At 64.9% G+C, this 54,730-nt stretch carries 56 protein-coding genes and 1 tRNA gene (2 of these 57 only partly in view); 31 read left to right on the top strand and 26 right to left on the bottom strand.

Annotated elements, in window-relative coordinates:
- The 7 genes from leuD to grpE all read right to left on the bottom strand — a co-directional run.
- Positions 1-274: the 5' portion of a 3-isopropylmalate dehydratase small subunit gene (leuD, locus tag ACSQ3Y_RS26460; protein WP_436179374.1), read on the bottom strand. The gene continues 377 nt to the left of window position 1, outside the view; only the first 274 of its 651 coding nucleotides appear in the window; it begins with the start codon at positions 272-274; the stop codon falls past the left edge of the window.
- Between the two features lie 14 nt (positions 275-288).
- Positions 289-417 (bottom strand): entericidin A/B family lipoprotein, encoded by a 129-nt coding sequence (locus ACSQ3Y_RS26455; RefSeq protein ID WP_057202136.1) that lies wholly within the window; start codon positions 415-417, stop codon positions 289-291.
- Between the two features lie 63 nt (positions 418-480).
- Positions 481-1,902: a 3-isopropylmalate dehydratase large subunit gene (gene leuC / locus ACSQ3Y_RS26450; RefSeq protein WP_436179373.1), complete on the bottom strand. Its 1,422-nt coding sequence runs from the start codon at positions 1,900-1,902 to the stop codon at positions 481-483.
- A gap of 31 nt (positions 1,903-1,933) precedes the next feature.
- Positions 1,934-2,926 (bottom strand): LysR family transcriptional regulator, encoded by a 993-nt coding sequence (locus ACSQ3Y_RS26445; RefSeq protein WP_057202138.1) that lies wholly within the window; start codon positions 2,924-2,926, stop codon positions 1,934-1,936.
- Between the two features lie 191 nt (positions 2,927-3,117).
- Positions 3,118-4,266, bottom strand: coding sequence for a molecular chaperone DnaJ (dnaJ, locus tag ACSQ3Y_RS26440; protein WP_427999698.1), 1,149 nt, complete (start codon positions 4,264-4,266; stop codon positions 3,118-3,120).
- An 89-nt stretch (positions 4,267-4,355) separates the two neighbouring features.
- Positions 4,356-6,308 carry a molecular chaperone DnaK gene (dnaK, locus tag ACSQ3Y_RS26435; RefSeq protein ID WP_057202140.1) on the bottom strand — a complete coding sequence of 651 codons (1,953 nt, stop codon included), beginning with the start codon at positions 6,306-6,308 and terminating at the stop codon, positions 4,356-4,358.
- A gap of 85 nt (positions 6,309-6,393) precedes the next feature.
- Positions 6,394-6,945 carry a nucleotide exchange factor GrpE gene (gene grpE / locus ACSQ3Y_RS26430; RefSeq protein WP_436179372.1) on the bottom strand — a complete coding sequence of 184 codons (552 nt, stop codon included), beginning with the start codon at positions 6,943-6,945 and terminating at the stop codon, positions 6,394-6,396.
- 238 nt (positions 6,946-7,183) lie between these two features.
- Between grpE and rpsF the strand changes: the two genes are divergently transcribed.
- From rpsF to dnaB, 5 genes are all read left to right on the top strand, one after another.
- Positions 7,184-7,561, top strand: a complete 378-nt coding sequence (gene rpsF, locus ACSQ3Y_RS26425) for a 30S ribosomal protein S6 (RefSeq protein ID WP_057202142.1) — start codon at positions 7,184-7,186, stop codon at positions 7,559-7,561.
- Between the two features lie 21 nt (positions 7,562-7,582).
- Positions 7,583-7,873: a primosomal replication protein N gene (priB, locus tag ACSQ3Y_RS26420; protein WP_057202143.1), complete on the top strand. Its 291-nt coding sequence runs from the start codon at positions 7,583-7,585 to the stop codon at positions 7,871-7,873.
- A gap of 18 nt (positions 7,874-7,891) precedes the next feature.
- Positions 7,892-8,173 carry a 30S ribosomal protein S18 gene (rpsR, locus tag ACSQ3Y_RS26415; RefSeq protein WP_005795932.1) on the top strand — a complete coding sequence of 94 codons (282 nt, stop codon included), beginning with the start codon at positions 7,892-7,894 and terminating at the stop codon, positions 8,171-8,173.
- Positions 8,174-8,185: 12 nt separating this feature from the next.
- Positions 8,186-8,638, top strand: a complete 453-nt coding sequence (gene rplI, locus ACSQ3Y_RS26410; RefSeq protein WP_057202144.1) for a 50S ribosomal protein L9 — start codon at positions 8,186-8,188, stop codon at positions 8,636-8,638.
- A gap of 191 nt (positions 8,639-8,829) precedes the next feature.
- Complete coding sequence (gene dnaB / locus ACSQ3Y_RS26405; protein WP_057202145.1) at positions 8,830-10,260, top strand: replicative DNA helicase; 1,431 nt, start codon at positions 8,830-8,832, stop codon at positions 10,258-10,260.
- Between the two features lie 246 nt (positions 10,261-10,506).
- Here dnaB and ACSQ3Y_RS26400 read toward each other — a convergent pair whose 3' ends face one another.
- The 3 genes from ACSQ3Y_RS26400 to ACSQ3Y_RS26390 all read right to left on the bottom strand — a co-directional run bounded on the left by ACSQ3Y_RS26400 (position 10,507) and on the right by ACSQ3Y_RS26390 (position 13,516).
- Entirely contained in the window at positions 10,507-12,282 is a 1,776-nt protein-coding gene (locus tag ACSQ3Y_RS26400; RefSeq protein ID WP_436179371.1) for a PhoH family protein, read from the bottom strand.
- Positions 12,283-12,454: 172 nt separating this feature from the next.
- Positions 12,455-12,940, bottom strand: a complete 486-nt coding sequence (locus ACSQ3Y_RS26395) for a peroxiredoxin (RefSeq protein ID WP_057202147.1) — start codon at positions 12,938-12,940, stop codon at positions 12,455-12,457.
- A 198-nt stretch (positions 12,941-13,138) separates the two neighbouring features.
- Positions 13,139-13,516, bottom strand: coding sequence for an Mth938-like domain-containing protein (locus ACSQ3Y_RS26390; protein ID WP_427999701.1), 378 nt, complete (start codon positions 13,514-13,516; stop codon positions 13,139-13,141).
- A gap of 143 nt (positions 13,517-13,659) precedes the next feature.
- Here ACSQ3Y_RS26390 and ACSQ3Y_RS26385 point away from each other — a divergent pair, with 143 nt between their 5' ends.
- The 7 genes from ACSQ3Y_RS26385 (at position 13,660) to moaD (ending at position 20,973) form a co-directional block, all read left to right on the top strand.
- A complete protein-coding gene (locus ACSQ3Y_RS26385) occupies positions 13,660-14,892 on the top strand; it encodes a pyridoxal phosphate-dependent aminotransferase (protein WP_057202149.1) in 1,233 nt (410 codons plus the stop codon).
- A 33-nt stretch (positions 14,893-14,925) separates the two neighbouring features.
- On the top strand, positions 14,926-15,969 hold the full coding sequence (locus ACSQ3Y_RS26380) for a DUF1176 domain-containing protein (RefSeq protein ID WP_057202150.1): 1,044 nt from the start codon (positions 14,926-14,928) through the stop codon (positions 15,967-15,969).
- Positions 15,970-15,980: 11 nt separating this feature from the next.
- A complete protein-coding gene (locus ACSQ3Y_RS26375; RefSeq protein WP_057268500.1) occupies positions 15,981-17,339 on the top strand; it encodes a homoserine dehydrogenase in 1,359 nt (452 codons plus the stop codon).
- A gap of 42 nt (positions 17,340-17,381) precedes the next feature.
- Positions 17,382-18,812 carry a threonine synthase gene (gene thrC / locus ACSQ3Y_RS26370; protein WP_057202151.1) on the top strand — a complete coding sequence of 477 codons (1,431 nt, stop codon included), beginning with the start codon at positions 17,382-17,384 and terminating at the stop codon, positions 18,810-18,812.
- 135 nt (positions 18,813-18,947) lie between these two features.
- Positions 18,948-19,493 (top strand): molybdopterin-guanine dinucleotide biosynthesis protein B, encoded by a 546-nt coding sequence (gene mobB / locus ACSQ3Y_RS26365; protein ID WP_436179370.1) that lies wholly within the window; start codon positions 18,948-18,950, stop codon positions 19,491-19,493.
- Complete coding sequence (locus ACSQ3Y_RS26360; protein WP_436179369.1) at positions 19,490-20,725, top strand: molybdopterin molybdotransferase MoeA; 1,236 nt, start codon at positions 19,490-19,492, stop codon at positions 20,723-20,725. Before mobB ends, ACSQ3Y_RS26360 begins: the two co-directional genes overlap by 4 nt.
- The gene (gene moaD / locus ACSQ3Y_RS26355; RefSeq protein ID WP_436179368.1) at positions 20,722-20,973 is read left to right on the top strand and encodes a molybdopterin converting factor subunit 1; all 252 of its coding nucleotides are present in this window, start codon (positions 20,722-20,724) and stop codon (positions 20,971-20,973) included. The genes ACSQ3Y_RS26360 and moaD overlap by 4 nt, the downstream gene beginning before the upstream one ends.
- A gap of 23 nt (positions 20,974-20,996) precedes the next feature.
- Here moaD and dapA read toward each other — a convergent pair whose 3' ends face one another.
- The 4 genes from dapA to ACSQ3Y_RS26335 all read right to left on the bottom strand — a co-directional run bounded on the left by dapA (position 20,997) and on the right by ACSQ3Y_RS26335 (position 24,009).
- A complete protein-coding gene (gene dapA, locus ACSQ3Y_RS26350) occupies positions 20,997-21,905 on the bottom strand; it encodes a 4-hydroxy-tetrahydrodipicolinate synthase (RefSeq protein ID WP_436179367.1) in 909 nt (302 codons plus the stop codon).
- 260 nt (positions 21,906-22,165) lie between these two features.
- Entirely contained in the window at positions 22,166-22,507 is a 342-nt protein-coding gene (locus ACSQ3Y_RS26345) for a hypothetical protein (protein ID WP_436179366.1), read from the bottom strand.
- A 32-nt stretch (positions 22,508-22,539) separates the two neighbouring features.
- Positions 22,540-23,667, bottom strand: coding sequence for an acyltransferase family protein (locus ACSQ3Y_RS26340; protein WP_436179365.1), 1,128 nt, complete (start codon positions 23,665-23,667; stop codon positions 22,540-22,542).
- 87 nt (positions 23,668-23,754) lie between these two features.
- The gene (locus ACSQ3Y_RS26335) at positions 23,755-24,009 is read right to left on the bottom strand and encodes a hypothetical protein (protein ID WP_057202158.1); all 255 of its coding nucleotides are present in this window, start codon (positions 24,007-24,009) and stop codon (positions 23,755-23,757) included.
- Between the two features lie 65 nt (positions 24,010-24,074).
- Here ACSQ3Y_RS26335 and ACSQ3Y_RS26330 point away from each other — a divergent pair, with 65 nt between their 5' ends.
- From ACSQ3Y_RS26330 to ACSQ3Y_RS26310, 5 genes are all read left to right on the top strand, one after another.
- Complete coding sequence (locus ACSQ3Y_RS26330; protein WP_007849068.1) at positions 24,075-24,305, top strand: hypothetical protein; 231 nt, start codon at positions 24,075-24,077, stop codon at positions 24,303-24,305.
- On the top strand, positions 24,302-24,793 hold the full coding sequence (locus ACSQ3Y_RS26325; RefSeq protein WP_057202159.1) for a molybdenum cofactor biosynthesis protein MoaE: 492 nt from the start codon (positions 24,302-24,304) through the stop codon (positions 24,791-24,793). The genes ACSQ3Y_RS26330 and ACSQ3Y_RS26325 overlap by 4 nt, the downstream gene beginning before the upstream one ends.
- 146 nt (positions 24,794-24,939) lie before the next feature.
- Positions 24,940-27,549, top strand: coding sequence for an ATP-dependent chaperone ClpB (clpB, locus tag ACSQ3Y_RS26320; protein WP_436179364.1), 2,610 nt, complete (start codon positions 24,940-24,942; stop codon positions 27,547-27,549).
- Positions 27,550-27,601: 52 nt separating this feature from the next.
- Positions 27,602-27,943, top strand: coding sequence for a hypothetical protein (locus ACSQ3Y_RS26315; RefSeq protein WP_436179363.1), 342 nt, complete (start codon positions 27,602-27,604; stop codon positions 27,941-27,943).
- Between the two features lie 107 nt (positions 27,944-28,050).
- Positions 28,051-29,490 (top strand): coniferyl aldehyde dehydrogenase, encoded by a 1,440-nt coding sequence (locus ACSQ3Y_RS26310; RefSeq protein WP_427999705.1) that lies wholly within the window; start codon positions 28,051-28,053, stop codon positions 29,488-29,490.
- On the opposite strand, the gene ACSQ3Y_RS26305 is transcribed toward ACSQ3Y_RS26310, so the two are convergent.
- Complete coding sequence (locus ACSQ3Y_RS26305) at positions 29,462-31,309, bottom strand: ATP-binding response regulator (RefSeq protein ID WP_436179362.1); 1,848 nt, start codon at positions 31,307-31,309, stop codon at positions 29,462-29,464. The two genes, ACSQ3Y_RS26310 and ACSQ3Y_RS26305, sit on opposite strands and share 29 nt — an antisense overlap.
- The gene (locus tag ACSQ3Y_RS26300) at positions 31,296-31,931 is read right to left on the bottom strand and encodes a response regulator (protein WP_057202164.1); all 636 of its coding nucleotides are present in this window, start codon (positions 31,929-31,931) and stop codon (positions 31,296-31,298) included. Before ACSQ3Y_RS26300 ends, ACSQ3Y_RS26305 begins: the two co-directional genes overlap by 14 nt.
- Before the next feature lie 184 nt (positions 31,932-32,115).
- Here ACSQ3Y_RS26300 and ACSQ3Y_RS26295 point away from each other — a divergent pair, with 184 nt between their 5' ends.
- The 3 genes from ACSQ3Y_RS26295 (at position 32,116) to ACSQ3Y_RS26285 (ending at position 34,484) form a co-directional block, all read left to right on the top strand.
- A complete protein-coding gene (locus ACSQ3Y_RS26295) occupies positions 32,116-32,670 on the top strand; it encodes a hypothetical protein (RefSeq protein ID WP_057202165.1) in 555 nt (184 codons plus the stop codon).
- Positions 32,671-32,803: 133 nt separating this feature from the next.
- Positions 32,804-33,325, top strand: coding sequence for a GNAT family N-acetyltransferase (locus ACSQ3Y_RS26290; protein WP_057267911.1), 522 nt, complete (start codon positions 32,804-32,806; stop codon positions 33,323-33,325).
- A 7-nt stretch (positions 33,326-33,332) separates the two neighbouring features.
- Positions 33,333-34,484: a methyltransferase gene (locus ACSQ3Y_RS26285; protein ID WP_436179361.1), complete on the top strand. Its 1,152-nt coding sequence runs from the start codon at positions 33,333-33,335 to the stop codon at positions 34,482-34,484.
- Between the two features lie 25 nt (positions 34,485-34,509).
- Here the strand turns inward: ACSQ3Y_RS26285 and ACSQ3Y_RS26280 are convergent, their stop codons facing one another.
- Complete coding sequence (locus tag ACSQ3Y_RS26280; protein WP_057202167.1) at positions 34,510-35,055, bottom strand: hypothetical protein; 546 nt, start codon at positions 35,053-35,055, stop codon at positions 34,510-34,512.
- A 130-nt stretch (positions 35,056-35,185) separates the two neighbouring features.
- Here ACSQ3Y_RS26280 and ACSQ3Y_RS26275 point away from each other — a divergent pair, with 130 nt between their 5' ends.
- Positions 35,186-36,151: a tRNA dihydrouridine synthase gene (locus tag ACSQ3Y_RS26275; RefSeq protein ID WP_436179360.1), complete on the top strand. Its 966-nt coding sequence runs from the start codon at positions 35,186-35,188 to the stop codon at positions 36,149-36,151.
- 1 nt (position 36,152) lies between these two features.
- Here the strand turns inward: ACSQ3Y_RS26275 and ACSQ3Y_RS26270 are convergent, their stop codons facing one another.
- The 9 genes from ACSQ3Y_RS26270 to ACSQ3Y_RS26230 form a co-directional block, all read right to left on the bottom strand.
- Entirely contained in the window at positions 36,153-37,994 is a 1,842-nt protein-coding gene (locus ACSQ3Y_RS26270) for a phospholipase D family protein (RefSeq protein WP_436179359.1), read from the bottom strand.
- Between the two features lie 114 nt (positions 37,995-38,108).
- Positions 38,109-39,311: an ammonium transporter gene (locus tag ACSQ3Y_RS26265; RefSeq protein WP_436179358.1), complete on the bottom strand. Its 1,203-nt coding sequence runs from the start codon at positions 39,309-39,311 to the stop codon at positions 38,109-38,111.
- A gap of 167 nt (positions 39,312-39,478) precedes the next feature.
- Positions 39,479-40,606 carry a bifunctional diaminohydroxyphosphoribosylaminopyrimidine deaminase/5-amino-6-(5-phosphoribosylamino)uracil reductase RibD gene (ribD, locus tag ACSQ3Y_RS26260; protein WP_436179357.1) on the bottom strand — a complete coding sequence of 376 codons (1,128 nt, stop codon included), beginning with the start codon at positions 40,604-40,606 and terminating at the stop codon, positions 39,479-39,481.
- A gap of 36 nt (positions 40,607-40,642) precedes the next feature.
- Complete coding sequence (locus tag ACSQ3Y_RS26255; RefSeq protein WP_436180175.1) at positions 40,643-41,077, bottom strand: type IV pilin protein; 435 nt, start codon at positions 41,075-41,077, stop codon at positions 40,643-40,645.
- 31 nt (positions 41,078-41,108) lie between these two features.
- Positions 41,109-44,441: a pilus assembly protein gene (locus tag ACSQ3Y_RS26250; RefSeq protein ID WP_436179356.1), complete on the bottom strand. Its 3,333-nt coding sequence runs from the start codon at positions 44,439-44,441 to the stop codon at positions 41,109-41,111.
- An 11-nt stretch (positions 44,442-44,452) separates the two neighbouring features.
- Complete coding sequence (locus tag ACSQ3Y_RS26245; protein ID WP_436179355.1) at positions 44,453-45,199, bottom strand: pilus assembly PilX family protein; 747 nt, start codon at positions 45,197-45,199, stop codon at positions 44,453-44,455.
- A 19-nt stretch (positions 45,200-45,218) separates the two neighbouring features.
- A complete protein-coding gene (locus ACSQ3Y_RS26240; RefSeq protein WP_436179354.1) occupies positions 45,219-46,127 on the bottom strand; it encodes a PilW family protein in 909 nt (302 codons plus the stop codon).
- Between the two features lie 54 nt (positions 46,128-46,181).
- Positions 46,182-46,808 (bottom strand): type IV pilus modification protein PilV, encoded by a 627-nt coding sequence (gene pilV / locus ACSQ3Y_RS26235; RefSeq protein ID WP_436179353.1) that lies wholly within the window; start codon positions 46,806-46,808, stop codon positions 46,182-46,184.
- Positions 46,809-46,888: 80 nt separating this feature from the next.
- Positions 46,889-47,533, bottom strand: a complete 645-nt coding sequence (locus tag ACSQ3Y_RS26230; protein ID WP_436179352.1) for a GspH/FimT family pseudopilin — start codon at positions 47,531-47,533, stop codon at positions 46,889-46,891.
- 413 nt (positions 47,534-47,946) lie between these two features.
- On the opposite strand from ACSQ3Y_RS26230, the gene rpsO reads away from it, so the two are divergent.
- The 10 genes from rpsO to ACSQ3Y_RS26180 all read left to right on the top strand — a co-directional run.
- Positions 47,947-48,213, top strand: a complete 267-nt coding sequence (gene rpsO / locus ACSQ3Y_RS26225; RefSeq protein WP_005793232.1) for a 30S ribosomal protein S15 — start codon at positions 47,947-47,949, stop codon at positions 48,211-48,213.
- A 208-nt stretch (positions 48,214-48,421) separates the two neighbouring features.
- Entirely contained in the window at positions 48,422-50,674 is a 2,253-nt protein-coding gene (gene pnp / locus ACSQ3Y_RS26220) for a polyribonucleotide nucleotidyltransferase (RefSeq protein WP_436179351.1), read from the top strand.
- A gap of 103 nt (positions 50,675-50,777) precedes the next feature.
- Positions 50,778-51,764 (top strand): NAD(P)H-quinone oxidoreductase, encoded by a 987-nt coding sequence (locus tag ACSQ3Y_RS26215; RefSeq protein WP_436179350.1) that lies wholly within the window; start codon positions 50,778-50,780, stop codon positions 51,762-51,764.
- Between the two features lie 2 nt (positions 51,765-51,766).
- Positions 51,767-52,528, top strand: coding sequence for a triose-phosphate isomerase (gene tpiA / locus ACSQ3Y_RS26210; protein WP_436179349.1), 762 nt, complete (start codon positions 51,767-51,769; stop codon positions 52,526-52,528).
- Between the two features lie 28 nt (positions 52,529-52,556).
- On the top strand, positions 52,557-52,937 hold the full coding sequence (gene secG, locus ACSQ3Y_RS26205) for a preprotein translocase subunit SecG (protein ID WP_057202176.1): 381 nt from the start codon (positions 52,557-52,559) through the stop codon (positions 52,935-52,937).
- Between the two features lie 115 nt (positions 52,938-53,052).
- Positions 53,053-53,137, top strand: a tRNA-Leu gene (locus ACSQ3Y_RS26200).
- Positions 53,138-53,211: 74 nt separating this feature from the next.
- Entirely contained in the window at positions 53,212-53,571 is a 360-nt protein-coding gene (locus ACSQ3Y_RS26195; RefSeq protein WP_057202177.1) for an NADH-quinone oxidoreductase subunit A, read from the top strand.
- A 27-nt stretch (positions 53,572-53,598) separates the two neighbouring features.
- Positions 53,599-54,078, top strand: a complete 480-nt coding sequence (locus ACSQ3Y_RS26190; protein WP_007849129.1) for a NuoB/complex I 20 kDa subunit family protein — start codon at positions 53,599-53,601, stop codon at positions 54,076-54,078.
- Between the two features lie 9 nt (positions 54,079-54,087).
- Positions 54,088-54,696 carry an NADH-quinone oxidoreductase subunit C gene (locus ACSQ3Y_RS26185; protein ID WP_057202178.1) on the top strand — a complete coding sequence of 203 codons (609 nt, stop codon included), beginning with the start codon at positions 54,088-54,090 and terminating at the stop codon, positions 54,694-54,696.
- 26 nt (positions 54,697-54,722) lie between these two features.
- Positions 54,723-54,730 carry the 5' portion of an NADH-quinone oxidoreductase subunit D gene (locus tag ACSQ3Y_RS26180; RefSeq protein WP_057202179.1) on the top strand. Its footprint extends 1,246 nt past the window's final position, so 8 of the gene's 1,254 nt are visible here — the first part of the coding sequence; it begins with the start codon at positions 54,723-54,725; its stop codon lies off the right edge, out of view.

Here is a 54,730-nt window from a genome sequence, read left to right as displayed (position 1 = left end):
GGCTCGATCCGCAGCCGAAGTTCTTGCGTGCCAGCAGCACCGAGGCGCCCTGGTAGCGCGGCTGGTTGAGCACGAAGTCGGGGTTGGGCTTGCGGCTGGCGGGGTCCTGGCCGGGCTCGCCGTGGTCCAGATAGCGCCATTCGTCGAACAGGTTCACGCCAAAGCCGGTCTTCTTGATCGACTTGAGGAACTGCTTGGGGATGATGGCGTCGGTGTCGACGTTCTCGCGGTCCATGGGGGCCACGAGGCCCTTGAGCAAGGTGAATTTCTGCATGGTGGTGTGCCTGATTACTTGTTGGCAGCGCGCTCGAGGGCGCCGCCTGCCCGCTGGACGTCCTGGCCCACGCCCTTGACGGTGTTGCAGCCGGCCAGCAGGAAAGCCAGCGAAAAGGCGATGAATGCGGCAGTCTTCTTCATGAAGGGGCTCCTAGGGGCGGTGGAAAGGCCAACGGGGGTTGGATCAATGGGGGGATGAAGGGTTCAGGCGAACTGGCGGATGTCCACGAAGTGGCCGTGCACGGCAGCGGCTGCGGCCATGGCGGGGCTCACCAGGTGGGTGCGGCCGCCAGCACCCTGGCGGCCTTCGAAGTTGCGGTTGCTGGTGCTGGCGCAGCGCTCGCCGGGCTCCAGGCGGTCGGCGTTCATGGCCAGGCACATGGAGCAGCCGGGCTCGCGCCATTCGAAGCCCGCAGCCTTGAAGATCTCGTGCAGGCCTTCGCGCTCGGCCTGCTCCTTGACCAGGCCCGAACCGGGTACCACCATGGCCAGCTTCACGTTGCTGGCCACCTTGCGGCCGAGCTTCTTGACCACGGCAGCGGCTTCGCGCATGTCCTCGATGCGGCTGTTGGTGCACGAGCCGATGAACACCTTGTCGATGGTGATGTCGTTGATCGGCTTGCCGGGGGTGAGGCCCATGTAGGTCAGCGCGCGCTCGATGGCGCCGCGCTTGTTGGCGTCCTTTACCTTGTCGGGATCGGGCACGCGGGCGTCGATGCCCAGAACCATCTCGGGCGAGGTGCCCCAGGTGACCTGCGGCAGGATGTCGGCTGCGTCGAGCTTGACCACGGCATCGAAGTGCGCGTCGGGGTCCGATTGCAGGGTCTTCCAGTAGGCCACGGCCTGGTCCCACTCCACGCCCGTGGGCGACAGGGGGCGGCCGCGCACGTATTCGATGGTCTTGTCGTCCACGGCCACCAGGCCGGCGCGTGCGCCGCCTTCGATGGCCATGTTGCACACGGTCATGCGGCCTTCGATGGACAGGCCGCGGATGGCCGAGCCTGCGAACTCGATGGTGTAGCCCGTGCCGCCGGCCGTGCCGATCTTGCCGATGATGGCCAGCACGATGTCCTTGGCGGTGATGCCCTTGGCGAGCTGGCCGTCCACCTGCACCAGCATGTTCTTGGCCTTCTTGGCCAAGAGGGTCTGGGTGGCCATGACGTGCTCGACCTCGGAGGTGCCGATGCCGTGGGCCAGTGCACCGAAGGCTCCGTGCGTGCTGGTGTGGCTGTCGCCGCAGACCACGGTCATGCCCGGCAGGGTGGCGCCGTTCTCAGGCCCGATCACGTGCACGATGCCCTGGCGCTTGTGCATGAACGGGAAGAACGCCGCCGGCTGGATCTGCGCCATGTTGTCGTTCAGCGTGGTGATCTGTTCCTTGCTGATCGGGTCGGTGATGCCGTCGTAGCCACTCTCCCAGCCCGTGGTGGGGGTGTTGTGGTCGGCGGTGGCGACGATGGAGCTCATGCGCCACACCTTGCGGCCCGCCTCGCGCAGACCTTCGAAGGCCTGGGGGCTGGTGACTTCGTGCACCAGGTGGCGGTCGATGTAGAGGATGGAGGTGCCGTCCTCTTCGGTGTGGACAACGTGCTCGTCCCAGATCTTGTCGTACAGGGTGCGTCCCATGGTGTGTCTCTTTCAGGTGGGTAATGTGATTTTAATGGGGCGTGCCCGCAGGCAAAAGCGTGCCAGGGGCGGGATGTGCGTGGGCGCTCACCACGTCGGGCTGCAGCGGTGCCAGGTGCTCCACCAGCAGCCGCGCGGTCACCGGCAGGGCGTCGAAATCGCGGGCCACCACGCGCAGCTCGCGGTGGGCCCAGGCCTCGGTCAGCGGGATGGCGCGCAGGTGGCCCACGCCGCGCATCAGCTCGAAGGCGCGGTCGGGCAGCAGGCCCACGCCCAGGCCGTTGTCGATCATGCGGCACATGGCATCGAGGCCGGTGACCTGGATGCGCTGGCGCAGCGGGCGCCCGGTGGCTGCGGCCGCTGCGCGCATCGCCAGGCTGATGCTGCTGTTGGCGTGCAGGCCCACGATGTCCCAGTCCAGCACCTCTTCGAAGCCGATGGCGGCGTGCTGTGCCAATGCATGTGCCTCTGGCACCACCAATACCAGATGGTCAGCGCGGTAGGGGCGGCTTTGCAGCCCGGTGCCGCCGGTGCCCGTGGCCATGCCGACGTTGCAGATGCCCAGGTCGGCTGCACCCTCGTGCACGGCGTTCAGCACGTCGCTGCTCAGGTGCTCCTGCAGGTCGATCTTGATCTGGCTGTGCGCACGCGCGAACGCCCCCAGGTCCTCGGGCAGGAACTGGAAGATGGCCGAGATGTTGGCGTGCATGCGCACATGGCCGCGCACCCCATCGGCGTATTCGCTGAGTTCGCCCTGCATGCGCTCCAGGCCGAAGAGCACCGTGCGCGCGTGGTGCAGCAGGCTCTCGCCGGCAGGGGTCAGCGTCACGCCCCTGCTGTGGCGGTAGAGCAGGGCCGTGTCCACGGCGGTTTCCAGGTCCGACAGGCGCTTGCTGACGGCCGAGGCCGCGATGAATTCGCGCTCCGCCGCGCGGCCGATGCTGCCGAGCTCGCACACCGCCACAAACAGCTGCAGCGAAGTGAGGTCAATGCGGCGCGCAAAACTGCGCTCGGAGCTTTTCATCGGGGTTGGGTGTCTTTTGCTTCTCGTTTCGAGAAGGTGTTTTTGTATTTTCCTATAAATGGCGCCCGTGGGTCATCGTGAACCGCGATGTCGTCCATCGCGGGTGGGGTCTTCGCGGAGCGCGTGGAGCAAGAAAAAACCGCACAGGCCGGTGGCGCTGTGCGGTTGCAGGGGGCTCTTGCCTGGGGCGGTCAGCTGAAGAAGTTCTTCAGCCGGTCCGTCCAGCTCTCGCCGCTGGGCGAGTGGCGGGCGCCACCCTTCTTGAGCGAGTCTTCCAGCTCGCGCAGCAGCTTGCGCTGGTGCTCGGTCAGCTTGACCGGGGTCTCGACCGCGATGTGGCAGTACAGGTCGCCCGGGTAGCTGGCGCGCACGCCCTTGATGCCCTTGCCGCGCAGGCGGAACTGCTTGCCGGCCTGGGTGCCTTCGGGGATGTCGATGGCCGCCTTGCCCGCAAGGGTGGGCACTTCGATCTCGCCGCCCAGGGCGGCCGTGATGAAGCTCACGGGCACCTGGCAGTGCAGGTCGTCGCCATCGCGCTCGAAGATGTCGTGCTTCTTCAGGCGGATCTCGATGTACAGGTCGCCCGGCGGGCCACCATTGGTGCCGGGCTCGCCATTGCCGGTGCTGCGGATGCGCATGCCGTCGTCGATGCCCGAAGGGATCTTCACTTCCAGCGTCTTTTGCTTCTTGAGCTTGCCCTGGCCGTGGCAGGTGGTGCAGGGCTCGGGAATGATCTTGCCCGTGCCGCGGCAGTGCGGGCAGGTCTGCTGCACGCTGAAGAAGCCCTGGCGCATCTGCACCGTGCCGCTGCCCGTGCAGGTGGCGCAGGTCTTGGCGCTGGTGCCGGGCTTGGCGCCGCTGCCGTGGCAGGTGTCGCAGGCCTCCCACGAGGGGATGCGGATCTGCGCATCCTTGCCGCGCGCGGCCTCTTCCAGGGTGATCTCCATGGCGTAGCTCAGGTCGCTGCCGCGGTAGACCTGGCGGCCTCCACCGGCGCCGCGTCCGCGCCCGCCCTGCTGGCCGAACATGTCGCCGAAGATGTCGCCGAACGCCTCGGCAAAGCCGCCGAAGCCCTCGGCGCCCGCGCCACCGGGCCCGCGCATGTTGGGGTCCACCCCGGCGTGGCCATACTGGTCGTAGGCGGCCCGCTTTTGCGGGTCGGAGAGCATCTCGTAGGCCTCCTTGGCCTCCTTGAACTTCTCTTCCGCAGGCTTGGAGGCATCACCCTGGTTGCGGTCAGGGTGGTGCTTCATCGCCAGCTTGCGATAGGCCTTCTTGATTTCTTCGTCCGAGGCGTTCTTGGGAACGCCCAGGATTTCGTAAAAGTCTCGTTTGGACATGGTCTTTCTGGGCCCGGTTGGAACAGGAACGCCGCGCAAGCCCCCTGGTCAGGAAACTCGCGCGGCGGATCGGGTCAAACGGGGCGTGTTCAGCCCTTCTTGACTTCCTTCACCTCGGCATCGACCACGTTGTCGTCGTCGGGCTTGCTGTTGGAGGAGGATGCCTGCTGGCCGCCCGATGCGTCGCCCGCACCGGCACCGGCCGCCGCCTGCGCGGCTTGCGCGTCGGCGTACATCTTCTCGCCCAGCTTCTGGCTGGCGGCCATCAGCGCGGTCGTCTTTTCCTCGATGGCGGCCTTGTCTTCGCCCTTGAGCACGTCTTCCAGGGCCTTCGCGGCCGAGGTGATCGCTTCCTTCTCGGCGGCGTCGAGCTTGTCGCCATGCTCGGCCAGGCTCTTGTTCACGCTGTGCACGGCGGCTTCGCCCTGGTTGCGCGCCTGGATTAGCTCCAGCTTCTTCTTGTCGTCGGCCGCGTTGAGCTCGGCGTCCTTCACCATCTTCTGGATTTCTTCTTCCGACAGGCCGGAGCTGGCCTTGATGGTGATCTTGTTTTCCTTGCCCGTGCCCTTGTCCTTGGCGCCCACATGCAGGATGCCGTTGGCGTCGATGTCGAACGACACCTCGATCTGCGGCGTGCCGCGCGCTGCGGGTGGAATGCCTTCGAGGTTGAACTCGCCCAGGGCCTTGTTGCCCGAGGCCATTTCGCGCTCGCCCTGGAACACCTTGATCGTCACGGCCGGCTGGTTGTCGTCGGCGGTCGAGAAGGTCTGTGCGAACTTCGTCGGGATCGTGGTGTTCTTGGTGATCATCTTGGTCATGACGCCGCCCAGGGTCTCGATACCCAGGGACAGGGGGGTCACGTCCAGCAGCAGCACGTCCTTGCGGTCACCCGAGAGCACCTGGCCCTGGATGGCGGCGCCCACGGCCACGGCTTCGTCGGGGTTCACGTCCTTGCGCGGTTCCTTGCCGAAGAATTCCTTGACCTTCTCCTGCACCTTGGGCATGCGGGTCATGCCGCCGACCAGGATCACGTCGTGGATGTCGGAGACCGACACGCCAGCGTCCTTGATGGCCGTGCGGCAAGGGGCAATGGTGCGCTCGATCAGCTCTTCCACCAGGGCTTCCAGCTTGGCGCGGGTCAGCTTGATGTTCAGGTGCTTGGGGCCGGAGGCGTCTGCCGTGATGTAGGGCAGGTTGATGTCGGTCGCGGCCGAGTTGGACAGCTCGATCTTCGATTTTTCGGCGGCTTCCTTCAGGCGCTGCAGGGCCAGCACGTCCTTGGACAGGTCCACGCCCTGTTCCTTCTTGAACTCGCTGATGATGTAGTCGATGATGCGCTGGTCGAAGTCTTCGCCGCCCAGGAAGGTGTCGCCGTTGGTCGACAGCACTTCGAACTGCTTTTCGCCGTCCACGTCGGCGATTTCGATGATGGACACGTCGAACGTGCCGCCACCCAAGTCATACACGGCGATCTTGCGGTCGCCCTTTTCCTGCTTGTCCAGGCCGAAGGCCAGGGCGGCAGCGGTGGGTTCGTTGATGATGCGCTTGACGTCCAGGCCGGCGATGCGGCCGGCATCCTTGGTGGCCTGGCGCTGGGCGTCGTTGAAGTACGCGGGCACGGTGATGACGGCTTCCGTCACGGGCTCGCCCAGGTAGTCTTCGGCAGTCTTCTTCATCTTGCGCAGGATGTCGGCAGACACCTGCTGGGCCGACAGCTTGTTGCCGCGCACTTCGATCCAGGCGTCGCCGTTGTCGGCGGGCACGATCTTGTAGGGCATCAGGTCGATGTCCTTTTGCACTTCCTTCTCGGTGAACTTGCGGCCGATCAGGCGCTTCACGGCGTACAGCGTGTTGCGCGGGTTGGTCACGGCCTGGCGCTTGGCCGAGGCGCCGACGAGGATCTCGCCGTCTTCCTGGTAGGCCACGATGGAAGGCGTGGTGCGGGCGCCTTCGCTGTTTTCGATCACGCGGGTCGTGTTGCCCTCCATGATGGAAACGCAGCTGTTGGTGGTGCCCAGGTCAATACCGATGATTCTTCCCATGATGTTCTTCTCCGCGATGTTTGAGTGATTTGGATAACTAGTAACGTGTGGATAACTTGGCTGGCTTCAAGCCGTTATCCACCATTTATTTGGGGGCGGTGACGGTCACCAGCGCCGGGCGCAGCACGCGGTCGGCGATCTTGTAGCCCTTTTGCAGCACGGCCACCACGGTATTGGGCTCCTGCTCGACAGGCGCCACGCTGATGGCCTGGTGCTGGTGGGGGTCGAACTTCTCGCCGGCAGGCGGGTTGATGGCCAGCACCTTGTTGCGCTCCAGCGCCGAGGTCAGCTGGCGCAGGGTGGCGTCGGCGCCTTCGCGCAGCTGCTGGGGCGTGGCTTCCTTGATGCCCAGGGCGGCATCCAGGCTGTCGGCCACGGGCAGCAGGCTCTCGGCAAAGCTCTCGATGCCGAACTTGCGGGCCTTGGTGACTTCGTCTTCGGCGCGGCGGCGGGCGTTTTCGGCCTCGGCCTTGGCGCGCAGGAACTGGTCGGCCAGCTCGGCGCTCTTGGCCTTGAGCTCGGCCAGCTCGCCTTGCAGGCGCGCCAGCTCGTCAGAGGCATTGGCGGCCATGGCGGCTTCAATTTCTTCGGGGGAGGTAGCGTCTTGGGAGGTGGTTGGCTGGCTGTTGTCGGACATGTCTTGGTCTTCGTAAATAAAACAGTACGCGCACAAGGTTGGGCGTGTGTGTGGTATTTCAAGTTCGCGCGCAATGCTGGGGCATCTGCGGCGACCTGGGCGAGGGGATTGGCCGGGCGGCAAGCCTCTTGGAGCAGGGGTGAGTGTACAAGGTCGAAGATGCGGGCTATAATCTACGGCTTTGCCTTGCCACACCGCTTCTAGACGCAGCGGGTGGTTTCACCCAAAAGGAGTATGCATGCGTCATTACGAAATCATTTTGTTGATCCATCCGGATCAAAGCGAACAAGTTCCAGCCATGCTGGAGCGCTACAAGGGCATGATCACCGCTGGCGGTGGCAAGGTGCACCGCGTGGAAGACTGGGGCCGCCGTCAACTGGCGTACCTGATCAACAAGCTGGCCAAGGCCCACTACCTGTGCGTGAACATCGAAGCCGACCAGGCTGTGATGGCTGAACTGGAGCATGCCTTCAAGTTCAACGACGCTGTGCTGCGCCACCTGACGGTTCAGAAGAAGAAGGCCGACACCGGCCCATCTTCAATGATGAAGACCGTCGAGCGTGAAGAAGCCCGCAAGGCCAGCCAAGCGGAATACGCCGCTGCCGGCGAGCGCTGATCGTCCACAGCCCTCTCGGGAGTGGAGAACCGCGTCGTCTTGACGGCCTGTATCGCCGAGGCTGAGGCCCTGCGCTACACCCCCGCCGGTTTGCCTGCTGTTGCCCTGCGGCTCGAACACGAGTCCAGGCAAAACGAGGCAGGCGAGCCGCGGGACGTCAAGGCAGCCATGAAGGCCGTCGCATTCGGTGCGATGGCCGAGCGGCTTGCGAGGCAGCAGATTGGAAGTCGATGGACTTTCAGCGGCTTTCTCGCCACGCCGCGCAATGGCAGGAACGCTGTGCTCCACATCCAGGATATTCAACAAAATTAATTTTCCAAGGGGTCCGCAATGGCCACGTTCAAGAAGTTCAACAAAGACAAGCGCCCAAAGCGCAACACCCAGTCCCTGCTGTTCAAGCGCAAGCGCTTTTGCCGCTTCACGGTGACCGGTGTTGAAGAAATCGACTACAAGGATGTCGACACGCTGCGCGATTTCATCGCCGAAAACGGCAAGATCATCCCCGCGCGCCTGACCGGCACGCGCGCCATCTTCCAGCGCCAGCTGAACACCGCCATCAAGCGCGCCCGCTTCCTGGCCCTGGTGCCTTACAGCGACCAGCACAAGATCTAAGGAGCACAACCCATGCAAATCATTCTGCTCGACAAGGTTGTGAACCTCGGCAACCTGGGCGAAATCGTCAAGGTCAAGGACGGCTACGCTCGCAACTTCCTGATCCCTTCGGGCCGCGCACGCCGCGCCACCGAATCGGCCAAGGCTGATTTCGAAGCCAAGCGCGTCGAACTGGAAAAGGCTGCTGCCGCCAAGCTGGCGCAAGCCCAGGCCGAAGGCGAAAAGCTGGCCGGCACCACCGTCAAGCTGACCCAAAAGGCTGGCGTGGACGGCCGCCTGTTTGGTTCCGTGACCAACCAGGACATCGCCGAAGAGCTGAGCAAGCAAGGCTACAAGGTTGCCAAGGCCCAGGTTCGCCTGCCCAATGGCCCGATCAAGGTCGTCAGCGAAACCACGGTCAGCGTGGCTCTGCACACCGACGTGGTGGTGGAAGTCACCGTGTCGGTCTACGGCGAAACCGCCTGATCGCCAGCACGTAGTAACCTGCGTGACTTGCCGCGAAAGCCGCCCTCGGGCGGCTTTTGTCTTTTCGACCCCGCCATTTGTACAGGATTGCCCACCGGTAATCCACAGATTGCCCCAAGGTTTATCCCCGGTTGCCGCACTTGGCGGGTGGCCGGAATGCATCCATTCAGGCCCCTGCCCGGAGAAACCCCATGTCCGCTGTCTTCCCCCCGCTCGATGAACAGGGTTTCGTGCCGCCTTCCGGTTCCGGACAGGACCAGGAGATTGCCAAGCTGCGCACGCCACCGCACTCCATCGAGGCCGAGTCCAGCGTGCTCGGCGGCCTGCTGCTGGACAACAATGCCTGGGACCGGGTGGGCGACCTGCTGGTGGAGAGCCACTTCTACCGGCACGAGCACCAGATGATCTACTCGGCCATCGGTGCGCTGATCAATGGCAGCAAGCCAGCCGACGTGATCACCGTGTTCGAGCACCTGAAGAACCTGGGCAATGCCCAGGAAGCAGGCGGCCTGACCTACCTGAACAACCTGGCGCAGTACGTTCCGAGCGCGAGCAACATCCGCCGCTACGCGGAAATCGTGCGCGAGCGCGCCATTCTGCGCAAGCTGGTCACGGCCAGCGATGAAATCTCCACCAATGCCTTCAACCCCCAGGGCAAGACGGTGGAGCGCATCCTGGATGAAGCCGAGGCCAAGATCTTCGCCATCGGCGAAGAGGGTTCGCGCACCAAGCAAGGCTTCCAGTCGCTCGACAAGCTGGTGATCGACCTGCTCGACAAGGTGCAGGAGATGGCCGACAACCCGGTGGACGTGACCGGCGTGCCCACCGGCTTTGCCGACCTGGACCGCATGACCTCGGGCCTGCAGGCGGGTGACATGGTGGTGCTGGCAGCGCGCCCCTCCATGGGCAAGACCTCGTTTGCCGTGAACATCGCCGAGCACGTGGCGCTCAACGAGGGCCTGCCCGTCGCCATCTTCTCGATGGAAATGGGCGCCGCCCAGCTGGCCGTGCGTATCGTCGGCTCCATCGGCCGCGTGAACCAGGGCAACCTGCGCACCGGCAAGCTCACCGACGAAGAATGGCCGCGCCTGACCGAGGCCATCGAGCGGCTGCGCACCGTGTCGCTGCACATCGACGAAACGCCAGGGCTGACCCCCGGCGAGCTGCGTGCCAATGCGCGCCGGCTGGCGCGCCAGTGCGGCAAGCTGGGCCTGATCGTGGTCGACTACCTGCAGCTCATGAGCGGCTCGGGCGCCGGCAGTGCCGACAACCGCGCCACCGAGCTGGGCGAAATCTCCCGGGGCCTGAAGATGCTGGCCAAGGAGCTGCAGTGCCCGGTGATCGCGCTGTCGCAGCTCAACCGCTCGGTCGAGCAGCGCACCGACAAGCGCCCCATGATGTCCGATCTGCGCGAATCGGGCGCCATCGAGCAGGATGCCGACATCATCATGTTCATCTACCGCGACGACTACTACAACAAGGACAGCAAGGAGCCTAACGTGGCCGAGGTCATCATCGGCAAGCAGCGTAACGGCCCCACCGGCACCGTGAAGCTGTTCTTCCAGAAGAACCAGACCCGCTTCGAAAACCTCGCCATGGGCAGCGGTGGTGATGACTATTGACGCGCAAGGTTGAGGCGCCCCAATGCAAAAGGCCCCCGCCAATGGCGGGGGCCTTTTGCATTTTTAGCGCGGAATCAGTTTTTCAGTGTGTGCGGTATAGCCCGCGACGCATGAAACTGGCGCGGCCCAGACCAGTGCCCCCGTGCAAGGGCCGCCCCGCCGCACCGGGGGGCGTCCCCCTCCCGACTCGCGCAGCGAGTCGAGAGAGGGGTGAAGGCGCGAAGCGACTCAGGGGGTGCTCTATTTCTAGAGCACTTCGCTGGCAAAGTCCGCCAGGCGTGAGCGCTCACCCCGCGCCAGGGTGATGTGGCCGCTGTGCGGCCAGCCCTTGAAGCGGTCCACCGCATAGGTCAGGCCCGAGGAGCCTTCGGTCAGGTAGGGCGTGTCGATCTGCGCCAGATTGCCCATGCAGATGATCTTGGTGCCGGGGCCGGCACGGGTGATCAGCGTCTTCATCTGCTTGGGCGTCAGGTTCTGCGCTTCGTCGATGATCACGTACTTGTTCAGGAAGGTGCGCCCGCGCATGAAGTTCATGCTCTTGATCTTGATGCGGCTCCTGATCAGCTCATTCGTGGCGGCGCGCCCCCATTCGCCGGCATTGCCGCCATCGCCCTTGGCCAGGAATTCGAGGTTGTCGTCGAGCGCGCCCATCCAGGGCCCCATCTTCTCTTCTTCGGTGCCAGGCAGAAAGCCGATGTCTTCGCCCACGCTCACCGTGGCCCGGGTCATGATGATCTCGGTGTAGCGCCGGTCGTCCAGCACCTGGGTCAGGCCTGCGGCCAGGGCCAGCAGGGTCTTGCCGGTGCCGGCCGTGCCGGTCAGGGTCACGAAGTCGATCTCGGGGTCCATGAGCAGGTTCATGGCGTAGTTCTGCTCGCGGTTGCGCGTGGTCACGCCCCACACCGCATGCTTGGCCGAGCCATAGTCCTTGAGGGTCTGCAGCACCGCGGTCTTTTCGCGGATTTCGCTCACGCGCGCGAACAGGCTGGGCTCGCCAGGGGCCTCGAAGTACGCGAACTGGTTGATCATCAGCTGCGGCACGATGGGGCCGCCGATGCGGTAGTAGGTGTGCACCCCGCTCTGCCAGCTTTCCACGTTCTTGCCGCTCTTGACCCAGAAGTCCGGGGGCAGGGCCAGCACGCCGGAGTACAGCAGGTCGCCGTCTTCCAGGGTCTTGTCGTTCTGGTAGTCCTCGGCGTTCAGGCCCAGGGCGCGCGCCTTGACGCGCATGTTGATGTCCTTGGACACCAGCACCACCTCGCGCGGTGCGTGCAGCTTGCGCAATGCCTCCACCACGCCCAGGATCTGGTTGTCCGCTTTGCCCTGGGGCAGGCTGGTGGGCAGGCTGTAGTCCAGCGGTGCGGTCTGAAAGAACAGGTGGCCGCCGGCGGCACGCTGGCCTGTGGAGTCGAGCTTCAGGCCGTGGGCGATGTCGGCGCCGTGCACGCCGGCCAGTGCGTCCAGGGTGCGGCTGGTCTGGCGGCCGTTGCGGGCCACTTCGGTCATGCCCTTCTTGTGGCCGTCGAGCTCTTCCAGCACGATCATGGGCAGGAAGATGTCGTGCTCTTCGAAGCGGAACAGGCTGGTCGGGTCGTGCAGCAGCACGTTGGTGTCCAGCACGAACAGCTTGGACGGGCCGCTGGGGCGCGCGCGCTTGGTGCTGCCGCTGGTGCGGCTGGCTGGCGCTGCGGCGGCCGTGGGGGTGGCGGCAGTGCGTGCGGTCTTGCGGCCAGGCGGGGTGCTGCGTGCAGTGACAGGAGTGGGCGCCGGTGCGGGGGCTGCAACCGGCTCGCTGCGGCTGCGGCCTGCGGTCCGTTGTGGTTCGGTCGCTTGTGCCGTGGTGGGCACAGCCTGCAGCGCTGCGCGGGCGGCTGTCTTGCGGGCGGGTGCGCGCGCGGCGGCGGTGGATTCCACAGCTTCGGAGGCGGCAGGTTGCGGGGTGCGGCCGGGCTGGGCCGTCACGTCATAGGCTTCGGGCGAGAGCAGGGCAGCGCGTCGTGCGGGAGCGGGAGGAAGGGGCATGGTGTGCAGGGCCTCGGGCAGTGGGGTATTCAGAAAACAAAAAGCCGCCTGGAGGCCGAGGCGGCTTTTTTGGGGGAGGGAAGCGTTCCAGTTTCCAGGGGCATTGAACCATTATGCCTATTCCCCGAGGCGGTTCCCCGCAGTGCAGGGAGCGGCCATGGGTGGCCGGCGATCAGGCGGCCTTCTTCAGGGTCTTGATGCCCTTGACGGCCTTGAGGACTTCGTCCACGTGGCCGGGCACCTTCAGGCCGCGCCATTCCTGAACCAGCAGGCCATCGGGCCCGACCAGGAAGGTGCTGCGCTCGATGCCCTTGACCTTCTTGCCGTACATGATCTTGTTCTTGACCACGCCGAACATGTGGCACATCTTCTCTTCGGTGTCGGCGATCAGCTCGAACGGCAGTTCCAGCTTTTCCTTGAAGTCGTCGTGCGACTTCATGTTGTCGCGCGATACGCCGAACACGGCGGCGCCGGCCTTCACGAAGTCCTTGTACTTGTCGCGGAACTGCATGGCCTCCGTCGTACAGCCCGGGGTGTTGTCCTTGGGATAGAAGTACAGAACCAGAACTTGGCCAAGGTGCGAGGTGTTGGAGACCTTCAGTCCACCCGTTGCGTTGGCTTCAAATTCAGGGAGGGGTTTGTTGACAACGATCGCCATATCACTTCAATCTCTCAGGATGTAGTCGTTGATAAGCCAGGGGAGTGGGAGTGTTATTGCTTTTGGAAGGCCCCTGACCGCAACCGGAGATTTTACCCTGAAACGGACTCTTTCGCGAATCGCATTCTGTAACCAAAGTACACAGGCCGGAACCTGTTCAGTACCTTGGGTGTCTTCGGGCGCGCGATGGAGGGCATTTCAAGGCGCCGATTCAAGCAGCAGCGCGGCGACCACGTTGCGCCCCTCGCCCGCCAGGATGTTGTAGGTGCGGCAGGCGGCGGCCGTGTCCATGGTCTCCAGGCCCAGGCGACGCGCCATCAGTGGCTGCAGCCATGCAGGCGGCACAAAGCGGTTGCGCTGGCCACTGCCGAAGATGATGAGCTCGGTCTCGAGCTTCGCCAATTGTGCGAAATGCTCGGCCGTAAGGTCCTCGAAGCGCGCGCAGGGCCACGCCTGGCGCAGGCCGTCCGAGCCGACGATCACGCTGTGGGTGATCTTTTCGCCATCCACCCCGATCCACCCCGGGCCATACCCCGTGACGGTTTGTGCATTGGCTTTGTCCGGCTGGAATTTCATGGTGTTCGGTGGGTGCGCGCGGCGCGGGCCCCGGGGCCCGACTCGCAGGTGATCTGTGGTCAAATTATAGGTTTCGCCCAACCACTGGCCGCTTTGGCCGACCCTGGTGCGAACCGCACTTTGTCCACTGCACCTTCCTGCGCATGAAAACCGTCCAGAAATCCGCCAAGCTTGCCAACGTCTGCTACGACATCCGGGGCCCGATCATGGACGCGGCCAAGCAGATGGAGGAAGACGGCCACAAGATCATCAAGCTCAACATCGGCAACCTCGCGGTGTTCGGCTTCGATGCGCCCGAAGAGATCCAGCAGGACATGATCCGCAACCTGCCCAACTCGGCCGGTTATTCGGACAGCAAGGGCATCTTCGCGGCCCGCAAGGCCGTGATGCACGAGACGCAAAAGCAGGGCATCAAGGGCGTGGCCCTCGACGACATCTACCTGGGCAACGGCGCCAGCGAGCTGATCGTGATGGCCACCAACGCCCTGCTGGACAACGGCGACGAGCTGCTGCTTCCCTCGCCCGACTACCCGCTGTGGACGGCGGCGGCCAGCCTCTCGGGCGGCACGCCCGTGCACTACCTGTGCGAAGAGGCCAATGGCTGGATGCCCGACCTGGCCGACATCCGCGCCAAGATCACGCCGCGCACCAAGGGCATCGTGGTCATCAACCCGAACAACCCCACGGGCGCGCTGTACTCGGACGAGTTGCTGCGCGGCATCGTGGCCATCGCTCGCGAGCACGGCCTGGTGATCTTTGCCGACGAGGTCTACGACAAGGTGCTCTACGACGGCGCCACGCACACCGCCATCGGCTCGCTCAGCGAGGACGTGCTCACGCTCACCTTCAACTCGCTGTCCAAGAGCTACCGCTCCTGTGGCTACCGTGCGGGCTGGCTGGTGGTCTCGGGCGACAAGAAGCCGGCGCGCGACTACATCGAGGGCCTGAACATGCTCTCCAACATGCGCCTGTGCGCCAACGTGCCAGGGCAGTGGGCCATCCAGACCGCGCTGGGCGGCCACCAGAGCATCAACGAGCTGGTTGGCGATGGCGGGCGCCTGCGCAAGCAGCGCGACCTGGCCTACGAGCTGATCACCGCCATTCCTGGCGTCACCTGCGTCAAGCCGCGCGCCGCGCTGTACATGTTCCCGCGCCTGGACCCGGCCATCTACCCCATCCAGGACGACCAGCAGTTCTTCCTGGAGCTGCTGCAGGAAACCAAGGTCATGCTGGTGCAGGGCACGGGCTTCAACTGGGCCGCGCCCGACCACTTCCGCATCGTGTTCCTGCCCCACGAGGAGGACCTGCGCGATGCCATCGGCCGCGTGGCCCGCTTCCTGGAGCAATACCGCAAGCGCCAGCAGACCGCCGCCTGAGGCGCTCGGGCTGTTGACCGGAGATCCTTCCCCATGCGTGTCTGCCCTGCCCACCGTGACCTGGCACCCCTTGCGTGCGCGCTGGCACTGGTGTTGCCGGCAGCACAGGCGGCCGACAAGGAGCCGGTGGGCTTCACGCACAAGGACTGGGGCCTGCAGTGCGACAACACCCGAGCCTGCCGGGCCGTGGGCTACCAGGCCGAGGCCGGTGACTCGGAGCCGGTGTCCATCCGCCTGACCCGCGAGGCCGGGCCTGACGCCCCGGTGCTGGTGGACCTGCAGGTCTCGACCGAGAAGGCCACGCCGCCGTCGCTGAACCTCCAGGTGGGCAAGCTCTCGCTGTCCGGCCTTGCGGGAGAGATCCCCCGCGTTCCTGCAAGCCAGGTGGCGGCGTTGCTGCAGGAACTGCTGAAGAACGAGGAAGCCACCGTCACCGCCGGCAAGGACCGGTGGGTGCTGTCGCTCGCCGGTGCCAGCGCCGTGCTGCTGAAGATGGACGAGGCCCAGGGCCGCGTCGGCACGCCGGGCGCCCTGGTGCGGCGCGGCAACAAGGCCGAGGCATCGGTGCTGGGCCCGGTGCCTGCGCCGGTGCTCAACGCCATGCGGCCGCTGCCCGAGCGCAAGGCCGATGCCGCGCTGGCCAAGCCACTGCTCGCCGCCATCGACCGCAAGGACGTTAGCGAGCGCTGCAACGGCGATGCCCCCCAACCCGCCGACCTGCAGGTGCATCGCCTCACGGAGCGCAAGGTACTGCTGTCCATCCCCTGTGCCATGGGCGCCTACAATTTCGGTGGACTGCACTGGCTGGCCAACGACCGACCGCCCTACCAGCCGCAACTTCTCGACGCCGAAGGCGAATTCGATGCGGCAGACGGGTCGATCCGCTCCTCCATGAAGGGACGCGGCATCGGCGACTGCTGGTCCATGCAGGAATGGCATTTCGACGGCCGCGGCTTCGTGCTCACCGGCGAATCGGGCGACAGCCTGTGCCGCGGCTTTGCTGGCGGCGCCTGGCAATTGCCCGCCCGAACTTCCAAGGTGGTTCTGCCCACCAACCCCGTTTCCAGGAAACCCTGATTTTTATGACCATGAAACCCATCCAAGTAGGCCTGCTGGGCATCGGCACCGTCGGCAGCGGCGTGTTCAACGTGCTGCAGCGCAACCAGGAAGAAATCCGCCGCCGCGCGGGCCGCGGTATCGAGATCACCATGGTGGCCGATCTTGACGTGGAGCGTGCCCGGGCCGCAGTGGGTGCTGACATCCAGGTCGTCAACGACGCCCGCGCCATCATCGCCAACCCCGACATCGACATCGTCATCGAGCTCATCGGCGGCTACGGCATCGCACGTGCGCTGGTGCTCGAAGCCATCGCCGCCGGCAAGCATGTGGTCACCGCCAACAAGGCGCTCCTGGCCGTGCACGGCACCGAGATCTTCGCGGCCGCCTCGGCCAAGGGCGTGATGGTGGCCTTCGAGGCCGCCGTGGCCGGTGGCATCCCCATCATCAAGGCGCTGCGCGAAGGCCTCACGGCCAACCGCATCCAGTGGATCGCCGGCATCATCAACGGCACCACCAACTTCATCCTGTCCGAGATGCGCAGCAAGGGCCTCGATTTCGACGTGGTGCTCAAGGAAGCGCAGCGCCTGGGCTATGCCGAGGCCGACCCCACGTTCGACATCGAAGGCGTGGACGCCGCGCACAAGGTCACGCTGATGAGCGCCATCGCCTTCGGCATCCCGGTGCAGTTCGACAAGGCCTACGTCGAAGGCATCACCAAGCTCGGCGCGGCCGACATCAAGTACGCCGAGCAACTGGGCTACCGCATCAAGCTGCTGGGTATCACCAAGCGCGCGGACAAGGGCATCGAGCTGCGCGTGCACCCGAGCCTGGTGCCCTCCAAGCGCCTGATCGCCAACGTCGAAGGCGCCATGAACGCCGTGGTGGTGCAGGGCGATGCCGTGGGCACCACGCTGTACTACGGCAAGGGCGCGGGCAGCGAGCCCACCGCCAGCGCTGTGATTGCCGACCTGGTGGACATCGCCCGCCTGCACACGGCCGACCCCGAGCACCGCGTGCCGCACCTGGCCTTCCAGGCCAACACGCTGACCGATGCCATGGGCACGCTGCCGCTGCTGCCCATGAGCGAAGTGGTCACCAGCTACTACCTGCGCCTGCGCGTGGCCGACCAGGCCGGCGTGCTGGCCAAGGTCACCGGCCTGCTGGCCGAAGCCGGCATCAGCATCGACGCCATGCTGCAGCGAGAAGCCGACGAAGTGGGCGGAGAAGGCACTGGACCGGAGGGGACACGTAGCGTCCCGCAGACCGACCTCATCATCCTCACGCACGATACGCGCGAAGGCACCATGGACACCGTGCTGGCCCAGATGCAGGCCCTGCCCACCGTGCTGGCCCCGATCACGCGCATCCGCAAGGAAGAACTCAACTGACGCAGCCGGCACCTGCGTTGTGAACGCAGACGGGACACCACCATGAAATACCTCAGCACCCGCGGCCATGCAGACCGCAAGCAGTTCTGCGACATCCTGCTCGAAGGCCTGGCCCCCGATGGCGGCCTGTACCTGCCCGAGCACTACCCGCAGGTCGACGACGCCATGCTCACGCGCCTGCGCAAGGCCTACCACGAGCAGGGCTACGCCGAGCTGGCCTTCCAGATCCTGTCGCTGTACATCGACGACATCCCGGCCGCCGACCTGAAGGCGCTGTGCGAGAAGACGTACACGGCCGAGGTCTTCGGCACCGGCGAGATCGTGCCCCTGCGCCACCTGGAAAACAGCCTGTGGCTCGAAGCCCTGTCCAACGGCCCCACGCTGGCCTTCAAGGACATGGCCATGCAGCTCCTGGGCAACCTGTTCGAGTACGAACTGAACCGCCGCGGCGAGGAGCTCAACATCCTGGGCGCCACCAGCGGCGACACCGGCAGCGCGGCCGAGTACGCCATGCGCGGCAAGAAGGGCGTGCGCGTCTTCATGACCAGCCCGCACGGCCGCATGAGTGCCTTCCAGCAGGCGCAGATGTTCAGCCTGCAGGACGAGAACATCCACAACATCGCCATCGAAGGCGTGTTCGACGACTGCCAGGACATCGTCAAGGCCGTGAGCAACGACCTGCCCTTCAAACGCAAGTACAAGATCGGCACCGTCAACTCCATCAACTGGGCGCGCCTGCTGGCGCAGGTGGTCTACTACTTTGCCGGCTACGTGCAGGCCACCGAGCGCAACGACCAGCAGGTCAGCTTCACAGTGCCCAGCGGCAACTTCGGCAACATCTGCGCGGGCCATGTGGCGCGCTCCATGGGCCTGCCGATCGCCAAGCTGGTGCTGGCCACCAACGAGAACGACGTGCTCGACGAGTTCTTCCGCACCGGTGTGTACCGCGTGCGCAGCAGCGCCGACACGCATGAAACGTCCAGCCCATCGATGGACATCAGCAAGGCCAGCAATTTCGAGCGCTTCGTGTTCGACCTGCTGGGCCGCGACGGCGCACGCACCAAGGCCCTGTTCGGCGATGCGCTGGCCAAGGAGGGGAAATTCGACCTGAGCGCCGACCCGCTCTTTGCCGAGGCGGCCACCCGCTACGGCTTCGAGAGCGGCAAGAGCACGCATGCCGACCGCCTGGCCACCATCAGGGGCAACTTCCAGCGCCATGGCGTGACCATCGACACCCACACCGCCGACGGGGTGAAGGTGGCGCTGGAACACCACAGCGACCCGGCCGTGCCCATGATCGTGCTCGAGACGGCCCTGCCCATCAAGTTCGCCGAGACCATCGTCGAGGCCCTGGGCCATTCGCCCGAGCGGCCTGCGAAGTTCGCCGGCATCGAGGACCTGCCCAAGCGCGTGCAGGTGATGCCTGCCGACGTGCGCCTGGTGCAGGCCTACATCGAGCGCCACTGCCAGTGAGGGGCCGCCTGCCCAGCCGCGCCATGGCGCGCCGGGCAGGGGTTGTCATTCGGGGCGCCGAGGGTGGCGCCCCTTTCGCTCTTTGACGGAGCTTGGGTGGGCCATGGATGCCATGGCCTTGTGCAGGAGCATGGGATGAAGGTTGTAGGTTTTGCAGGGTTCTCCGGCAGCGGCAAGACCACGCTGGTCGAGCAGCTCATTCCCGAGATGCGGCTGCGCGGCCTGCGGGTCTCGGTGGTCAAGCACGCACACCACAGTTTCGACATCGATCACGTGGGCAAGGACACCTGGCGCCACCGCGAGGCCGGTGCCTTCGAGGTGGTGGCCGCCTCCGACCGGCGCCTGGCGCTGGTGCGCGAGTTCGAGCGGCCGGCCGAGCTCACCGTGCACCACCTGCTCGCCGAGTTGTACCAGGGCGTGGACTGGGTGCTGGTGGAGGGCTTCAAGGACAGCGATCTGCTCAAGGTCGAGGTCTGGCGCGCCCCCGAGGCCGGCCAGGCCCCCAAGCCCGTGCGCTATACCGAAGACGATTTTGTGGCGGCAGTGGCCACCGATGCCCCGGGGCAGTTGCCGGTGCCCACCGGTCTGCCCCTGCTCGACCTGAACGACCCGGCGCAGGTCGTGGACTGGCTGCTGCAGTATGGCGAGCGCTTCGAGTACGACTGGGACCTGCACCAATGAGACCCCTCACCGCTTTCAAGCCCCTTAAATCCCTGGCCGACGCCCTGGCCGAGTTGCTGGAGCGTGCCACCCCGCTGGCAGGTACCGACACGGTCACCACCTTCGATGCCGACGGCCGGGTGCTGGCCCAGGACGCCGTCTCGTCCCTGCAGGTGCCTCCCAACGACAACAGTTCCATGGACGGCTACGCCGTGCGCCGCGCCGACGTGGCGACTGCAGGCACGGTGTTGTCCGTGTCGCAACGCATCGCCGCCGGCAGTGCGGGGGCGCCTTTGCAGCCGGGCACGGCCGCGCGCATCTTCACGGGGGCTCCGATTCCCGACGGCGCCGATGCGGTGCTGATGCAGGAGGACTGCGAAGCCCTGGACGACGGTCAGGTACGGATCAATGCCGTGCCGACTGCCGGCCAGTGGATACGCCGTGCTGGCGAGGACATCACCCGCGGCGCGGTGGTGCTGTCTGCCGGCATGCGCCTGACCCCGGCGGAACTGGGCCTGGCGGCGAGCATCGGCCTGCACCAGCTACAGGTGGCGCGCCGCCCCCGCGTGGCGCTGTTCTCCACCGGCGACGAACTGGTCATGCCGGGGGACGTGCCGCCCGAGCAGATGCGCCCGGGTGCCATCTACAACAGCAACCGCTTCTTCCTGCGCGCCATGCTGCTGCGCCTGGGTTGCGAGGTAACGGATCTGGGCATCGTGCCCGACCGGCGCGATGCGACCATCGAGGCCCTGCAGCGTGCGAGCGAAGCCCATGACCTGATCCTCACCAGCGGCGGCGTGTCCGTGGGTGAAGAGGACCACATCAAGCCCGCCGTGGAGTCGCTGGGAACGCTCGATCTCTGGCAGATCGCCATGAAGCCGGGCAAGCCCTTTGCCTATGGGCGTATCGGCAACGCCCACTTCATGGGGCTGCCCGGCAACCCGGTATCGAGCTTCCTGACCTTTGCGCTGCTGGTGCGGCCCTTCTTGCTGCGCCTGCAGGGCGTGCAGGCTGTGGCCCCACGCGCGCTGCCGGCCACGGCGCATTTCGCCTGGCCCCGGGCCGACAAGCGCCGCGAGTTCCTGCGCGTGCGGCACAACGCGGCGGGGGGCCTCGATCTGTTTGCCAACCAGAGCTCGGGCGTGCTCACCTCCGCCGCCTGGGGTGATGGCGTGGTGGACAACCCTGCCGGCCAGACCATTGCGCCGGGCGATACGGTGCAGTTCATTGCCTTTGCGGAGCTGCTGGCATGAAGATCACCGTGCGTTATTTCGCCTCCATCCGCGAGGCCATCGGCCAGGGCAGCGAAGCGGTGGACACCGCTGCGGCGACCCTGGGCGAACTGCGCGATGAGTTGATCGCGCGCGGCAGCGCCCACGCCGCCAGCCTGGCCCGGGGCCGGGCCGTGCGCATGGCGCTGAACCAAGTGCTCAGCACCGAAGATGCTGCTCTGCACGAGGGTGCCGAAGTGGCTTTTTTCCCACCCGTCACGGGCGGCTGATCCTTTCGCGCGCTGGGCCCCGGCTACAGGGCCTGCAGGCGCTGTACCAGGGCTTCCGAGGCCGCCATCATGGGTGCGCGCAGCTCATTGCGCATTTCTCCTGCATGCGCGAGCATGGCCTTGAGCGGGGCAGGGTTGGGTTCGGCAAAGCAAGCCTCGATCCAGGGTTGCAGGGCCTGCCATGTGCGGCGGGCCTGGGGCAGATCGCCCCCGCGCAGCAAGCCCACCAGTTCCACAAACTGTGGTGTCTGCCAGTGCGCGCAGGCAGAGATGGCGCCCGCGCCGCCCAGTGCCAGCGTATTGAAGATTTGCGCGTCTTCACCCGTCAGCACCTGGAGGCGGCCATCCGCGATCAGGGCTTGCGTCTTGGCCGTGCTGCCGCCGCAGTCCTTGATGGCCTGGATGCGTGGGTGTGCCGCCAGTGCCAGCAGCGTCTCGGGGGTGAGTGTGGCGCCCGTGCGGTACGGAATGTCGTAGATGACCACGGGCACCGTGCTGGCGTCGGCGATGGCGCGAAACCAGTGCAGCAGGCCGTCCTGTGACGGGCGGATGTAATGCGGCGCGGACACCAGCAGGCCCGCCAGCGGGTAGCACGCCAGGGCCTGCACCTGGTCCAGTACCTGGCCCTGGTGGTAGCCCGAGACTCCCATCACCACGGGCAGATCGCGGGCGGCTTCGAGCGTGGTTTCCAGCACCTGCAACTGCTCGGCCTTTTCCAGGGCGGCGGCCTCCCCGGTGGAGCCGCAGGCGACGAAGCCCGAGACGCCTTCGGCACGCAGCCGGGCTGTCAGGGCGGCGAGGGCAGGGTGGTCCACTGCGCCGTCCTTGAACGGCGTGACCAGGGCGATCCAAAGACCGCTGAAGACGGGGCTGTTGGGGTGGTTGGCTGCAGCAGCAGGTACAGCCGCAGTGGCAATCGGCAGGGGGGACATGCGAAAACATCCTTTCAGGGTTCGACCAAGGGAAGAACCGCCAGGCTGCGCGCGCGGAATACCGGGAAAGAAAGGGGGAGGGGTAAAGGGAGCTGTCTTTCTGCCAGGGGTTCCGTCGCTCATCCGGACGGAACCACAGCTCCGGTCAGATGAGCTCTGGTTTTTTGGCTTTGACCACGCAATGCCCTGCCACCGCGGGTGCGGTAGGAAGGGCCAGGGTGCAGTGGGTGGTCATGGCGAGCAGTATAGCGGGGAGCGCGTCAGCCCTGCTCGGGCGCCGGCTCCACGGGGGCGACCAGTTCGGGGCACTGCCATGCCAGCAACTCGGCCAGACGCGTCACGATCCAGGTGGCCTCGGGTACCGAGACGCCGGACTCGGCGGTGCACAGCCCGGCATGGATGCGCCGCAGGATCTCGGTTTCGGAAGGCGCCTGCACGTGGTAGAGCGTCTGCGCATGCTCCACCAGGTGCCCGGCCAGGTCTTCGCACAGCTCGTAGCGCGTGCGCACCACGCTGGCCGGCTCGCGCAGGCGCTGGCGGGCATCGCTGTATACAGCCATGAAGGACGGGGGGACGTGGATCTGGTTGTCGTCGTCGTGCATGGCGCAGGCAGGTCGAAATGGCAATGGAAGGGTCAGGCCGCAGCGCTGTTCGGCACGCTGCTGCGGTTCTTGCTGCGAAAGCGCTTGCCGTAGTCGATCATGGGCTGTTCCACGGTGTAGTACAGCGCAGTGGCCAGCAGCAAGGTGGCAATGACGACGGTGAGGTGGGCGCCTGCGCCCGACCATTGCAGGTTGGCATAGACCACGACCATCACCTTGGCATGGACGAGGTACAGCGAATAAGAAATCTTGCCGATGTAGCGCACCAGCACGTCCTTGATGGGCGGCAGCTTGAGGAACAGGATGAACACGCAGGCCAGGCCCACGGCGGCCAGCGGCTGCGGCGCCAACCCCACGACGACCTGCCACTGCGACCACAGCAAGATCAGCAGCAGCGCCACCGGCCACAGGATGCTGCTGGGGATGCGCCTGAGCACCTTCTCGTACCGGTAGATCACCGTGCCCATCACGAAGAAGTACAGGTAGCCCACGATGTTGGACTTGATCAGCACATGCTGCAGCAGGGGCGTGAATTCCACCCCGGCGTTGCGCGCCTGGGCCAGGTAGAGGAAGTCGAGCGCGCCGGTGTTGGCCGTCTTGATCCAGGCGATGGACAGCAGGGTGGACAGGACCAGAACGCCCAGCCAGAAATGCCGCCAGCGCACGCGGTGCGCCACCAGGGCCAGCACCACCACGATGGCATACCAGAAGAGCTCTACCGTGAGCGTCCAGCCCACGTGCACGCGGTCGAAGAACAGGCTGCTGCGCACGGACAGCTGCTGCAGGTTGAGCAGGTTGAGCAGGAAGTGCGGGTAGTCGTTGGCCACCAGTTGCCGGAACCCGGGGACCAACGCCATCTCGACCAGCACGATGCCCACCAGGGCGACCCAGTATACCGGGAAGATGCGAAAGAACCGTGCCTTGGCATAGTCGCCCATGCTGTTGCGCTCGGCGCTCTGGATGATGAGGTAGCCCGAGATCAGGAAGAACAGCTGCACGCCGATGCCGCCGCCATCGGGGCCGAACAGCGGCACCGGGATGCCGGCGTAGACCGAGAAGTGGTGCAGCGCCACCGAGAGGATGGCGCAGGCGCGCAGGACGTCGATGTTGTTGTCGTGTTCTACCGATTGCAGGCGCTGCGTGATGTCTGAAAATTTCATGCTGGAGTGAAATGCCCTTGCGAGGACGGTGTATGGCGCGGCCGGTCCGGCGGCACCGCACGCATTATTGGCGACTTGGCCGGGCCGTCAGTCGGGCGTGAACAGCCGCTCGAACTTCGTTCGGTCCGCATCCAGCTCGAAGGTCACCACCTGGCCCATCTTCATGTCCGACAGCCGGCAGGCGGCGAACAGCGTCGACTGGCCTGCCAGGTCCATGCTGTCCAGGTCCACCAGGGCATAGGGGTAGGGCACGAACACCTCATGCGCGAAGATATCCTTGCTGCGGTTGCGCGGCGACGGGTAGAGCTTGTATTTTTCGGTGGTGATGGTTTGTGTGGCCATGTCAGGTAGGGGTACAGTTCTCTGGATCCTACAGACAATCATTTCCTTCAGAAAAAAACAGATCCATGGCAAAACCCAAGAGTGAATGGCCCACGAAGGTACTGGCGTTGATCCAATCCGGCAACCACCCTGCGGCCATCGCGCAGGTGAAAGTGGCCCCGACGGTGACCGATGTCACGCGTTTGCAGGCCCTGGTGGCCAAGCTGCCACGCACCCCCGCGCTCGTGCAACTGGAAAAAGTGCTGGAAGAGGAGCGTGCCCTGCTGGCCGCCCCCCGCCTGCACCGCTCTCCATGACTACCCGCCCGGCAGGCAGTGTCTCCATCCAGACGGCGGACTTCGACCTGTCCGCCGAAGTCGCAGCGCTGCGCCGCGAAGACCGCCGCGTGGGCGCGGTGTGCGCCTTCGTGGGCACGGTGCGCGACCGCAACGATGGCGACGACGTGGCCTCCCTGGAGCTGGAGCACTACCCGGGCATGACCGAAAAGTCCATTGCCGCGATGGTCGAGGCCGCCTTCGGGCGCTTCGAGCTCTTTGGCGTGCGCGTGATCCACCGCGTGGGGCTGCTGCAGCCGCTCGACCAGATCGTGCTGGTGGCGGTCACCAGTGCCCACCGGGGCCAGAGTTTCGAGGCCTGCGAGTTCCTGATGGACTACCTCAAGACCCAGGCGCCGTTCTGGAAGAAGGAAGTCACCCCTGCGGGTGCGCGCTGGGTCGATGCGCGCGTGAGCGACGACGCGGCGCTGGCCCGCTGGGGCATTGCACCGGCCCACGGTGACATGTAAATATTGGTAATTTTGTGCGCCGCGCCGCCAAAGCAGGCGCACAAGGTGGGACTGACGCCGCCTGATGGCCCTGACCCAGGCTCGGGATGCTTGAAAAGGGTGCCGAAAGTCCCCATGTGTGACGCAATTCGGAAGGACATTCACCCATGCGTCTCGACAAGTTCACCACCAAGTTCCAGGAAGCCCTGAGCGACGCCCAGACCCTTGCGCTGGGCAATGACAACGCCTACATCGAGCCCGTGCACATGCTCGTGGCCATGCTGCGCCAGGAAGACGGGCCGCGCGCGCTGCTGCAGCGCGCCGGTGCCAATGTGCAGGGCCTGCTGGCCGCTGCGGAAAGCGCCGTCAAGCGCCTGCCGGCCGTGCACGGCCAGGAGCAGGTGCAGGGCGGCCCCGAGCTGGGCCGCGTGCTGCAGGCCACCGAGAAAGAGGCCATCAAGCGTGGTGACCAGTTCATCGCCAGCGAGCTGTTCCTGCTCGCGCTGATCGACAGCAAGGGCGAGGCCGCCACCATCGCCAAGGACAACGGCCTCACGCGCAAGAGCCTGGAGGCGGCCATCGAGGCCGTGCGCGGCGGCCAGAAGATGGACAGCGCCGATGCCGAAGGCCAGCGCGGCGCGCTGGCCAAATACTGCATGGACCTCACCGAGCGCGCCCGCATGGGCAAGCTCGACCCCGTGATCGGCCGCGACGACGAGATCCGCCGCGCTATCCAGGTACTGCAGCGGCGCACCAAGAACAACCCCGTGCTCATCGGCGAGCCTGGCGTGGGCAAGACCGCCATCGTGGAAGGCCTGGCCCAGCGCATCGTGGCTGGCGAGGTGCCCGAGTCGCTCAAGGGCAAGCGTGTGCTCAGCCTGGACATGGCTGCCCTCCTGGCCGGTGCCAAGTACCGTGGTGAGTTCGAGGAACGCCTGAAGGCCGTGCTCAACGAGCTGGCCAAGGACGAGGGCCAGACCATTGTCTTCATCGACGAGTTGCACACCATGGTGGGCGCCGGCAAGGGCGAGGGGGCCATGGACGCGGGCAACATGCTCAAGCCGGCCCTGGCGCGCGGCGAGCTGCACTGCGTGGGTGCCACCACGCTCGACGAATACCGCAAGTACATCGAGAAGGATGCCGCGCTGGAGCGCCGCTTCCAGAAGATCCTCGTGGGCGAGCCCACGGTGGAGGCGACCATCGCCATCCTGCGCGGCCTGCAGGAAAAGTACGAGGTGCACCATGGCGTGGACATCACCGACCCGGCCATCGTGGCCGCGGCGGAGCTGTCGCACCGCTACATCACCGACCGCTTCCTGCCCGACAAGGCCATTGACCTGATCGACGAGGCGGCCTCCAAGATCAAGATCGAGATGGACTCCAAGCCCGAGGTCATGGACAAGCTCGACCGCCGGCTGATCCAGCTGCAGATCGAGCGCGAGGCCGTGCGCCGCGAAAAGGACGAATCTTCGGTCAAGCGCTTTGGCCTGATCGAAGAAGAGATCGTGCGCCTGCAAAAGGAGATCGCTGACTACGACGAGATCTGGCAGGCCGAAAAGGCCCAGGCCCAGGGCAGTGCGCACGTGCGTGAAGCCATCGACAAGCTCAAGTTCCAGATCGAGGAGTTCACCCGCAAGGGCGACTTCAACAAGGTGGCCGAGCTGCAGTACGGCAAGCTGCCCGACCTGGAGCGCCAGCTCAAGGAAGCCCAGGCCAAGGAAGATGGCAAGGACGGCGTGGCGAGCACACCGCGCCTGTTGCGCACACAGGTGGGTGCCGAGGAGATTGCCGAGGTCGTGAGCCGCGCCACGGGCATCCCGGTGGCCAAGATGATGCAGGGCGAGAAGGACAAGCTCTTGCAGATGGAGGGCAAACTGCACGAGCGCGTGGTGGGCCAGGAAGAGGCCATCACCGCCGTGGCCAACGCCATCCGCCGCTCGCGCTCGGGCCTGTCCGACCCCAACCGCCCCACGGGCTCCTTCCTGTTCCTGGGCCCCACGGGCGTGGGCAAGACCGAGCTGTGCAAGGCGCTGGCGGGTTTCCTGTTCGATAGCGAGGACCACCTGATCCGCATCGACATGAGCGAGTTCATGGAAAAGCACTCGGTGGCCCGCCTGATCGGTGCGCCCCCGGGCTATGTGGGGTACGAGGAAGGTGGCTACCTGACCGAAGCCGTGCGCCGCAAGCCCTACAGCGTGCTGCTGCTCGACGAGGTGGAGAAGGCCCACCCGGACGTGTTCAACGTGCTGCTGCAGGTGCTCGACGATGGCCGCCTGACCGATGGCCAGGGCCGCACCGTGGACTTCAAGAACACGGTGATCGTGATGACCAGCAACATCGGCTCGCACCTGATCCAGGCCATGGTGGGGCAGGACGCCGAGGACATCAAGGAAGCGGTGTGGGGGGAACTCAAGAACCATTTCCGACCCGAATTCCTGAACCGGATCGATGAGACGGTGGTGTTCCATGCGTTGGATGCGAAGAACATCGAGGCGATTGCACGCATCCAGCTGCAACTGCTCGAAGCGCGCCTGGCCAAGATGGACCTGCAGCTGCAGATCTCGGCCCCGGCGCTCGAAGAACTGGCCAAGGTGGGGTTCGATCCGGTGTTCGGTGCCCGTCCGCTCAAGAGGGCCATCCAGCAGCGCATCGAGAATCCCCTGTCGAAGCTGCTGCTGGAAGGCCGTTTCCCGCCCAAGAGCGTGATCCCGGTGACGGTGGACCCGGTGCTGGACCCGGGGGTGTTCCAGTTTGGCGGTGCGTCCGAGCCTGCTTGATCGGGGAAGGGGCGGCCATGGGAGCCCGCCCTGTTGAAAGGAAAGGTGTCGTTTGAACAATCTTGTTTCGGGTCTGGTGCGCATTGCGCTGCGTGCCCTGGTGCTGGCCATGGGGCTGGTGGTGTTCCTGAGCCTGCTGGCTGCAGCGCTGGTGCTGGGTTTGGCGTGGGCAGCGCGCGCGACCTGGGCACGGCTCACGGGCCGGCCCATGACCCCTTGGGTCATGCGGGTCGACCCGCGCACGGGATTCAGCGCTGCCATGCGCTCCAGGGCGCAATGGGGGGCTGCGCGCCCGCCCGATGGCGCCGCGGAGTCGGCAGCGCCATCGCGGCGCGGCGGGGTGCTGCCCAGCGCCGTGGAGGTGACCGATGTGGAGCCGCGCGAGCTGCGCTGAGCGCTGGTGCAAAGCCGCAACAAGCGCTGAAAGCGGTGCTCGGCATGCCCCTCTAGACGCGCCGGCATGGTCCGGCGGCAGGGGCCGGGCGCTCTATCATGCGCTCCATGACACCAGCCGACATCCACGCCCTTTTTGAAACCCAGCGGCAGGCCAGCCGCACCCAGGTCGAGGTGCCTTTGCTCGTGCGCCGCGAGCGCCTGCTGCGCATGCGCAAGCTGCTCGATGAAAACGGGCCCGTGCTGGCGGCGGCGGTGCAGGCCGATTTCGGCATGCGTTCGCCCCGGCTCACCGAGGTGGCGGATTTCTTCGTGCTGCGCACCCTGCTGTCGCATACCTTGAAGCACCTGGCGCGCTGGATGAAGCCGCAGAAGGTGCGCACACCCATCTACCTTCAGCCTGCCTCCGCGCACATACAGCGCCAGCCGCTCGGTGTGGTGGGCGTGATCGCTCCCTGGAACTACCCTGTGCAATTGGCGCTTGCGCCCGCCATCACTGCACTGGCTGCGGGCAACCGCGTGATGCTCAAGCCCAGCGAGCTCACGCCGCACACCTCGGCCCAGCTGGCGCTGCTGGTGGCGCAGTTCTTTGCCCCCGACGAATTCTGCGTGGTGCAGGGCGATGCCAACCTGGCGGCACTTTTTGCCTCGCTGCCGTTCGACCACCTGGTGTTCACCGGTTCCACGCCCGTAGGGCGCAAGGTGGCCATCGCGGCCGCGCAGAACCTCACACCCACCACGCTGGAGCTCGGTGGCAAGTCGCCCTGCATCATCGACGGCCACTGCGACATGCAGGACGCGGCGCTCAAGATCGCCCACGGCAAGCTGCTCAATGCCGGCCAGACCTGCATTGCGCCCGACTACCTGCTGGTGCCGCGCGGGCGCGAGACCGAGTTTGCCAATGCCTACCGGGCCGCCGTGGCGCGCCTGTTCCCCACCATCGAGGGCAACCCGGACTACGCCTCCATCATCACGCCGCGCCACCATGCGCGGCTGCGCACCATGCTGCAGCAGGCGCAGACGCAGGGGGCCGAGGTGCAGCCCATCGATCCCGCAGCGGGCAAGCCGGTGGTGAACACCGTGGGCACGCTGGGCGATGGCGCGAGCCGCCAGATGCTGCCCACGCTGGTGTTTGGCGTCACCTCCGACATGCAGATCATGCAGGAGGAGATCTTCGGGCCCGTGCTGCCCGTGATCTCCTACGAGCGCCTGGACGACGCCGTGGCACACATCAATGCCGGCCCGCGGCCGCTGGCGCTGTACTGGTTCGGCCAGAGCGAGGCGGCGCGCGACGACGTGCTGCGCCGCACCGTGAGCGGTGGCGTAACGGTGAATGACACGCTCATGCACATCGCCCACGACAACCTGCCCTTTGGCGGGGTGGGCGACAGCGGCTGGGGTGCCTACCACGGCGAGCAGGGCTTCCTGCGCTTTTGCCACCAGAAGTCGGTGCTGGTGCAGTCGCGCTGGGCGATGGGCTCGATGTTCTACCCGCCTTACGGCGCGCGCTTCGACCAGGTCATGGGGCTTCTTCGCCGCTGGCTGTAGCGGCTTCGGTCGGCAGGGCTGCGGTGGGTGACGGCGTGCCGCTGACCAGCAGTTGCACGATGGCATCGCGCAACTGCCCGGTGGACACCGGCTTGTGCAGCAGCAGGGCCGAGGTGGTCTGCGCGTCGCGCAGGCGCTGGGGCGAGGTGTCGCCAGTCATGATGATGGCCGGCACCGACACCCCCAGGTAGGCACGCAGGGCCTGCAGCACCTGCTTGCCGGTCTCTTCGTGGCGCAGGCGGAAGTCGGTGATGATCAGGTCGGGCGTGCTGTCCTCGATGTGTTCGAGCGCATCGGCACTGGATTCAGCCGTGGTGCAGTGGCAACCCCAGCTTTGCAGCAGGGCCTGCATGCCCAGGCGCACCGATTCGTCATCGTCGATGGCCAGCACGTGCAGCCCCGTGAGATCGAAGTGGTTGAAGGAGGGCGGGGCCTCGTCCTCCAGGGCGCCCTGCCAGGCGTCGAGCCAGAGCCGGAACACCGAGCCCCGGCCGGGGCGGGAGCTCAGCTCCACCGAGGTACCCATCTCGCGCGCCAGGCGTTTCACGATGGCCAGGCCCAGACCCAGGCCCTTGCGGCGGTCGCGCTCGGGGTTGCCCAACTGGTGGAACTCCTGGAAGATGTTTTCCCACTGGCTTTGCGGTATGCCCGCCCCGGTGTCCCAGACCTCCAGCGCGATGCGCCGGCCGCGGCGGCGGCAGGCAATGAGCACGCCGCCGCGCGCCGTGTAGCGCAGCGCATTGGAGATGAAGTTGTGCATCACCAGCATGACCAGCGAGCGGTCGGCATGGGCTGCGGTGGAGGTCTCGTGCGTGCGGTACACCAGCCCGCAATTGTCGGCCTGCACGCCGAACTCCTGCTCCAGCGCGGTCAGCAGGGGTTGCACGGCGAAGGCGGCGGGCCGCATCTTGACGACACCGGCCTCCAGGCGCGAATAGTCGAGCAAGGTGGTGAGCATCTCTATCGCCGCGCCCGAAGCCGCCTGCGCGTGGCCCAGCACGGTGAGCTGGTGCGGGCTCATGGGGCTGCGCTGCAGGGTTTCGAGGAACAGGCCCATCGCGTGCAGCGGCTGGCGCAGGTCGTGGCTGGCGGCGGCGAGAAAGCGCGATTTGTCGCGGTCTGCACGCTCGGCCTCTGCCTGCGCGGCCAGTGCGCGGTGCGACTCGGCGCGCAATTCGGCCACCAGCCGCTCGTTTTCGAGCTTGAGGGCGATGCTGCGGCGCGTGGCGGTGTCGCCGGTGCTGGCCTGCAGGCCGGTCAGGGCGTAGTACACCAGCACCAGGAACAGGGCGGGCCACATGGCCGGGCCGCCGCTCATGGCCACGGCCACGAAGATGCCCCCGACCGCGCAGGTGAGGTAGGTGATGTAGGCGCGGTACAGCGGCGCCCCCAGGCCCAGCGCACCGGAGGAGACGGTGCTGACGATGCCGATGGCGTAGATCACGCTCTCCGGCGTGCCCCAGTACAGCACCACGTAGCCCAGGCTGCCCCAGCTCAGGCCCATGGCGGCCATGCAGGCCATGAGCTTGCGCGCCGAGTGCAGCACCGGATCGCGCTGCGGTGCCATGCCGCGCAGCGTGACGTACACCCCGATGACCACCAGCGCGTGCGAGACCAGCCAGATGCTGACCACCTGGGTGTCGGCCACGCGCGCCATCACCCACAGGGTGCCCAGGGCCGTGGCCAGGGATGCCAGCAAGGTCATGGGGAAGTTCTGGCGCAGCAGCGTGACCTGCTCGCGCAGGACTTCATCGCGCTCCCAGCGCCGGCGCGTCCAGGGCCAGCGCGGGATCAGCGGCAGGGCTTCAGACAATGTCATGGAGCGGCGGCATGGACAGGCCCAGGCGCTGCGCGGCCAGCAGCGCCGCACTGCGGCTGTTCACGCCCAGCTGTGCAAAGATGGCCGCCACGTGCACGCGCACGGTGTTCTCGCTCAGGCCCAGGTGGCGCGCGATGACCTTGTTGGGCTTGCCGGTGCACAGTAGCGACAGCACCTCAAGCTGGCGCGCGGTGAGGCTGGGCGCAGCGGACGTGCGGGTAGTGGAGGCATTGCCGCTGTTGGGGGGGAAACAGGGCGCGCCAGACAGGGACACGCTGATCGCCTCCAGGATGTCCTCGCCGCTGGCCGACTTGGGCAGGAAACCGTCGGCGCCGCGCGAGCGCGCCTCGTACACCGCATCCGGCGCAATGCTGGCCGAGACGAGCACGATACGGGCGCTGGGGTAGGACTGGCGCAGCAGGCGCAGCCCGTCGAGCCCGCTCATGCCCGGCAGCTGGATGTCCAGCAGCACCAGGTCCATCGGGGCAGGGGGCAGGGCACAGGCTTCGGCAATGGAGCCGGCTTCGGCAATGGATCCCACCAGGGGGTGGTCCTGCACGATCAGGCGCAAACCGGTGCGAAACAGGGTGTGGTCGTCAATAAGCAACAGGCTGGCAGGCATCCCGTGAGTATTGCGCACAACACCGCGCCAGGGAACTGTGCGAACTAGTCCATTTGTGCGATGGACGCCGGCCCCTGCGGTTTCTAGACTTTCCTCCATGCAGTGAACAGAATGTCGCATGGCGGCTGCGCACTGCGGCGGTTGGGTCGGACCAACCATCCATCAACCACCAGGGGAATACAACATGACTGCCAGCGCTCTTCAGAACCCACCGATTTCGTCGCCAGAGCACAAGCCTTCCGCCGGAGTGGGGGTGGGCGGCAATTGCATGGCCCAGATCGTGCACGACAACTGCCCGGACCTGTTGGCCTCGGCGGGCGTCATCGTCGAGCACCTGGATGCACAGGCGGGCAACTGGCAGTTTTCCACCGACAACGGCCTGACCTGGCGCAGCGTGCGCACCGACCTCATCAACCGCCCTGGCTGCATGGGGCTGGCGCTGGACCGCGATGCACGCCTGCGCGTGCTGCCCTTCAGCGGCCACCGGGTGAGCGGCGTGCGCATCGTGTTCCATACCGTGCAACGCAGCCACGGCCAGGGCAGCGGCAGCTACCGCGCCTATGCCCCGGATGAACGCGATGGTGGCTCGCGCAGCGTGACGCTGGTGGTGGGCCTGAACGCCATCAACGGCATGCCGCCGGAGGTGAAAGTGCCCCGCCCGCGCAACAAGCGCGCGCTGGCCCAATCGGCCCGCGAGCGCGCTGGGGACGGGCTCGGAGGCTCTCTGGCCATGGCCTGACGGCCCGCTTTGCTCCCCCGCCTGCGTGGGGCGCGCAGGGCCGGGTACCCTACTGGCGAGGGGTGAAAAACCGTTTGCGGCGACAATGCCGGTCCTTTTGTTTTTTCACCCCCCGTTTTCGTTCGGTTTTTTCATGTCCAGTATCCAGGTTCGTCCCGCTACGCTTCGCGATGCCAAAGCCATCGCCCAGATCCACACCGTCTCCGCCCAAGAGGCTTACAAAGGGCTGGTGCCAGACGAGCAATTGAAGTCCATGTCTTCCGTCGACAAGCGCCAGGCCTACTGGCGCGAAGCCATCGAATATTGCGAGCCCCAGGTGCAGGTGGCCATCGATGGCGAGAAGATCGTCGGCTTTGTCGGCTATGACCGCTCGCGCGATGAGAAATCCCGCCCCACCACGGGCGAAATCTGGGCCATCTACGCCGCCCCCACCCACTGGAACCAGGGCGTAGGCCTGGCCCTGTGGGATGCCGCCCGTGATGGCCTTCAGGAAGAAGGCTGCACCAATGTCACGGCCTGGGTGCCGCTGCGCAATGAGCGCGCCATCCGTTTCCACGAAATGGCCGGCTTCAAGCAGGAACTCTCAACTGCCAAGACCGCCGTGATCGGTGGCGTCAAGATCGAAGAAGTGCGCCTGAAGCGCCCCATCAACTAAGGCCCCGATGATCGAGTGGAACCACCTGGGCCAGGCCCACAGTGCCCAGTGGCGCTCCGAAAGCAGCGCCCCGCCCCCCCGCCGGGTGGTGACCGCCGATGACACCCTGTCTGCCGACACCGCCTACCGCTTGGCTTGCGAGGGCACGGGCCTGCTTTGGCAGGGCGATTTTCAGAATGCCCGCATGCTGCTGCAGGCGCTGATGCGCCGGGTGGACCGCAAGCCGGCCAAGGCGGCGGCCAAGGCCGCCGAAAAGGCGGCCACGGCCACCCCGGCCCAGGCGTTTCACCTGCACCGCCAGGCGCAGGCCCAGCGCGCGCGGGTGCTGTCGTCGGTCCTGATTCCCTTGGGGCCGGACTACGGAATCGACCTGCGCCGCGCACCGGACTGGCGCCAGGCCTGCACCGAGGCCTGGGGCCCGGCCAGCGGCGAAAGCTCGGTGGCCACGCTGCGCGAGCTGCTGGGCCTGGTGGGTGCCTACGAATGGCGCAAGAAAGGCGTGGAAATCCCTGCCCTGGGCGATGGCCCGCACAACCGCATCCACCCCCACTACGGCGTTTTCTCGCCCGTGCGGGGGGAGTACGTGGACCTGGTGGCAAACACCTCCTTGCCGTCCACCGCCTTGGCGTTCGACATCGGTGCGGGCACGGGCGTGTTGTCGGCCGTGCTGGTGCGCCGCGGCGTGCAGCGCGTGGTGGCCACCGACCAGGACCCGCGCGCCATGGCCTGCGCGCTCGACAACCTGAAGCGCCTGGGTGTGCTCGACCGGGTGGAACTGCTGCAGGCGGACCTGTTCCCTCCGGGGCGGGCGCCGCTGGTGGTGTGCAACCCCCCTTGGGTGCCAGCGCGCCCGAGCTCACCCATCGAGCATGCCGTGTACGACGAAGGCAGCCGCATGCTGCGCGGCTTTCTGGCGGGTCTGGCGGCCCACCTGGAGCCTGGCGGCGAGGGCTGGCTGATCCTGTCGGACCTGGCCGAGCACCTGGAACTGCGCCCGCGCGAGCAATTGCTGGCCTGGATCGCCGAGGGTGGCCTGCGCATCCTGGGTCGGCACGACGTGCAGCCCCGGCATGCCAAGGCCTTCGACGCCGGTGATGCCTTGCACGCCGCCCGCTCCGCCGAGGTGACTTCGCTCTGGCGGCTGGCGGCCATCGGCTGAACCCAGGCCCTGCGGCAACCGCCGATTACGCCGGGGACGGTGTGCCCGCAGGTTCCTGGGGCAGCAGCTGGTCCATGCGGTCGCGAATGGTCTGGGCGCGCTCGGGCCCTGCCATCTGCGCCACTTCATCCAGCAGAGCTTCGCCCACGTCGAGCATGCTGGAGCGGTCGCGCGCACCGCGCAGGGCCTCGTGGAACTGCCGGGCCAGGGCGGGGTCCCGACGCGCGAACATGCGCTCGCAGATGTCGAACAGGTACATGCGCGTGCCGGCCAGCGAGCGCAGGGCGTCGTTGGGCTTACCTGCCGATGTTGTGGTGGGGGGCTCGGGTGTTGCTACTGCAGCCACTGTAGCCGTGGGCAGCGGCGCTTCGGGCAGGGTGGCCGGGCCGGTGAGGTAGCCCTGGCGCATGAGGTTGTCCACGATCTGCGCGCCGATGCCGTTGTACATGGCCTGCAGGTCCGACAGGGATTTGCCGTCGGCCAGCAGCAGCAGCGACCGCTCGCGCAGGCTCAGCGTGCGGACACCGGGCGAGAGTTCCAGGCGGGCTTTGTCGGTTTTTTGGAGCAGCATGGTGAAGGCGCAAGGCAATGACCCACCATTGCAGCACCGGGGCATGACGCTGTGATGACCCGCCTGCCGCACAATCGCAGGTTGGCTGCGCCCACAGGGCGGGCTTTCTTTCTGTGATGTTTGCTGCGCGATGACCCTGCTGCTCGCCCCGATGGAGGGGCTTCTCGATTTTGTGCTGCGTGACGTGCTCACCCGGGTGGGCGGGGTGGACCGCTGCGTGTCGGAGTTCATCCGCATCACGGGCACGTTGCTGCCAGACAAGGTGTTCCTGCGCTACCTGCCCGAGCTGCGCAACGGCAGCCGCACGCTGGCCGGGGTGCCGGTGCGCGCCCAGTTGCTGGGCTCCGACCCGGTGAGCATGGCCGAGAATGCGGCACGCTTGGCGGCTCTCGGGCCCGAAGGGATCGATCTGAACTTCGGCTGCCCGGCCAAGGTGGTCAACCGCCACGGCGGCGGGGCGGCCCTGCTGCAAGAGCCCGAGCGCATTGCCGCGCTGGTGGCGGCGGTGCGGCGCGCCGTGCCGGCGCATCTGCCGGTCTCCGCCAAGATGCGTTTGGGCTTCAACGACAGCGGCCTGATGCGCGAGTGCGCACAGGCCATGGAGGCGGGCGGCGCCTGCGAGCTGGTAGTGCATGCCCGTACCAAGGCCGACGGCTACCGGCCCCCGGCCTACTGGGAGCAGATACCGGCCATCCGCGCGGCCGTGGCCTTGCCCGTGGTCGCCAATGGCGAGATATGGACGGTGGCCGACGCGCTGCGCTGCCGCGAGGTATCGGGCTGCGATGCGCTGATGCTGGGGCGTGGCATGGTGGCCGACCCTGGGCTGGCGCGCGCCATCCGTGCCAAGGATGCGGGGGAGCCGGGCTCGGACACCGTGCAATGGGCCGACCTGCTGCCGCACATCGCCGCATTCTGGCAACTGGTCTGCGAGGACCTGGAGCCGCGCCAGCGCGCGGGCCGCCTCAAGCAGTGGCTGAACCTGATGCGCCGGCGCTTCCCCGAGGGCGAGGCGGCGTACCAGCATGTGAGGACCATGACGGACCAGCGCGCCATCACGGTCTGGGTGGACGCGTTGCAGGACCGCGTCACGGTCTGAATCACAACAGGTGGTCCGGGGCGAGCGGGCCGAGCAGTTGCAGCAGCAGGCGCAGCGGCGCGCTGGCATCGGGCTCGGTAGTGCTGTCCTGCAGGCCGCTGCCCTGTGGCGCATGCCACAGCAACTGGCCGCCCGGCTGCTGCAGTTCCACGCGCCACGCCAGTTCGCCCAGGGCCGGTTCCAGCCGCGTGGTGATGCGCCGGGACAGCTCGGTGCTGCGGATCAGCAACGCGATCTCGGTGTTCTGCTTTTGCGAGCGCATATCGAGGTTCATGGAGCCGATGGCGACCAGGCGGCCATCCATCACCAGCAGTTTGGAGTGCAGCATGGCGCGCGAGCTGCCCACCGAGCCGGTGGGCGAAGAGCCGCTGCGGCCCGATGAGCCGCCCGGGCTGCCGAAGGCACTGCCCAGGCCGGTGAGCTCGCTGCGCATTTCGTACAGCTCCACCCCCATGGCCAGCAACTCCGGCCGGTGCCGGGCATAGCCGGCATGGGCTATGGGGGCGTCGTTGGACGCCAGCGAGTTGGTGAGCACCCGCACACGAACGCCACGTTGGCGGGCCTGGGCAAAGGCCTGCTTCATGTCGGGGCCGGGCACGAAGTAGGGCGAGACGATGAGCAATTCGCGCCGGGCCTGGCCCATCAAATGCAGCAGGCCGTCCACCACCGTGTCGCCCTCACCGGCATCGGCTGCGTCGGTGGACGGGAGGGCTGCAGTGCCGTTGGCGGCCACGCCCCCTGCAGGAGGGGCGATGCGCGCGGCCTGCCGGGCATTGGATCCGCTGGCAGGTGCTGCGTCGGGAGATGGAGGGGCGGCGACGCCTTCGGCCGGGATCTTGGCGGGTTGGTCAACCAGCACCACAGCCGGTGCCCAGACAAAGGACACGGCGCCCAGGTCCATGGGCTGGTAGTCCCAGATGCGGCTGCGCTGGGCGCCAACACCGCCAGGGTCGTCCTGGCCCGGGGCTGGCGCGCTGGCGGCAGGGGGCGGTGGCGTGGTGTCAAGGGCCACCTCGCGTTCCCGTTCGGCAACGTCGGCCGCCTCGTACTGGCTGCGCATGGTGTCCAGTTCCTCGCGCGTGACCAGGGACTGCACGGGGTAGGCGCGCTGGTTGTTCCAGTAGTGGTCGAAGCTGCGCGAGAGGTCCTGCACGATGGGCCCGGCGGCCAGCACGTCCAGGTCGACGAAGTTGCCGGCATCGGCGTTGCCGAAGTAGGCGTCGCCCAGGTTGCGCCCGCCGGTGACGCCCATGGCGTTGTCGGCGATGAAGAGCTTGTTGTGCATGCGCTGCTGCGCGCGCGAAAAGTCGGCCACGGCGCTGAACATGCGCCCCAGCGAGGAGCCGCGCGCGCCGGTGAGCGGGTTGAACATGCGCATCTCGATGTTGGGCACGAAGGCCAGGCGCATGACCTGCGCATCGCGCCCGGCGCTGTGAAAGTCATCGAGCAGCACCCTGACCCTGACCCCGCGTTGGGCGGCCGACACCACGCCCTTGAGCAGGCGCTCGGTGCTGGCATCGGCGTGGATGGCGTAGTACTGCAGGTCCAGTGTCTTCTTTGCCGCTTCCACCAGTGCCAGGCGGCTGCTGTAGGCCGCCTGGGGCCCGCCCAGCAGCAGAAAGCCCGAAGGGGAACGACCTGCCGCCGCCTGGCGGTTGGCCTCCACCAATTGCCCCAGCGGCGTGCCGGCAGGGGAGGCGAGGGCGGTGGATTCGGGGCGATCCACGTCCTGGGGCAACCCAGCGCAACCGGTGATCACGGCCACCGCGAGTGTGGCGACCAGCCCCATCCAGCCATAGCGGGCGGTGGTGGCAAGGTCTTTGAGAGCGATGGGGGCTGGCATTGGAGGGGACTTTCTGGATACTACAGAAGGTATATCCCGCCGCCCCAGTCGCCGCTGTCGGACGGTGCGCCGAAACGTAACGCTGTGTGAACGGTGCCGCCGCCCGGTCGCTGCTTACCAGCTCACTTCGCGGTCCGGCGTGGCGCTGATCTTGTGGATGGAGAGGTCGGCGCCGTCGAATTCCTCTTCCTGCGACAGCCGAAGGCCCACGGTGGCCTTGAGGGCGCCGTAGACCACCAACCCGCCCAGGACCGCCCAGACCACGCCCAGGGTGGTGCCGATCAGCTGCGCGCTGAAGGCCACCCCGCCGAGGCCGCCCAGGGCCTTGCTGCCGAAGATGCCCGCCGCCAGGCCGCCCCAGGTGCCGCACAGCCCATGCAGGGGCCAGACGCCGAGCACGTCGTCGATCTTCCATTTGTTCTGCGTCAGCGTGAACAGCAGCACAAAGATGGTGCCGGCAATGGCGCCTGTGACCAGCGCGCCCAGCGGGTGCATCAAGTCGGAGCCCGCGCACACCGCCACCAGGCCGGCCAGAGGGCCGTTGTGCACGAAGCCCGGGTCGTTCTTGCCCAGCACTAGGGCGGCCAGCGTGCCGCCCACCATGGCCATCAGCGAGTTGACCGCCACCAGGCCCGAGAGCTTGTCCACGGTCTGCGCGCTCATCACGTTGAAGCCGAACCAGCCGACCACCAGGATCCAGGCCCCGAGGGCCAGGAAGGGGATGTTTGATGGCGGGTGGGCCGAGATGGCGCCATCCTTGCGGTAGCGGTTGGCGCGCGAGCCGAGCAGCACCACGGCGGGCAGGGCGATCCAGCCGCCCACGGCGTGGACCACGACCGAGCCCGCGAAGTCATGGAACTCTTCGCCGGTCAACGACTTGATCCAGGCCTGCACGCCGAAGTGCTGGTTCCACGCGATGCCCTCGAAGAAGGGGTAGACGAAGCCGACGATGATGGCCGTGGCCATGAGCTGCGGCCAGAACTTGGCGCGTTCGGCAATACCGCCCGACACAATGGCCGGAATGGCCGCTGCGAAGGTGAGCAGAAAGAAGAACTTGACCAGCGAATAGCCGCTTTGCTGGACCAGGGTGTCTGCCCCCACGAAGAAATGCGTGCCGTAGGCCACGCTGTAGCCCACCACAAAGTACACCACGGTGGACACGGAGAAGTCCACCAGGATCTTGACCAGGGCATTCACCTGGTTCTTCTTGCGGACCGTGCCCAGCTCCAGAAAGGCGAACCCGGCATGCATGGCCAGCACCATGATTGCCCCGAGCAGAATGAACAAGGCGTCCGTGCCCTGTTTGAGTGCTTCCATACCATCTCCACGCGTTTGTTTGATCTGTTTTGGTGCGTTTCACTGCAGGATGCAATGAATGCACCAAAAATAAGCAAAAAATGCGCCAGCATGTGGCGTGCGTCACCGGGGTGGTGCTGGGCTGTTTTGGTGCGCAGGGCCGGGTATGGGCCGATGGGTTCGGCTGCTCAGAAGCTATCGCGCCCCTGTACCCGTGCCACGATTCGCAGATCGGGCCCGATACGCTCCACCGAAACGTATTCGAGCGCGGTGCCATCCGCCAGGGTGTGCAAGGGCGTGGTCTGGGCCATACCCAGGCCCGGTCCAAGCAGCCGGGGGGCCAGATAGAGCAGCATTTCATCCACCAGCCCTTCACGCAGAAAGGACCCATTGAGCTTGTGGCCCGCCTCCACATGCAGTTCGTTAACGCTGCGTTGGCCCAGGTCCTTGAGCATGGCGCGCAGGTCCACCTTGCCCTGTGGGTTGGGCAGGTGGATCACCGTGGCCCCTCGGCCCTCCAGGGCCGCTTTTTTCGCGGCATCGTCGCTTGCGGTGTAAATGAGGCAGGTGCGGCCCGGCACGGAGAAAAGGCGGGCCTCCAGCGGGGTTTGCAACTGGCTGTCCACGATCACCAGGTGCGGCTGGCGCGGCGTGGCGACCTCGCGCACGTCCAGGCGCGGGTCGTCATCGAGCACCGTGCCTATGCCGGTGAGCACGGCGCAGGCGCGGGAACGCCAGGCATGGCCATCGGCGCGGGCTGCGGGCGAGGTGATCCACTGGCTCTGCCCGTTGGCCAGCGCGGTGGTGCCATCCAGGGAGGCTGCCGTCTTGATGCGGACCCAGGGCGTACCGCGCAGCATGCGGCTGAAAAAGCCGATGTTGAGTTCGCGCGACTCCTTGGCCCCAGGGCCCACGACGACATCCACCCCGGCAGTGCGCAGGCGCGCGAAGCCCTGGCCCGAGACCAGCGGGTTGGGGTCGGCCAGGGAGGCCACCACCTTGCCGACGCCGGCACCGATCAGGGCGTCGCAGCAGGGCCCCGTGCGGCCCTGGTGCGAGCAGGGCTCGAGCGTGACGTAGGCAATCGCTCCGCGCACCTCATTGCCCCGGGCGGCCGCGTCGCGCAGCGCCATGACCTCGGCATGCGGGCCGCCGGCCAGTTGGGTGAAGCCCTGGCCGAGGACCTGGCCGTCGGGGGACGTGATCACACAGCCCACGCGGGGGTTGGGGTTGGAAAGACAAAGCGCCTGAGTGGCTAACTCAAGCGCTTGGGTGGTGTGCTGATGTTCCGAAGAGGTCGCCATGGTGGCGTGCATGCTAGCGCATGCGGCGCTCGTTAGATGGTGGCGGGGTCACTTGTTCCAGCAGTCGGCCGGGGTGAGGGTTGTCGGGGTGAAGGTTCCCGTCGCCATGCCTTTTACGCCTGCCTGGTTGAGTGTCAGGTTTCCGCACTTGTCTGTGGCCTGTGACGATCCCGCTCTGCGAGTTGCCGTCAGGGTGTAGTTGGACGCGGTAGCGGGGCCCCCGATGGAGATATCGTAGCGCTTGGATGGATCAGCAGCCCATGTCATGCTCGCCGGGATGGTCGTCGGATAAACCCCCGTCGCTGTAGAAGCACGTTCTAGCCACTGTGCAGCCTGGAGCAAACCAGCTCGCGCATCGGCGCGATGCCCACGCCGAATGTACTCACTGTAGCTGGGTATCGCGATCGCGGTCAGGATACCAACGACTGCTACAACGATCATGAGCTCAATCAGCGTGAAGCCCTTGTTGTTTTGGTGACGCATAGACGGCAGCCCTCCTTGGTATTGCATTCAATTATTGCAGTTGGCGCCAGCTAGGTCGCATGGGCTGTTCGGGCATCCGGGCCAGTTCCTTGTTCTTGTTGTTCCCCGCGCCCTTGATCGAAATGGTCTTTTTCCCAGTGGTAGCGCTGGACGCACCCGGGTCAATGGTCATTCTCGATGTGAGCCCGTCGCTTGCCTTATTGTAGATGCCATCCCCATTGGTATCCATCACCTGCACGCTAGGCCGCTTTCCATCCATGATGTTGAGCAAGGTCAGGTAGGCTTTCTCGGCAGTACCGGCTGGCTCACAGGATTCCGCGCCGGTGGCGTTGCCTCCGTAGGCGGGTGTGACGGACCACACCATGAGGTTGTTGCTGCCGTCAAAGAAGCTCATTGGCTTGAGCACACGTTCACTGCTGACTTGGAAGTCGAAGTACCAGCCTTGGTTCACGGTGCCTTTGGTCTTGTCGTAATTGACGGCGTTGTCGCTCATTTTCCAAAAGCGCTGGTCTGCATTCACCCCGCCGCCCGCAATGCCTGTGGCGCCTGTTTCCATTTCCTGCTTGACCAAGTTGGTGCGGCCGCTAACGTCCACCGGGACGACTCCGTTATCGCTGGTTACCGTGTTCACCACCAGGGTGCCGTCGGCGGCCTGCTTGTACTTGGTGTTGTCGTGTATGGAGTAAATGCTTTGTACTTCTGTGCTGATGCGATGGGCATCGGTGACATTAACGCCTGTCCCGAAGGCCACCATCACACCGCCCACGCCACGGTCATTGGCTTTGACAATGGGAGGGGCTGAGATCGGTTGCCGCTTGCCATCGATATAGGTCGCAACGAACAGGGGCTTGGAACTGCCGCCAAATTCTGCCACTTTCCAGTCAGAGGCAGTCTTGCTGGTCAGGTCGAACTTCCAGAGGTTACCCTTCAGGTCGCCAGCGTAGGCCACATCCACCTTGCCGTCGCTGTTGAAGTCCAGCAGTTTGGGGGCTGACAGTCCGTTGGCCAGCACGTTGGTGTCCGTTACGGCGTTGACCGGGCTACTAACGACTTGGGAGCCAGTGGCCACAATCTTTTTCAGAGCCTTGTTGCCATCCAGGTACTGAATGAGCAGCACGGGGCGTTCATTCTTGCTGTTGTAGCCATTGCCCATCACCACGGCCCAGCGATCGTCGTTCATCAGTGCGACCTGGGTTGTCCTGAATGGGTTGACGTCATCCATGACCGGCGGCGCGAAGATATGGCCGATGTCTTCATCGTCACTACCTGCTGTCAACGGCGCGCTGGGATGCAAGGTCCTGTCCAGAACCACCGCGCTGGCTGCCTTTGCGGTGGTGAAATCGGAGGTAACGGTGCCATCCTTGCTGCCAGGTTGCGTCACATTCAGTACAAAATAGCCTTTGCCTCCGGCTCCCAAGCTTCCCACCAGCATGGTGCGCCAATCGGGGCTGTATCCGGGCACCGATTTGTCTGCAACATCGACATCCCCGGTAAATGGCGAGCCATCCACATAGGCGCGGTGCGCGTAGCTGGGGTCGCTGAGTTTGTACAATTCTGGGATGACTGCTTTCGGAATATATGCGATTTTCTCTTCGCCATCGACTGCAGAAAATCCATGCAGCATGCCGTCATTGCCACCCACGTAAATCATGGGCAGGCGGTTTCTGTTCGAGGCCGTAAAAGTCTTGTAACCCTTGTGGGGATAATTGCTGGATGGCGAGGCGGTATACCAGACGCTTGAATTAACGATATCCCCCTGGCGAGAATCCCGCACGCGGAATGGCGTGGTCCCCGAGCCTCCTTCCTTGGTTCGATCGCCTCGCAGGAAGTTGACCCGGTCTTCCCCAACGCTACCTGAATCCAGCAGGAGTTTTTGGGCCGCACTCAACTTGGTCACGCCGGTCTCCCACTCAAATGAAACCCCTTGCTCGGTCAGGTCGTTGGTTGTGAGAATGACCCGGCTGTTGACCGATGCTAGTGCATCGAGTTTTTGTGCCGTGGTTTTACGGTCTTTAGGGGCTGGCAGGCCGGTATTGACTCCCCACCCAGAATCTGGGCTAACAGTGCCTGTGGTGCTGATATTATCTGCGTACACGTATCCAGACCATTTCTTGGGCTCAAAGCCCGCGACAAAACGGCTGACATCAGTGCGGACATTCGTGCTTGCGCTCGCACCCATTGTGGCCACGTCAGCAGTGTTCTGCAGATTGATGTTCTCCAGAATATTGCGGAATGCCTCTTTTAAATCGTATTTGCGTCCTGGGCCTGTGGGGTAGAACTTGCCCCGGCTGTTGATGGCCATGTGCCACAGTTCCGCAGGGTTGTTCGCGTTCAGGTTGCCGAACGTGGTGGGTGACCAAAGTACAGTTCCTCCAACTAGTTTTGCATAGTCGCCGCCTGCACCATAATTGTCATCATCCATGGATGACCACTTAGGAGCGCTGGGCCAAGAATATGCATCCTGGCCGTACCCAATCGTATATTGAACCAGATGTTGCCAAGTGGCGGGGTTGTGCTTTGGATTCCAATACCTTTGAAGTGTTACGCCGCCAAGTGTCTCCGTTGCCAAAACACCATCGGTTGTGCTGGGTTTTAAGTCATTTGCAATGGTTGGCTGTAAATCCTCTGACCACATCTTCATGGCCCAATCGGCCAGAAGATCTTGAAGTGCGCCTCTATAAACGTTGGTTTGGCTGGATGTTATATCGTAGACTGTAGAATCGGGAAGGTTGATGTTGTTATTGTCTATTTGCCCCGGCAGCTCGGAGTTGGCATAGCCGTTCCAGGCGCCGTCTGTCATGAAAATCTGATAAGCCCGGCGACAGCCTATGTATGGCAGTTCCTCAACGCCTGGCTTGGATGCCCACGGACTGTTAATGCCTTTGGGGGTCTTCATGTAATCGTACGCGCGCTTCATCATCTTGTGCGAAGGCGTACCATTATTGGGTGTGAGGCCGGCAGCGAAAGCTAAAAAATTGTTGCGATGCGTTTCATCCAGAATTTTCATGGAGTTGATGTTTCCAGCTGTCAGGCTACCTGCACCGGGCGCGTTACCGTTGTTCCACATTACCTGCCAGGCGAGCCGGATTTTTCCATCTGGCAACAACAATTTGTCTTTAAAGACTTCATCAAGGGCCTTTTTTAGTTCGGCCATTTTCACAGGGGTGCCATTTCCGGCAATTCTGTCACCCATGCTTCCAGAATCGTCAACGGTCACCAAGACATTGGGCGTTGGTGGAATGGCCACCGAACCCGGTGGTAGCTGCGACAGGTCCAGTGGGGCTGCAAAGGCTGCATAGGGTGCGCATATCGAGCCAATAACGGCGTATAAAATGGTCTTCTTGAAAATAGGATTGTTTTTCATAGTATTTCCATTCAATTCTTGATCTTCTGCCGTACAAAAGTGGATTGGAGTACGACCTTGGTGCTCGGCTTCAGGCCATGCGCTACTGCAGTGATTCGGTATGCGACGTTGGGGGTCAGGTTGAGCGCTAGATTGGCATCGCTGTTGGTAATAAGCCCAGAATTTCCTGCGTTGGCGTCGTATGGCATGACCTCTACCCAGTACCATCCGCCTTGGGTGGGGCTGTCACTAGGCTGGTTGAGCTTGAGAATGGGGTTGCTGGCGCTGCCGCCTTTGGCGCCGGTGAACTGGCCATAACGTGCGCCGACGCCATTGACCATCATGACGGTCAAAGTGGGCTTATCGTTCCAGAAATCCTGGTTGGTAACTCGCTTGAGGCACAGGCCTTTGACGCACTTGGTAGTGGCTTTGTCGAGTTCTGCCAGCAGGTCGCCGGTTTCCTTGTCCTCGGCTGGAATCCAGACCGGGTTGACCACCACGTTCGGAACCCTGCATACCTCGGCGTTGCCGCCGTCGGGTACGCAGGGCGTGCCGTCAGAGCGTTCGCCCCGGATATCGAATTCGGCGTCCTGTATCAAGGCCTGGGCTGCTTCGAAGGCGCGTTGGTAATCCGCATCGTTGCCTACGATCATTTCGTTGAACAGAGATGTTCGCGAGCCCCAAAGAGCCAGCAGTGCCGACAGCATCACCAGAACAATCACGATGAACAGCGATATGCCGCGCTGGCGAGGAGGGTGGGAAGTGGACATGCGTTGCATGGAATATCTCTCTGTGGCTTCAGCCCGTCAGGCCCTGGCTGCGCAATTGGTACACATTGCGGAAAGTCATGTGCAGGCGATTCTTCCTCGGGGCAAGCAATGTCGTCATATCGACATTGGTGGTGCCGTCGCAATTCTTGTAAGTGCTGCCAGCCGGCATGTCGATATTTTCCGTGCCGTACAGGGAGATGCAGACCTCCACGCCAAACACCCGAGACCAGTCGGCATTGGCAGTGGTCGCATTGACATACTGGATTCGAGGGAGGCCCAGTGCCGCATCTGTTTGCACCAGATAGCGGACCTGGAAGTCGGCCACATTTTGAATAATGGCTTGCCGGGTTCCGTCGGATCCCGCGCACATCAGTTCATTGGTGGTGGTGTCCAGGGCGAACTGGCTTTGGATCAGGGTGGGTTTTGCGGCATCCTGCTGTCCCAGGCAGTTTCGGAACAGAGATGCCTCGGCGGCTGCTGGGTACAGTGCTTCCGTGTAATTGCGGTAGCCAACGGCCAGCTTGAATTCGCTGCTGGTGGGCGAATCCTTGCCTGACAGTGTGTTGATCGAGGGGTCGAAATCAGTGGACTTTGTTTCAAAGGCCACGGGGTCAGCCACGTCAATGCTGGCGGTGGCCTGCTTCTGTGCTGCCAGATTCAAGCGCAGCGAGCCCGCTTGTCGCAACTGCTGGCCCAGGACGCGAAATGTATAGGCCGCCTGTTGCTGCAACTGGCTGGCATCGCTGACGGTGCCTGAGACGCCACGTGACACCATGAGCGAGCCAATGGCCACAGCAATCGTCATCAGGCCAATGGTGATACCGACCAGCAGCTCAATGAGTGTGACGCCGCGCTGGGATTGCCGTGACATCCATTCTGGGGTGGCCGCCACGCGGTGGGGCCTGCAATCCATGGCTGTAGGGTGGTTGGAAGTCATGTGGAAGTTCTCTGTGCGGGGTGCGTTGGCAAAACAGTTTCCTGGCTGTGTGGACTAGGTTTTGGACGCCGGGCAGAAAAATTGGGGCGTTGCGTCCAGCGTGTAAGGAGCGCAACGAGCGTTCAGCTGAACATACTGAAGGTGGCAGGTGCTGCCGGCAGGGCACAGGACGGCGGCCGCCCCCGTGCTGGATGTCGCCAGCGGATCTTTATAGTCCGCACTGTTGTCGCGCTCGTTTTCACGCCAACTGATCATCACCCCCAGCTGTCTGCGGTTGGCGGCGTCGGTCTCGTCGGCAACCACAAAGACATTGGCATCGGCACTGGGGAGGGTGTTTTTGACCGACTGCTTCCACTGCGCCAAGTCATAGACCGCGAGCTGGCCGCTATTGCAGGCCGTGGTCTTGCAGTCCGCTGGGGAGGTGGGTGTGGTGCTCCAGGCAGTGGTGTAACTGGCCATGCTGCCCAGGGCGCTGGGATTGACCTTCATGCGCTCGCTCAGGTCTTCGATCAGGCGTATTGCCTGGGCTCTGCGCACGCTGGTCTGTGTATCTGCCAGGGTGCGCATCTGCACGCCCAGAATTCCCAGAATGCCCAGGGACATGACGACTATGGCGACGAGCGACTCAATCAGGCTCACGCCACGCTGTGAATTCTTGTGCTGAACATTGGCGGAGTGCATGGAATATCCTCTGTGGCCACACGCAGTGTTGGCGAAGTCTGGAGCTGTAACCTGCGCGAATTTCTGTGTGAGTCGGGTGCTCAGCATGTCTCGCTCCCTTTCTTGCGGACAATGCGGCCGCCCATGCCAACGCACAGGCGTGCTGCGCTAGGGTCGGTCATCGTCTTGCCCTGGGGGGCAATGGCAAAAAACATGTTGGTTGGCGCGGTGCTGCCGCTGCCGGCGTGAGATGCCATGCCCCAGCGATCGATCACAATCTTCCCGTTGACATTCCCTGCCAGGGTCACCGCCACCCGGGTGGGAGCCGTGACTGTCTGAATGGAGCACTCATTGGGTGTCGCTGTGGCTACGCAGGCATCCTGCGTGCCGTCTGCATCGACATCAAGGAAGACAATCCAGCCGCATCCCCATTGCGTCGGTCCTGTGCCGTTATTGCATGTCGGGGCTGTGCTATTGTTTTTGAGGATGACGACATTGCCGCCCCGCTTGATGGCTTCCGAGCGTGCAAGGTAGACGGATGCGGTGATGCTTTCTGCAGCCTCGCGAACACGCCACCGCTCGATCAGCGGAGTGAAGCTCGGTGCTGCGAGTGCGGTCAGTACAGCCACGATGGCCACCACCACCATGAGTTCAATGGCTGTGAACCCTGCGCTGGCGCGTGCAACCCCCCGAAGGGCGCGTAGTCCAGGCGAATGGAAGGAGGGCGGTGCTTTCATGATTTTCATATTAGGTGACCGGATGTGACGTGACCATTGCGTACTGACCAGTGGCATGGAAGCCGGGACGAGCGGCCGGGGGCTGTGTCCTGAAAGGCACAGGCGCTGCCTTCGGGATTGTCGAGCGGCCCATCGCATGCGCTTGGTGTTCCACGCTTTCTGTTGCACTTGCTGGTGTTTTGTCGCTTGCTTTTGCGCGATCCGTGAGGTTCGGGCGCGCTGTACCTCTGCGATGGAATGCATTCTGGGCGCACCCATGGGGGTTCGGCAAGCCCAAAAAGACCGATTTGCCGAGGCGCAGGCTATAATCCGAGGGTTTTGCATGGTGCAAGACGCACGCCACCGGCCTTTCCAGCGGGTGGCGCAAGTAAAAACCGGGGTCTTCGGCTGTCTGCCTGGGGCCTCAATCCAAGGAAAAAGTAATGATCGCATCCTCCATCAAGGCCGAAGTCGTCAAGGCCAACGCCCGTGCTGCCAACGATACTGGTAGCCCAGAAGTGCAAGTGGCCCTGCTGACGGCCCGCATCAACGAACTGACCCCTCACTTCAAGACGCATGCCAAGGACCACCACGGTCGCCGCGGCCTGCTGCGCATGGTGAGCCGTCGTCGCAAGCTGCTGGACTACCTCAAGGCCAAGGACGCTGACCGCTACACCGCCCTGATCGCCAAGTTGGGTCTGCGCAAGTAATCCCCATTGCATGCCAAAACGCCTGGGTTAGTCCGCTAGCTCAGGCGTTTTTTACTTCGGAGCCGCAAAACAGAGCGAAGCTGTGTCATTCCAACGGGCCTGCCGCCGCCGTGCGCAGGGGCAGGTCCGCTGGAATGGCATCGTGTTCTGAATTGCCCTCCACGCCAGGCTGGCACTGTGCTGCCAGCTACAACAAAAGGAGCTGAACATGAGCATTTTCAACAAAGTCACCAAGACCTTCCAATGGGGTGACAAGACCGTCATCATGGAAACGGGCGAAATCGCCCGCCAGGCCTCCGGCGCCGTGCTGGTGAACATCGACGACACCGTGGTGCTGGCCACCGTGGTGGCTTCCAAGTCGGCCAAGCCCGGCCAGGACTTCTTCCCCCTGACGGTGGACTACATCGAGAAGACCTACGCCGCAGGCAAGATCCCCGGCAGCTTCTTCAAGCGCGAAGCCAAGCCCAGCGAGCACGAAACGCTGACCAGCCGCCTGATCGACCGCCCGATCCGCCCGCTGTTCCCCGAAGGCTTCTTCAACGAAGTGCACGTGGTGATCCACACCGTGTCGCTGAACCCCGAAGTCGACGCCGACATCGCCGCCCTGATTGCCACCAGCGCCGCCCTGGCCATCTCCGGCATCCCGTTCACCGGCCCCATCGGCGCCGCGCGCGTGGGCTACATCAATGGCGAATACGTGCTGAACCCCGGCCAGACCGCGCGCAAGGGCTCGCAGATGGACCTCGTGGTCGCCGGCACCGAAGCCGCCGTGCTGATGGTGGAATCCGAAGCCCAGCAGCTGTCTGAAGAAATCATGCTCGGCGCCGTGGTGTTCGGCCACCAGCAGGGCAATGTCGCCATCAACGCCATCCACGACCTGGTGCGTGATGCTGGCAAGCCCGCATGGACGTGGCAAGCCCCCGCCAAGGACGAAGCCCTGATCTCCAAGGTCGGTGCCCTGGCCGACGAGAAGCTCGCCGCCGCCTACCAGATCCGCAACAAGCAAAGCCGCACGCAAGCCTGCCGCGAAGCCTACGCTGCCGTGATGGCTGGCCTCAAGGCCGAAGACGTGGAATTCGACGCCGTCAAGGTCGAAGGCATGCTGTTCGACATCGAAGCGCGCCTGGTGCGCAGCCAGATCCTGGCCGGCGAGCCCCGCATCGACGGCCGCGACACGCGCACCGTGCGCCCCATCGAGATCCGCAACAGCGTGCTGCCCCGTGCCCACGGCTCGGCCCTGTTCACGCGCGGCGAAACCCAGGCGCTGGTCGTGACCACGCTGGGTACCGAGCGCGATGCCCAGCGCATCGACGCCCTGGCTGGCGAGTACGAAGACCGCTTCATGATGCACTACAACATGCCTCCCTTCGCCACCGGCGAAGTGGGCCGCATGGGCTCGACCAAGCGCCGCGAAATCGGCCACGGCCGCCTGGCCAAGCGTGCCCTGATGGCCGTGCTGCCCACCAAGGAAGAATTCCCCTACACCATGCGCGTGGTGTCGGAAATCACCGAATCCAACGGCTCCTCGTCCATGGCTTCGGTCTGCGGCGGCTGCCTGTCGATGATGGATGCCGGCGTGCCCATGAAGGCGCACGTGGCCGGTATCGCCATGGGCCTGATCAAGGACGCCAACCGCTTTGCCGTGCTGACCGACATCCTGGGCGATGAAGATCACCTGGGCGACATGGACTTCAAGGTCGCTGGTACCACCGCCGGTATCACCGCGCTGCAGATGGACATCAAGATCCAGGGCATCACCAAGGAAATCATGCAGGTCGCCCTGGCCCAGGCCAAGGAAGCGCGCATCCACATCCTGGGCAAGATGCAGGAAGCCATGGGCGAAGCCAAGACCGAAGTGTCCAACTTCGCGCCCAAGCTCTACACGATGAAGATCAACCCCGAGAAGATCCGTGACGTGATCGGCAAGGGCGGCTCCGTGATCCGTGCGCTGACCGAAGAGACCGGCTGCCAGATCAACATCGAGGAAGATGGCACCATCACCATCGCCGCCACCGACAATGCCAAGGCCGACGAGGCCAAGCGCCGCATCGAGCAGATCACGGCCGAAGTCGAAATCGGCAAGATCTACGAAGGCCCTGTGACCAAGATCCTGGACTTCGGCGCCCTGATCAACCTGCTGCCCGGCAAGGATGGCCTGCTGCACATCAGCCAGATCGCGCACGAGCGCGTCGAGCGCGTCGGCGACTACCTGACCGAAGGCCAGATCGTCAAGGTCAAGGTCATGGAAACCGACGAAAAGGGCCGCGTCAAGCTGTCCATGAAGGCTTTGGCCGACCGCCCTGCGGGTGGTGGATTCAGCGATCGCCCAGCTCCCCAGGAGCGTGGTGACCGTGAACCCCGCCGCGACCAGAGCCGTGATCGCCAGCCAGCCGACCAGCAGCAGCAGCAGCAACAACAGTCGCTGCCATCGGATGGTGCTTCCGGTCAGGTGAACGGCTGATCCATCGCCTTGGCTGCCGCCATCGGGTGGGCCGCTTGCAGCGGCCTCCTGCGGGCGGTGGTCGGGACTGGTGATTTCCATGCCATCAACCACGGACCTTCCTATGCAAGCGGTGGAGATTTCCTCGTTCGGCGCGCCTGAGGTCTTGCGCCTCGGTGAGCGCCCCGTGCCCGTGCCGGGTGCGGGCGAGCTGCTGATCCGAGTGGGCGCCAGCGGCATCAACCGCCCCGACGTGCTGCAACGCATGGGCCATTACGCGCCCCCGCCCGGCACCTCCGACCTTCCCGGTCTCGAGGTGGCGGGTGTGGTGGAAGCGGGGGACGCCGATGCGCTGGCCCTTTCGGGCCTGGCCATTGGCGACCGTGTCTGCGCGCTCGTGGCCGGTGGTGGCTACGCGCAATGGTGCGTGGCGCCGGCCGAGCAGTGCCTGCCGGTGCCTGCCGGGTTCAGCGATATCGAGGCTGCCTCGCTGCCTGAGACCTTCTTCACGGTGTGGAGCAACGTCTTTGACCGTGGCCGCCTGCAGGCGGGTGAAAGCCTGCTGGTGCAGGGCGGCACCAGCGGCATCGGCGTCACCGCCATTCAGCTGGCGCGCGCCTTCGGTGCCACGGTGATCGCCACGGCGGGCAGCGACGACAAGTGCCAGGCCTGCCTGGACCTGGGGGCGCACCATGCCATCAACTACAAGTCGCAGGACTTTGTGGTGGAGGCCAAGCGCATCACCGACGGCAAGGGTGTCGACGTGGTGCTGGACATGGTCGCGGGCAGCTATGTCGCGCGCGAAGTCGAGTGCCTGGCCGAGGATGGCCGCATCGTCATCATCGCCGTGCAGGGCGGGGTCAAGAGCGAGATCAACGCCGGTCTGGTGCTGCGCCGCAGGCTCACCATCACCGGCTCCACCCTGCGTCCGCGCTCTGTGGCCTTCAAGGGTGCCATTGCCCGCGCGCTGCGCGAGCAGGTGTGGCCCTTGCTGGCCGCCGGTACGGTGCGCCCGGTCATCCACAGCACCTTTGCAGCGGCCGATGCGGCCCAGGCGCATGCCCTGATGGAATCCAACCAGCACATTGGCAAGATTGTTTTGACGTGGTGAACATGAAAAAGAAGCTCATCGCAGGCAACTGGAAGATGAACGGCGGCCTGGCCGCCAACGAAGCGCTGCTCCAGGCATTGCAGGATGGCATGGCCTCGGCCGCGCCGCAGTGCGATGTGGTCGTGGCGGTGCCCGCGCCTTACCTGGCCCAGGTGCAGGCGCTGGTCGCCGGCTCGGGTGTGGCCCTGGCTGCGCAGGATGTGTCGGCGCACGAGCAGGGGGCCTACACCGGTGAAATGTCGGCTGCCATGCTCAAGGAGTTTGGTGCGCGCTATGTGCTGGTGGGGCATTCGGAGCGCCGCCAGTACCACGGCGAATCCGATGCCGTCGTGGCCATCAAGGCGCAGCGCGCGCTGGCGCTGGGCATCACGCCCATCGTCTGCGTGGGCGAGACCCTGGCAGAGCGCGACGCGGGTGAAACCGAAGCCGTCGTCAAGCGGCAGTTGGCCGCGGTGATCCACCTCAATGGCCACTGCATCAGCGAAATCGTGGTGGCGTATGAGCCCGTCTGGGCCATCGGCACGGGCCGCACGGCATCGCCCGAGCAGGCGCAGGCGGTGCATGCCGTGCTGCGTGCGCAGTTGGCCCTGGCCAGCGAGCATGCCGACCGCATCCACCTGCTGTATGGCGGCAGCATGAATGCTGCGAATGCGGCCGAACTGCTGGCGCAGCCGGACATCGATGGCGGCCTGGTGGGCGGTGCTTCGCTCAAGGCGGTCGATTTCTTGCAGATCATTGGTGCTGCCCGTCCGGGCCGCGCCTGAAGCTATTCAAATCAGGAGTAAACAGAGAATGAATGTGATCGTGAACGTGGTTCTGGCGGTGCAGATGATCACCGCCCTGGTAATGATCGGGTTGATCCTGATCCAGCACGGCAAGGGTGCCGACATGGGTGCTGCCTTCGGCAGCGGCAGCTCGGGCAGCCTGTTCGGCGCCAGCGGCAGCGCCAACTTCCTGTCGCGCACCACGGCGGTGTTGGCAGCGGTGTTCTTCGCTGCCACGCTGGCTCTGGCATACTTCGGCAACGCGCGGCCCGCCAGCTCCGGCAGCGTGCTCGAAGCGCCTGCAGCAGCCTCTTCGGCGCCAGCCTCGGCTGCGTCGGGTGCCGCTCCTGTGGCGATTCCTGTGCCTGTGGTGCCGGCCTCTGGCGCGGCGCAGATCCCGACCAAATAATCTGCACTAATTTGGGCCCTGAACCGCAGAGCAGGGTTTTTACGGAGTAGAATTCTGGATTGTCTGGAAAGCCAAAACCGCAAGGTTCCTCATGCCATCCAGGCACATACATCCAGCCGTCGTGGTGAAATTGGTAGACACGCTATCTTGAGGGGGTAGTGGCGAAAGCTGTGCGAGTTCGAGTCTCGCCGACGGCACCAAAACAAAGGCCTCCCCGACATGACCCAGCAAGGGCCATGTCGGGCCAGGCTACAGCGGTGAGCACATCCTCAAGATGAACCTCGATCAGTACCTCCCCGTCCTTTTGTTCATCTTGGTCGGCATCGCCGTAGGCGTTGTTCCCCTTGCCATCGGATATGTCCTGGGCCCCAATCGCCCGGACGACGCCAAGAATTCCCCCTACGAGTGTGGCTTTGAAGCCTTCGAGGATGCGCGCATGAAGTTTGACGTGCGCTATTACCTCGTCGCCATTCTCTTCATCCTGTTCGACCTCGAAATCGCGTTCCTCTTCCCGTGGGCGGTCACGCTGCACGAGGTGGGTGCCGCCGGTTTCGTGGCTGTGGTGATTTTCCTGACGATCCTCGTCGTGGGCTTTGTCTACGAGTGGAAAAAAGGCGCCCTCGATTGGGAATGACAGCGGGCTTCAACAAGGACTGATGCAATGATTGAAGGCGTGATGAAGGAAGGCTTCATCACCACGAGCTATGACTCCGTGGTGAATTGGGCCAAAACCGGTTCGCTGTGGCCCATGACCTTTGGTCTGGCCTGCTGCGCGGTCGAAATGATGCACGCAGCGGCTGCCCGCTACGACATCGGCCGCTTCGGTGCCGAAGTGTTCCGTGCCAGTCCCCGCCAGTCCGATCTGATGATCGTGGCCGGCACGCTGTGCAACAAGATGGCGCCTGCCCTGCGCAAGGTGTACGACCAGATGTCGGAGCCCCGCTGGGTGCTGTCGATGGGTTCGTGCGCCAATGGCGGTGGCTACTACCACTACAGCTACTCCGTGGTGCGCGGTTGCGACCGCATCGTGCCCGTGGATGTCTACGTGCCCGGCTGTCCCCCCACGGCCGAGGCGCTGATCTACGGCATCATCCAGTTGCAGCAGAAGATCCGCCGCACCAACACCATTGCGCGCGTCTGAGGGTTGACGATGACATCTGTTGCCATTCGCCCTGAAAAAATCAAGGACACCGTTGCCGCCGTTCTGGGCGACAAGGTCCGCAAGATCCACGTGGCCCTCGGTGAGGTCACCGTCGAAGTCTCCGCCGCCGATTACCTTGCTGCCATGCAGCAGCTGCGCGATGCGCCCGGCTGCCAGTTCGAGCAGCTGATCGACCTGTGCGGCGTCGACTACTCGGCCTACGCCGACGAAGTCAACGAAGGCGCGCGCTACTGCGTGGTGTCGCACCTGCTGTCGGTCAGTCTGAACCAGCGCCTGCGCGTCAAGGTGTTCTGCGCCGACGACGATTTCCCGGTGGTGGCCTCGGTGGCCGACCTGTGGAACTCGGCCAACTGGTACGAGCGCGAAGCGTTCGACCTGTTCGGCATCGTGTTCGACGGCCACAACGACCTGCGCCGCATCCTGACCGACTACGGCTTCATCGGCCACCCCTTCCGCAAGGACTTCCCGCTGTCCGGCCATGTCGAGATGCGCTATGACGCAGAGCAGCGCCGGGTGGTCTACGAGCCCGTGTCGATCGAGCCGCGCGAAATCACGCCGCGCATCATCCGCGAAGACAAGTACGGAGGCCTGCACTAAGGCGCCCGCGCCCCACGTGACCCACCATGGCTGA

It is taken from the genome of Acidovorax sp. LjRoot66 (genome assembly GCF_964253305.1).
Classification (GTDB): domain Bacteria; phylum Pseudomonadota; class Gammaproteobacteria; order Burkholderiales; family Burkholderiaceae_C; genus Acidovorax.
Note: the sequence above shows the minus strand (reverse complement) of the source record. Positions and strands in the feature narration are given on the sequence as shown.

Excerpts from the sequence above, each read along its gene's own strand:
- pilV (WP_436179353.1), bottom strand. The coding sequence starts at position 46,808 with ATGCACTCCGCCAATGTTCAGCACAAGAATTCACAGCGTGGCGTGAGC.
- ACSQ3Y_RS26270 (WP_436179359.1), bottom strand. The coding sequence starts at position 37,994 with ATGCCAGCCCCCATCGCTCTCAAAGACCTTGCCACCACCGCCCGCTAT.
- ACSQ3Y_RS26280 (WP_057202167.1), bottom strand. The coding sequence starts at position 35,055 with ATGCTGCTCCAAAAAACCGACAAAGCCCGCCTGGAACTCTCGCCCGGT.
- dnaB (WP_057202145.1), top strand. The coding sequence starts at position 8,830 with ATGTCCGCTGTCTTCCCCCCGCTCGATGAACAGGGTTTCGTGCCGCCT.
- mobB (WP_436179370.1), top strand. The coding sequence starts at position 18,948 with ATGAAGGTTGTAGGTTTTGCAGGGTTCTCCGGCAGCGGCAAGACCACG.
- clpB (WP_436179364.1), top strand. The coding sequence starts at position 24,940 with ATGCGTCTCGACAAGTTCACCACCAAGTTCCAGGAAGCCCTGAGCGAC.
- rpsO (WP_005793232.1), top strand. The coding sequence starts at position 47,947 with ATGATCGCATCCTCCATCAAGGCCGAAGTCGTCAAGGCCAACGCCCGT.
- ACSQ3Y_RS26265 (WP_436179358.1), bottom strand. The coding sequence starts at position 39,311 with ATGGAAGCACTCAAACAGGGCACGGACGCCTTGTTCATTCTGCTCGGG.
- ACSQ3Y_RS26300 (WP_057202164.1), bottom strand. The coding sequence starts at position 31,931 with ATGCCTGCCAGCCTGTTGCTTATTGACGACCACACCCTGTTTCGCACC.
- ACSQ3Y_RS26290 (WP_057267911.1), top strand. The coding sequence starts at position 32,804 with ATGTCCAGTATCCAGGTTCGTCCCGCTACGCTTCGCGATGCCAAAGCC.
- rpsF (WP_057202142.1), top strand. The coding sequence starts at position 7,184 with ATGCGTCATTACGAAATCATTTTGTTGATCCATCCGGATCAAAGCGAA.
- ACSQ3Y_RS26245 (WP_436179355.1), bottom strand. The coding sequence starts at position 45,199 with ATGCAACGCATGTCCACTTCCCACCCTCCTCGCCAGCGCGGCATATCG.
- ACSQ3Y_RS26400 (WP_436179371.1), bottom strand. The coding sequence starts at position 12,282 with ATGCCCCTTCCTCCCGCTCCCGCACGACGCGCTGCCCTGCTCTCGCCC.
- ACSQ3Y_RS26390 (WP_427999701.1), bottom strand. The coding sequence starts at position 13,516 with ATGAAATTCCAGCCGGACAAAGCCAATGCACAAACCGTCACGGGGTAT.
- ACSQ3Y_RS26445 (WP_057202138.1), bottom strand. The coding sequence starts at position 2,926 with ATGAAAAGCTCCGAGCGCAGTTTTGCGCGCCGCATTGACCTCACTTCG.
- thrC (WP_057202151.1), top strand. The coding sequence starts at position 17,382 with ATGAAATACCTCAGCACCCGCGGCCATGCAGACCGCAAGCAGTTCTGC.
- ACSQ3Y_RS26380 (WP_057202150.1), top strand. The coding sequence starts at position 14,926 with ATGCGTGTCTGCCCTGCCCACCGTGACCTGGCACCCCTTGCGTGCGCG.
- tpiA (WP_436179349.1), top strand. The coding sequence starts at position 51,767 with ATGAAAAAGAAGCTCATCGCAGGCAACTGGAAGATGAACGGCGGCCTG.
- ACSQ3Y_RS26385 (WP_057202149.1), top strand. The coding sequence starts at position 13,660 with ATGAAAACCGTCCAGAAATCCGCCAAGCTTGCCAACGTCTGCTACGAC.
- ACSQ3Y_RS26190 (WP_007849129.1), top strand. The coding sequence starts at position 53,599 with ATGATTGAAGGCGTGATGAAGGAAGGCTTCATCACCACGAGCTATGAC.
- ACSQ3Y_RS26295 (WP_057202165.1), top strand. The coding sequence starts at position 32,116 with ATGACTGCCAGCGCTCTTCAGAACCCACCGATTTCGTCGCCAGAGCAC.
- leuC (WP_436179373.1), bottom strand. The coding sequence starts at position 1,902 with ATGGGACGCACCCTGTACGACAAGATCTGGGACGAGCACGTTGTCCAC.
- dnaJ (WP_427999698.1), bottom strand. The coding sequence starts at position 4,266 with ATGTCCAAACGAGACTTTTACGAAATCCTGGGCGTTCCCAAGAACGCC.
- ACSQ3Y_RS26395 (WP_057202147.1), bottom strand. The coding sequence starts at position 12,940 with ATGGCGATCGTTGTCAACAAACCCCTCCCTGAATTTGAAGCCAACGCA.
- moaD (WP_436179368.1), top strand. The coding sequence starts at position 20,722 with ATGAAGATCACCGTGCGTTATTTCGCCTCCATCCGCGAGGCCATCGGC.
- ACSQ3Y_RS26335 (WP_057202158.1), bottom strand. The coding sequence starts at position 24,009 with ATGGCCACACAAACCATCACCACCGAAAAATACAAGCTCTACCCGTCG.
- ACSQ3Y_RS26185 (WP_057202178.1), top strand. The coding sequence starts at position 54,088 with ATGACATCTGTTGCCATTCGCCCTGAAAAAATCAAGGACACCGTTGCC.
- ACSQ3Y_RS26195 (WP_057202177.1), top strand. The coding sequence starts at position 53,212 with ATGAACCTCGATCAGTACCTCCCCGTCCTTTTGTTCATCTTGGTCGGC.
- ACSQ3Y_RS26360 (WP_436179369.1), top strand. The coding sequence starts at position 19,490 with ATGAGACCCCTCACCGCTTTCAAGCCCCTTAAATCCCTGGCCGACGCC.
- ACSQ3Y_RS26330 (WP_007849068.1), top strand. The coding sequence starts at position 24,075 with ATGGCAAAACCCAAGAGTGAATGGCCCACGAAGGTACTGGCGTTGATC.
- ACSQ3Y_RS26230 (WP_436179352.1), bottom strand. The coding sequence starts at position 47,533 with ATGAAAATCATGAAAGCACCGCCCTCCTTCCATTCGCCTGGACTACGC.
- ACSQ3Y_RS26250 (WP_436179356.1), bottom strand. The coding sequence starts at position 44,441 with ATGAAAAACAATCCTATTTTCAAGAAGACCATTTTATACGCCGTTATT.
- ACSQ3Y_RS26215 (WP_436179350.1), top strand. The coding sequence starts at position 50,778 with ATGCAAGCGGTGGAGATTTCCTCGTTCGGCGCGCCTGAGGTCTTGCGC.
- pnp (WP_436179351.1), top strand. The coding sequence starts at position 48,422 with ATGAGCATTTTCAACAAAGTCACCAAGACCTTCCAATGGGGTGACAAG.
- ACSQ3Y_RS26455 (WP_057202136.1), bottom strand. The coding sequence starts at position 417 with ATGAAGAAGACTGCCGCATTCATCGCCTTTTCGCTGGCTTTCCTGCTG.
- grpE (WP_436179372.1), bottom strand. The coding sequence starts at position 6,945 with ATGTCCGACAACAGCCAGCCAACCACCTCCCAAGACGCTACCTCCCCC.
- rpsR (WP_005795932.1), top strand. The coding sequence starts at position 7,892 with ATGGCCACGTTCAAGAAGTTCAACAAAGACAAGCGCCCAAAGCGCAAC.
- ACSQ3Y_RS26305 (WP_436179362.1), bottom strand. The coding sequence starts at position 31,309 with ATGACATTGTCTGAAGCCCTGCCGCTGATCCCGCGCTGGCCCTGGACG.
- ACSQ3Y_RS26325 (WP_057202159.1), top strand. The coding sequence starts at position 24,302 with ATGACTACCCGCCCGGCAGGCAGTGTCTCCATCCAGACGGCGGACTTC.
- ACSQ3Y_RS26285 (WP_436179361.1), top strand. The coding sequence starts at position 33,333 with ATGATCGAGTGGAACCACCTGGGCCAGGCCCACAGTGCCCAGTGGCGC.
- dnaK (WP_057202140.1), bottom strand. The coding sequence starts at position 6,308 with ATGGGAAGAATCATCGGTATTGACCTGGGCACCACCAACAGCTGCGTT.
- ACSQ3Y_RS26310 (WP_427999705.1), top strand. The coding sequence starts at position 28,051 with ATGACACCAGCCGACATCCACGCCCTTTTTGAAACCCAGCGGCAGGCC.
- ribD (WP_436179357.1), bottom strand. The coding sequence starts at position 40,606 with ATGCACGCCACCATGGCGACCTCTTCGGAACATCAGCACACCACCCAA.
- ACSQ3Y_RS26240 (WP_436179354.1), bottom strand. The coding sequence starts at position 46,127 with ATGACTTCCAACCACCCTACAGCCATGGATTGCAGGCCCCACCGCGTG.
- dapA (WP_436179367.1), bottom strand. The coding sequence starts at position 21,905 with ATGTCCCCCCTGCCGATTGCCACTGCGGCTGTACCTGCTGCTGCAGCC.
- rplI (WP_057202144.1), top strand. The coding sequence starts at position 8,186 with ATGCAAATCATTCTGCTCGACAAGGTTGTGAACCTCGGCAACCTGGGC.
- ACSQ3Y_RS26255 (WP_436180175.1), bottom strand. The coding sequence starts at position 41,077 with ATGCGTCACCAAAACAACAAGGGCTTCACGCTGATTGAGCTCATGATC.
- ACSQ3Y_RS26375 (WP_057268500.1), top strand. The coding sequence starts at position 15,981 with ATGAAACCCATCCAAGTAGGCCTGCTGGGCATCGGCACCGTCGGCAGC.
- ACSQ3Y_RS26345 (WP_436179366.1), bottom strand. The coding sequence starts at position 22,507 with ATGCACGACGACGACAACCAGATCCACGTCCCCCCGTCCTTCATGGCT.
- secG (WP_057202176.1), top strand. The coding sequence starts at position 52,557 with ATGAATGTGATCGTGAACGTGGTTCTGGCGGTGCAGATGATCACCGCC.
- ACSQ3Y_RS26340 (WP_436179365.1), bottom strand. The coding sequence starts at position 23,667 with ATGAAATTTTCAGACATCACGCAGCGCCTGCAATCGGTAGAACACGAC.
- ACSQ3Y_RS26275 (WP_436179360.1), top strand. The coding sequence starts at position 35,186 with ATGACCCTGCTGCTCGCCCCGATGGAGGGGCTTCTCGATTTTGTGCTG.